The sequence below is a fragment of the Dactylosporangium sp. NPDC006015 genome (assembly GCF_040614215.1).
Taxonomy (GTDB): Bacteria; Actinomycetota; Actinomycetes; order Mycobacteriales; family Micromonosporaceae; genus Dactylosporangium; species Dactylosporangium maewongense.
Map to the genome: position 1 here is coordinate 144674 of NZ_JBEXUD010000002.1, position 57671 is coordinate 202344.

At 72.8% G+C, this 57671-nt stretch carries 46 protein-coding genes (2 of these 46 running past the window's edge); 18 read left to right on the plus strand and 28 right to left on the minus strand.

Features of this window, described 5'->3' with window-relative positions; translation table 11 throughout:
* Nucleotides 1–1581, minus strand: the beginning of a protein-coding gene (locus tag ABZ321_RS03780) for a ThuA domain-containing protein (protein WP_354889138.1). The gene continues 4089 nt to the left of window position 1, outside the view; 1581 of the gene's 5670 nt are visible here — the first part of the coding sequence; it begins with the start codon at nucleotides 1579–1581; its stop codon lies beyond the left edge, outside the window.
* Nucleotides 1582–1848: 267 nt separating this feature from the next.
* Nucleotides 1849–2727: a helix-turn-helix transcriptional regulator gene (locus ABZ321_RS03785; protein ID WP_354889140.1), complete on the minus strand. Its 879-nt coding sequence runs from the start codon at nucleotides 2725–2727 to the stop codon at nucleotides 1849–1851.
* A 101-nt stretch (nucleotides 2728–2828) separates the two neighbouring features.
* On the opposite strand from ABZ321_RS03785, the gene ABZ321_RS03790 reads away from it, so the two are divergent.
* Nucleotides 2829–4295: an MFS transporter gene (locus ABZ321_RS03790; RefSeq protein WP_354889142.1), complete on the plus strand. Its 1467-nt coding sequence runs from the start codon at nucleotides 2829–2831 to the stop codon at nucleotides 4293–4295.
* On the opposite strand, the gene ABZ321_RS03795 is transcribed toward ABZ321_RS03790, so the two are convergent.
* Nucleotides 4240–5730: an RICIN domain-containing protein gene (locus tag ABZ321_RS03795; protein ID WP_354889144.1), complete on the minus strand. Its 1491-nt coding sequence runs from the start codon at nucleotides 5728–5730 to the stop codon at nucleotides 4240–4242. The genes ABZ321_RS03790 and ABZ321_RS03795 overlap by 56 nt on opposite strands.
* A 128-nt stretch (nucleotides 5731–5858) precedes the next feature.
* Here ABZ321_RS03795 and ABZ321_RS03800 point away from each other — a divergent pair, with 128 nt between their 5' ends.
* Entirely contained in the window at nucleotides 5859–9785 is a 3927-nt protein-coding gene (locus tag ABZ321_RS03800) for a hypothetical protein (RefSeq protein WP_354889146.1), read from the plus strand.
* 25 nt (nucleotides 9786–9810) lie between these two features.
* Here ABZ321_RS03800 and ABZ321_RS03805 read toward each other — a convergent pair whose 3' ends face one another.
* On the minus strand, nucleotides 9811–10758 hold the full coding sequence (locus ABZ321_RS03805) for a TIGR03557 family F420-dependent LLM class oxidoreductase (protein WP_344514310.1): 948 nt from the start codon (nucleotides 10756–10758) through the stop codon (nucleotides 9811–9813).
* Nucleotides 10759–10843: 85 nt separating this feature from the next.
* On the opposite strand from ABZ321_RS03805, the gene ABZ321_RS03810 reads away from it, so the two are divergent.
* The gene (locus ABZ321_RS03810; RefSeq protein ID WP_354889148.1) at nucleotides 10844–12208 is read left to right on the plus strand and encodes an MFS transporter; all 1365 of its coding nucleotides are present in this window, start codon (nucleotides 10844–10846) and stop codon (nucleotides 12206–12208) included.
* Between the two features lie 212 nt (nucleotides 12209–12420).
* Here the strand turns inward: ABZ321_RS03810 and ABZ321_RS03815 are convergent, their stop codons facing one another.
* Entirely contained in the window at nucleotides 12421–14220 is a 1800-nt protein-coding gene (locus ABZ321_RS03815; RefSeq protein ID WP_344514314.1) for a sigma-70 family RNA polymerase sigma factor, read from the minus strand.
* A gap of 176 nt (nucleotides 14221–14396) precedes the next feature.
* On the opposite strand from ABZ321_RS03815, the gene ABZ321_RS03820 reads away from it, so the two are divergent.
* A complete protein-coding gene (locus ABZ321_RS03820) occupies nucleotides 14397–16913 on the plus strand; it encodes a Tex family protein (RefSeq protein WP_354889150.1) in 2517 nt (838 codons plus the stop codon).
* A 130-nt stretch (nucleotides 16914–17043) separates the two neighbouring features.
* Here ABZ321_RS03820 and ABZ321_RS03825 read toward each other — a convergent pair whose 3' ends face one another.
* Together ABZ321_RS03825 and ABZ321_RS03830 are read right to left on the minus strand one after the other, a co-directional pair.
* Complete coding sequence (locus ABZ321_RS03825) at nucleotides 17044–17616, minus strand: 50S ribosomal protein L11 methyltransferase (RefSeq protein WP_344515167.1); 573 nt, start codon at nucleotides 17614–17616, stop codon at nucleotides 17044–17046.
* Nucleotides 17613–17951, minus strand: coding sequence for a helix-turn-helix domain-containing protein (locus ABZ321_RS03830; RefSeq protein WP_344515169.1), 339 nt, complete (start codon nucleotides 17949–17951; stop codon nucleotides 17613–17615). The genes ABZ321_RS03825 and ABZ321_RS03830 overlap by 4 nt, the downstream gene beginning before the upstream one ends.
* 72 nt (nucleotides 17952–18023) lie before the next feature.
* Between ABZ321_RS03830 and ABZ321_RS03835 the strand changes: the two genes are divergently transcribed.
* Both ABZ321_RS03835 and ABZ321_RS03840 read left to right on the plus strand, forming a co-directional pair.
* On the plus strand, nucleotides 18024–18986 hold the full coding sequence (locus ABZ321_RS03835) for a zinc-binding alcohol dehydrogenase family protein (RefSeq protein ID WP_354889153.1): 963 nt from the start codon (nucleotides 18024–18026) through the stop codon (nucleotides 18984–18986).
* Nucleotides 18987–19020: 34 nt separating this feature from the next.
* On the plus strand, nucleotides 19021–19902 hold the full coding sequence (locus ABZ321_RS03840; RefSeq protein WP_344515173.1) for a hypothetical protein: 882 nt from the start codon (nucleotides 19021–19023) through the stop codon (nucleotides 19900–19902).
* Nucleotides 19903–21322: 1420 nt separating this feature from the next.
* On the opposite strand, the gene rho is transcribed toward ABZ321_RS03840, so the two are convergent.
* Nucleotides 21323–22543 (minus strand): transcription termination factor Rho, encoded by a 1221-nt coding sequence (rho, locus tag ABZ321_RS03845; protein ID WP_344515175.1) that lies wholly within the window; start codon nucleotides 22541–22543, stop codon nucleotides 21323–21325.
* A 299-nt stretch (nucleotides 22544–22842) separates the two neighbouring features.
* Here rho and ABZ321_RS03850 point away from each other — a divergent pair, with 299 nt between their 5' ends.
* The 4 genes from ABZ321_RS03850 (at nucleotide 22843) to ABZ321_RS03865 (ending at nucleotide 24174) form a co-directional block, all read left to right on the plus strand.
* Complete coding sequence (locus ABZ321_RS03850) at nucleotides 22843–23106, plus strand: hypothetical protein (protein WP_354889155.1); 264 nt, start codon at nucleotides 22843–22845, stop codon at nucleotides 23104–23106.
* A 45-nt stretch (nucleotides 23107–23151) separates the two neighbouring features.
* A complete protein-coding gene (locus ABZ321_RS03855; protein ID WP_354889157.1) occupies nucleotides 23152–23508 on the plus strand; it encodes an ATP-binding protein in 357 nt (118 codons plus the stop codon).
* A complete protein-coding gene (locus ABZ321_RS03860) occupies nucleotides 23505–23816 on the plus strand; it encodes an STAS domain-containing protein (RefSeq protein ID WP_354889159.1) in 312 nt (103 codons plus the stop codon). Before ABZ321_RS03855 ends, ABZ321_RS03860 begins: the two co-directional genes overlap by 4 nt.
* Before the next feature lie 82 nt (nucleotides 23817–23898).
* On the plus strand, nucleotides 23899–24174 hold the full coding sequence (locus ABZ321_RS03865; RefSeq protein ID WP_354889161.1) for a hypothetical protein: 276 nt from the start codon (nucleotides 23899–23901) through the stop codon (nucleotides 24172–24174).
* 265 nt (nucleotides 24175–24439) lie between these two features.
* Here ABZ321_RS03865 and ABZ321_RS03870 read toward each other — a convergent pair whose 3' ends face one another.
* Complete coding sequence (locus tag ABZ321_RS03870) at nucleotides 24440–24643, minus strand: cold-shock protein (RefSeq protein WP_033363591.1); 204 nt, start codon at nucleotides 24641–24643, stop codon at nucleotides 24440–24442.
* 520 nt (nucleotides 24644–25163) lie between these two features.
* On the opposite strand from ABZ321_RS03870, the gene ABZ321_RS03875 reads away from it, so the two are divergent.
* A complete protein-coding gene (locus ABZ321_RS03875; RefSeq protein WP_344515186.1) occupies nucleotides 25164–26045 on the plus strand; it encodes an RNA polymerase sigma factor SigF in 882 nt (293 codons plus the stop codon).
* Between the two features lie 427 nt (nucleotides 26046–26472).
* Here ABZ321_RS03875 and ABZ321_RS03880 read toward each other — a convergent pair whose 3' ends face one another.
* The 3 genes from ABZ321_RS03880 to ABZ321_RS03890 are packed head-to-tail and all read right to left on the minus strand — an operon-like array spanning nucleotide 26473 to nucleotide 31059.
* Entirely contained in the window at nucleotides 26473–28152 is a 1680-nt protein-coding gene (locus tag ABZ321_RS03880; RefSeq protein WP_354889163.1) for a hypothetical protein, read from the minus strand.
* The gene (locus ABZ321_RS03885; RefSeq protein ID WP_344515190.1) at nucleotides 28149–29102 is read right to left on the minus strand and encodes a glycosyltransferase family 2 protein; all 954 of its coding nucleotides are present in this window, start codon (nucleotides 29100–29102) and stop codon (nucleotides 28149–28151) included. Before ABZ321_RS03885 ends, ABZ321_RS03880 begins: the two co-directional genes overlap by 4 nt.
* Nucleotides 29103–29142: 40 nt before the next feature.
* Nucleotides 29143–31059 carry a hypothetical protein gene (locus ABZ321_RS03890; protein ID WP_354889165.1) on the minus strand — a complete coding sequence of 639 codons (1917 nt, stop codon included), beginning with the start codon at nucleotides 31057–31059 and terminating at the stop codon, nucleotides 29143–29145.
* Between the two features lie 150 nt (nucleotides 31060–31209).
* Between ABZ321_RS03890 and ABZ321_RS03895 the strand changes: the two genes are divergently transcribed.
* Nucleotides 31210–32370 (plus strand): LCP family protein, encoded by a 1161-nt coding sequence (locus ABZ321_RS03895; protein WP_344515194.1) that lies wholly within the window; start codon nucleotides 31210–31212, stop codon nucleotides 32368–32370.
* A gap of 182 nt (nucleotides 32371–32552) precedes the next feature.
* On the opposite strand, the gene ABZ321_RS03900 is transcribed toward ABZ321_RS03895, so the two are convergent.
* The 11 genes from ABZ321_RS03900 to ABZ321_RS03950 all read right to left on the minus strand — a co-directional run bounded on the left by ABZ321_RS03900 (nucleotide 32553) and on the right by ABZ321_RS03950 (nucleotide 45746).
* Complete coding sequence (locus ABZ321_RS03900) at nucleotides 32553–34550, minus strand: hypothetical protein (protein WP_354889167.1); 1998 nt, start codon at nucleotides 34548–34550, stop codon at nucleotides 32553–32555.
* A gap of 47 nt (nucleotides 34551–34597) precedes the next feature.
* Nucleotides 34598–35860 carry a nucleotide sugar dehydrogenase gene (locus ABZ321_RS03905; protein WP_354889169.1) on the minus strand — a complete coding sequence of 421 codons (1263 nt, stop codon included), beginning with the start codon at nucleotides 35858–35860 and terminating at the stop codon, nucleotides 34598–34600.
* A gap of 96 nt (nucleotides 35861–35956) precedes the next feature.
* Nucleotides 35957–36574, minus strand: a complete 618-nt coding sequence (locus tag ABZ321_RS03910; RefSeq protein ID WP_344515200.1) for a hypothetical protein — start codon at nucleotides 36572–36574, stop codon at nucleotides 35957–35959.
* A 211-nt stretch (nucleotides 36575–36785) separates the two neighbouring features.
* Nucleotides 36786–38594, minus strand: a complete 1809-nt coding sequence (locus ABZ321_RS03915; RefSeq protein ID WP_354889171.1) for a DUF4012 domain-containing protein — start codon at nucleotides 38592–38594, stop codon at nucleotides 36786–36788.
* A complete protein-coding gene (locus tag ABZ321_RS03920) occupies nucleotides 38575–39795 on the minus strand; it encodes a glycosyltransferase family 4 protein (RefSeq protein ID WP_344515204.1) in 1221 nt (406 codons plus the stop codon). Before ABZ321_RS03920 ends, ABZ321_RS03915 begins: the two co-directional genes overlap by 20 nt.
* Nucleotides 39780–40973: a hypothetical protein gene (locus ABZ321_RS03925; RefSeq protein WP_354889173.1), complete on the minus strand. Its 1194-nt coding sequence runs from the start codon at nucleotides 40971–40973 to the stop codon at nucleotides 39780–39782. Before ABZ321_RS03925 ends, ABZ321_RS03920 begins: the two co-directional genes overlap by 16 nt.
* Nucleotides 40963–42258 carry an oligosaccharide flippase family protein gene (locus ABZ321_RS03930; RefSeq protein WP_354889175.1) on the minus strand — a complete coding sequence of 432 codons (1296 nt, stop codon included), beginning with the start codon at nucleotides 42256–42258 and terminating at the stop codon, nucleotides 40963–40965. Before ABZ321_RS03930 ends, ABZ321_RS03925 begins: the two co-directional genes overlap by 11 nt.
* Complete coding sequence (locus ABZ321_RS03935; protein ID WP_344515210.1) at nucleotides 42255–43409, minus strand: glycosyltransferase; 1155 nt, start codon at nucleotides 43407–43409, stop codon at nucleotides 42255–42257. The genes ABZ321_RS03930 and ABZ321_RS03935 overlap by 4 nt, the downstream gene beginning before the upstream one ends.
* An 8-nt stretch (nucleotides 43410–43417) precedes the next feature.
* Nucleotides 43418–44041, minus strand: a complete 624-nt coding sequence (locus ABZ321_RS03940; RefSeq protein WP_354889177.1) for an acetyltransferase — start codon at nucleotides 44039–44041, stop codon at nucleotides 43418–43420.
* Nucleotides 44038–44640, minus strand: a complete 603-nt coding sequence (locus ABZ321_RS03945) for a sugar transferase (RefSeq protein ID WP_344515214.1) — start codon at nucleotides 44638–44640, stop codon at nucleotides 44038–44040. Before ABZ321_RS03945 ends, ABZ321_RS03940 begins: the two co-directional genes overlap by 4 nt.
* On the minus strand, nucleotides 44637–45746 hold the full coding sequence (locus ABZ321_RS03950) for an aminotransferase class I/II-fold pyridoxal phosphate-dependent enzyme (protein WP_354889179.1): 1110 nt from the start codon (nucleotides 45744–45746) through the stop codon (nucleotides 44637–44639). The genes ABZ321_RS03945 and ABZ321_RS03950 overlap by 4 nt, the downstream gene beginning before the upstream one ends.
* Nucleotides 45747–45758: 12 nt before the next feature.
* On the opposite strand from ABZ321_RS03950, the gene ABZ321_RS03955 reads away from it, so the two are divergent.
* Nucleotides 45759–46268 carry a low molecular weight phosphatase family protein gene (locus tag ABZ321_RS03955; protein ID WP_344515218.1) on the plus strand — a complete coding sequence of 170 codons (510 nt, stop codon included), beginning with the start codon at nucleotides 45759–45761 and terminating at the stop codon, nucleotides 46266–46268.
* Here the strand turns inward: ABZ321_RS03955 and ABZ321_RS03960 are convergent.
* On the minus strand, nucleotides 46225–47658 hold the full coding sequence (locus ABZ321_RS03960; RefSeq protein ID WP_354889181.1) for a polysaccharide biosynthesis tyrosine autokinase: 1434 nt from the start codon (nucleotides 47656–47658) through the stop codon (nucleotides 46225–46227). The genes ABZ321_RS03955 and ABZ321_RS03960 overlap by 44 nt on opposite strands.
* Before the next feature lie 150 nt (nucleotides 47659–47808).
* Between ABZ321_RS03960 and ABZ321_RS03965 the strand changes: the two genes are divergently transcribed.
* The gene (locus ABZ321_RS03965; protein WP_354889183.1) at nucleotides 47809–49662 is read left to right on the plus strand and encodes a polysaccharide biosynthesis protein; all 1854 of its coding nucleotides are present in this window, start codon (nucleotides 47809–47811) and stop codon (nucleotides 49660–49662) included.
* Here the strand turns inward: ABZ321_RS03965 and ABZ321_RS03970 are convergent.
* Entirely contained in the window at nucleotides 49622–50566 is a 945-nt protein-coding gene (locus ABZ321_RS03970; RefSeq protein WP_344515223.1) for an NAD-dependent epimerase/dehydratase family protein, read from the minus strand. The two genes, ABZ321_RS03965 and ABZ321_RS03970, sit on opposite strands and share 41 nt — an antisense overlap.
* Nucleotides 50567–50697: 131 nt before the next feature.
* Here ABZ321_RS03970 and ABZ321_RS03975 point away from each other — a divergent pair, with 131 nt between their 5' ends.
* Nucleotides 50698–51417, plus strand: a complete 720-nt coding sequence (locus ABZ321_RS03975) for an aminoglycoside phosphotransferase family protein (RefSeq protein ID WP_344515225.1) — start codon at nucleotides 50698–50700, stop codon at nucleotides 51415–51417.
* Here ABZ321_RS03975 and ABZ321_RS03980 read toward each other — a convergent pair.
* Genes ABZ321_RS03980 through ABZ321_RS03990 form a run of 3 tightly spaced genes read right to left on the minus strand, consistent with a single transcriptional unit; the run spans nucleotide 51410 to nucleotide 54560 of the window.
* The gene (locus ABZ321_RS03980; RefSeq protein WP_354889186.1) at nucleotides 51410–52276 is read right to left on the minus strand and encodes an LLM class F420-dependent oxidoreductase; all 867 of its coding nucleotides are present in this window, start codon (nucleotides 52274–52276) and stop codon (nucleotides 51410–51412) included. The two genes, ABZ321_RS03975 and ABZ321_RS03980, sit on opposite strands and share 8 nt — an antisense overlap.
* A 57-nt stretch (nucleotides 52277–52333) precedes the next feature.
* Nucleotides 52334–53359 carry a M36 family metallopeptidase gene (locus tag ABZ321_RS03985; protein WP_344515229.1) on the minus strand — a complete coding sequence of 342 codons (1026 nt, stop codon included), beginning with the start codon at nucleotides 53357–53359 and terminating at the stop codon, nucleotides 52334–52336.
* Between the two features lie 31 nt (nucleotides 53360–53390).
* Complete coding sequence (locus ABZ321_RS03990) at nucleotides 53391–54560, minus strand: GGDEF domain-containing protein (protein WP_344515231.1); 1170 nt, start codon at nucleotides 54558–54560, stop codon at nucleotides 53391–53393.
* Between the two features lie 88 nt (nucleotides 54561–54648).
* Between ABZ321_RS03990 and ABZ321_RS03995 the strand changes: the two genes are divergently transcribed.
* The 3 genes in view from ABZ321_RS03995 to ABZ321_RS04005 are tightly spaced (at most 31 nt apart) and all read left to right on the plus strand, a layout consistent with a single transcriptional unit that may run on beyond the window.
* The gene (locus ABZ321_RS03995) at nucleotides 54649–56034 is read left to right on the plus strand and encodes an extracellular solute-binding protein (RefSeq protein WP_354889189.1); all 1386 of its coding nucleotides are present in this window, start codon (nucleotides 54649–54651) and stop codon (nucleotides 56032–56034) included.
* A 31-nt stretch (nucleotides 56035–56065) separates the two neighbouring features.
* On the plus strand, nucleotides 56066–56437 hold the full coding sequence (locus ABZ321_RS04000) for a hypothetical protein (RefSeq protein ID WP_344515235.1): 372 nt from the start codon (nucleotides 56066–56068) through the stop codon (nucleotides 56435–56437).
* Nucleotides 56438–56463: 26 nt separating this feature from the next.
* A protein-coding gene (locus ABZ321_RS04005; protein ID WP_354889191.1) for a bifunctional polysaccharide deacetylase/glycosyltransferase family 2 protein crosses the window boundary here: on the plus strand, nucleotides 56464–57671 show its 5' portion. Its footprint extends 949 nt past the window's final position; 1208 of the gene's 2157 nt are visible here — the first part of the coding sequence; it begins with the start codon at nucleotides 56464–56466; its stop codon lies beyond the right edge, outside the window.

Here is a 57671-nt window from a genome sequence, read left to right on the forward strand (position 1 = left end):
GGCGCAGTCGAACGCGGGGCCGGCCGGGCCGGACGGGAACGTCCAGTCGCGGTAGGGCGCGTTCGCGCCGGTGCAGTACGGCCAGCCGTAGTTGCCGGGCTGCCCGACGATGTTCCACTCGACGGTGTTGCCGGGGCCGCGGTTCGGGTTGGGCTGGCCGGCGTCGGGGCCGTAGTCGCCGACGTAGAGCGTGTTGGTCTTCGGGTCGACGCCGATACGGAACGGGTTACGGAAGCCCATCGCGTAGATCTCGGGCCGGGTCTTGGCCGTGCCGGCCGGGAACAGGTTGCCCTGCGGGACCGTGTAGGTGCCGTCGGCCTGCGGCTTGATCCGGATGACCTTGCCGCGCAGGTCGTTGGTGTTGCCGGAGGTGCGCTGCGCGTCGTAGTCCTGCCGGCCGGCCCGCTCGTCGATCGGGGCGTAGCCGTCGGACTCGAACGGGTTCGTGTTGTCGCCGGTCGCGAGGTACAGGTTGCCGGCGCTGTCGAACGTCATGGTCCCGCCGGCGTGGCAGCACGTGTTGCGCTGCGTGTCGACCTGCAGCAGCTGCTTCTCGCTGCTCAGGTCGAGCGTGTCACCGACGGCCGTGAAGCGGCTCAGCACGTTGCGCGGGCCGCCGCCGTTGGGCGCGTAGTACAGGTAGACCCAGTGGTTCTGGGCGAAGCCCGGGTCCAGGGTGATGCCGAGCAGGCCGTCCTCGTTGCCGGTGAACACCGGGATCGTGGCGGCCGTGACGGTGGTGTGGGTGTCGGGCTTGACGATCTGCACCCGGCCGTCCCGCTCGATGTAGAACACGCGACCGTCGGGGGCGATCGCGAGCTCCATCGGGTTGTTGGTGTTGCTGTCCAGCGTGACCTTCTCGAAGCTGCTGGTCAGCGTGGCGCTGCAGTCCGACTTCAGCACGCCCGCGGCGGTCTCGATGCCGCCGAGCAGGTGCGAGAGGAACAGCGGGTCGCTGTAGGACTCCTGGGTGTGGCCGGCGCCGGTGTACCAGGAGCGCCCGCCGTCGTAGTCGCGGCACCACGAGAACGGGTGGTCCGCGCCCATGGCCCCGGTCCCCGGCGTGTAGCTGGTCTCGTCGAGGCTGGCCAGGACGTGCACCTTGCCGCGGGGGTTGGCGCGGAAGTTGTACCACTCGTCGTAGCGGCTCCAGCGGTCCGGCAGGTCCTTTGTGGACGGGTGCGCCGGGTCCTCGACCTTGATGGTCGCCTGCTGCTGCGCCGGGTGGCTGGTGAAGTACGAGCCGACGAGCTCGCCGTACCAGGGCCAGTCGTACTCGGTGTCGCTCGCGGCGTGGACGCCGGCGTAGCCGCCGCCGGCCTTGATGTAGCGCTCGAACGCGGCCTGCTGGGTGGCGTCGAGCACGTCGCCGGTGGTGGACAGCCAGACGACGACCTCGTACTTGGCGAGGTTGGCGTCGGTGAACGCGCCGGCGTCCTCGGTGGTGTCGACGGTGAAGCCGTTGGCGGCACCGAGCTGCTGGATGGCGGTGATGCCGGCGGGGATGGCATCGTGCCGGAACCCGGCGGTCTTGGAGAAGACGAGCACGTCGAACGGTTCGACGGCCTGCGCCTGCGGCACCTGGGGCGCCTGGACGGGGACGGTTTCAGCGGAGGCTGCGGCAGCCGGAATTGTGACGGCCGCGGTCGTGGTCAGGGATAAACAGGCAAGGCTGAATAGCGCGCGTGCCGCGCGCCGGCGTTGGGTGAACACGGAGCTCCTTGTGCGGGGTGGACACAGGTCGCTGCGCGCAACGGTTCGCCGAAACCGCTGCGCGTAATGGGACCGGGGTCATCCCGCCGAGGAGTCGACCGGCCCGTGCGGTGGTTCGTTGTGTTACCTAACAAACTAGCCGCGCAGGGCGTCCCGGGGAAGAGCCACACCATGCCCGGTGCACGTGCCGGTCAACGGACGCAGTCCCGGAAGCCTCGCCAGCCCGGCCGCGGTCGCCTCGTCGGCCGGGGTGTAGACGATGAGCCGCGCCTCGGGCGTCCCCGCGAGCAGCATGCTCTGGGTGGAAAGCCGCAGGTCACCGACGTCCCCGTGGCGGAAGATCTTCAACCGGCTGCCGGGCACCGCCACGTCGTGCGACTGCCACGCCGCAGCGAACGCCGGGCTGGCCGCGGACAGGTCGCGCACGAAATTCTCCCAGGCCGGCTCGCCGATGTGCCGGGCGAAGTTGGCCCGCATCGTCGCCGTCATCAACGGCAACTCATCGGCCAGATTCACGAACGGCATGCAGCATTTCGGCGTCATGTACAAATGCCATAAGGCATTTCGCCCGGTTCCTTTCCGGCGCACGAGATCCGGAAATAGATCGGCGTAGACGGGATTCCAGGCGAGCAGGTCGTACCGTCCGTTGTAGACACAGGCGGGCAGCGTCAGGCTGTCCAGGATCAGCTGCACCTGCGGCTCGAGGGGGCAGCCGGCGGGCTGCGTGGTGAACGCGGGGACGTCGGCCAGCCGGTACAGGTGCTCCCGCTCGGCCTCGTCGAGCCGCAGCGTGCGCGCGATCGCGTCCAGGACCTGCACGCTCGCGTTGATCGGGCGGCCCTGCTCCAGCCACGTGTACCAGGTGACGCCCACCCCGGCGAGCTGCGCCAGCTCCTCCCGGCGCAGCCCCGGTGTCCTGCGCCGCAAGCCCGGCGGCAGGCCCACGTCGGCGGGGCTGATCCTGGCCCGTCGCGAGCGCAGGAACGCGGCCAGCTCGGCGCGGGACGTCGTCATGCCTCCATCTTCGGGCGGTGCCCATCCCGGTGCCAGGTGCTGCCGGTACCAGGATGAGCGGGCTCTCCCCGCCGGCACCGGCGCCGCCGGAGGGTGGCTCCATGACCGTTCTGACCGACAGCCCGCCGGCCACCGCACGGACCGGTGGCGTGCTCCTGGCGACCATCCTCGGCGGGCAGTTCATGGCCGTCCTCGACGTCTCGATCGTCAACGTGGCGGTGCCGTCGATCCGCACCGACCTCGGCGCCTCCGGCGCCGGCCTGCAGCTGGTCGTCGCCGGCTACGCCATCGCCTACGCCGTCCTGCTCGTCACCGGCGCCCGCCTCGGTGGCCGCCACGGCCACGGCCGCACCTTCCGGGCCGGCCTGGCCGGCTTCACCGCCGCGTCGCTGCTGTGCGGCCTCGCCCCGTCGACCGGCACGCTGATCGCCTGCCGTCTGCTGCAGGGGCTCGCGGCCGCCCTGATGGTGCCGCAGGTGTTCAGCATCATCCAGCGCACCTTCGCCGGCCCCGCCCGCACCCGCGCCCTCGGCCTCTACGGCGCCGTCCTCGCCGGCGCGGCCGTCGTCGGCCAGTCCGCCGGCGGCTTCCTCACCGGCGCCGACCTCTTCGGCACCGCCTGGCGCCCCGTCTTCCTGGTCAACGTCCCGATCGGCGTGACCCTGCTCCTGCTCGGCAGCCGCCACCTGCCCACCGACCCCGGCACCGACACCCGCCGCCTGGACCCGCTCGGCGTGCTGGCCCTCGCCGCGGCGGTGTTCACCCTGGTCCTGCCGCTCGTCCTGGGCCACGGGTCCGGCTGGCCGCCGTGGACCTGGGCCAGTCTCGCCCTGAGCGCCGCCCTCTTCGCCGCGTTCGCGCTCGTCCAGCGCCGCAGCCCGGCGCCGCTCATCTCGGGCGTGGTCCTGCGCTCACCGGGCCTGGTGCCGGCGGCCCTGGCCATCCTGGCCGTGATGGCCTCCTACGCCGGCTTCCTCTTCACGCTCGGCCTGCACACCCAGTCGGACCTGGGCTACGGTCCCGCGAAGGCCGGCCTGGTCCTGGTCCCCGCCGCTCTGGCCTTCGGTCTCAGCAGCCTGAGCTGGCGCCGCCTCCCGGCGTCCTGGCACCGCCCCGCGATCACCGTGGCCCTGGTCGTCGTCACCGTCACGTACGCCTGGATGGCATGGACCATCCGCGACGGCCGCCCGCTGGGCGTCGCCTACCTCTCGGTGAGCGCCCTCTACGGCCTGTGCCTGGGCGCCGCCTTCAGCCCGTTGATCGGGGTCGCCCTGACCCACGTCCCGCCGGCGCTCGCCGGCGACGCCAGCGGTGTCGTCGCCACCGTCACCCAGCTCGCCGCCGTCCTGGGCGTCGCCACCTTCGGCAGCGTCTACCTGTCCCTGGTCCCGTCCCCGTCGGCGGCCGCGACCACCGACCTGACCCTCGCCGTCGCCACCCTCGTGGCCACGGCGGCGAGCCTCCTGATCCCCAGACCGTCATCCCCAGACCGTCCCTGTGACGGAAGGCGCGTCAGAAGGGCTGGCGGGTCCACCGCTGGTTGGCGGCGCCGGTGCAGTCCCAGATGATGACCTGGGTGCCGGCGCCGGTGCCGCCGTTGGCGACGTCGAGGCAGCGGCCCGAGTTGGGGTTGACCAGCGTGCCGTCGCCGCGGAAGGTCCACTGCTGGGCGACGGTGCCGTTGCAGGAGTAGAGCTGGACGGCGTTGCCGTTGCCCTTGCCGGCGTTGGCGACGTCGAGGCAGCCGCCGTCGGCGCGGATGCTGCCGTCCGGCCGGATCGTCCAGCGCTGGTTGGTGTTGCGCGAGCCGGCGCGGTCGCAGGCGTCGATGACGGCCTGGTTGTTCTGGCCGGAGCGGTACTCGAGGCACATGCGCGAGCCGGCGCCGACGAGCTGGCCCGTCGTCACCTGCGGCGGTGGCGGCGGGGCGGAGCTGGCCGGCTTCGACGGGGACACCGAGGCGCTCGGCGGCTGGACGGCGGGTGCCGAGGACTTCGACCTGCTCGGCGTCGGGCTCGCCGACCGGGTGCCCGACGGTGTCGCGGACGGTGACGCGCCGGCGTCGCGGGTCAGCTCCGGCAGGCCGCCGATGCCCGGGTAGCGCTGCGGGCTGGCGTCGGCGGAGACCGGGGTGCCGTGGTCGCCGCTGCTGACCAGCTGCAGGACGACGGCGGCGGTGACCAGCAGGATCAGGACGGCGACGGCGACGGCACCGACCGGGTACCGGCGCCAGGCGGCGTTCCGGCGGCGGGCGCCGCGGTAGTCGGGGCCGTCGTCGGTGTCGGCGGGGTCGTCGGTGACGATCGCGATGGCCGGCGGCACATAGTCGGCCACGGTCGGCGAGTCGTCGGGGGCCAGCAGGACCGGCGCCACCCCGACCGGTGGCGCCGCCGGTACAGCGGCATCCTCCGGCTCATCGGCGGCCGGGTCGAGCTCGGCCGGATCGAAGGCGGCCGGGTCCACGAGCGCCGGGGCCTCGGCGGCGGGCTTGACCAGCGCAGCGGGCACAGCGGGCACAGCGGGCACGAGGGGCTCGGCGGGCTCGTCGTCGACCGGCGGCAGCGACTCCGCGGCGCTCGCCCTGAGCTCACCGGCGAGCGTCCCGACGGTCGCCGGGTCGTCCCCCTGTTCAGGATCATCGGTCTCCGGACCGGCCGCGTCAGGAGCGACGGTGTCAGGGGACGGCGCCTCGGAAGACGGGGCCGGAGCGGGTTCGGGCTCCGGCTCGGGCTCGTCGCCCAGGGCGTCCGCGAAGAGGGCGTCGAAGTCCGGCCGGTCGTCCTCGACGGGAGTGACCGGGATCGAGGCGGTCGCGATCGCCGTGGGGCCGCCGCGCCGCTGGCGGGGGATCGCCGCGCCGGCCGGAAACGTCGGCTTCGCCGGGTTGAACGGCTCCGGCAGGAGGGGGACCTTCGCGGTCGCGGAGGCCGTCGGCGGGATGCGATGCCGCGCCGCCCGGTCCACACGCTGTTCCTGCTCGTTGCCGTCTTCAGCGATGGACATACCCGACGTGCTCCTTCCAACGACCATCACTGCCCGCTGCACCGTAGCCTGCGAAAGCAACAACGCGCGACCGGCCGTTCGGCCCCAACAGGAGCGGTCCGTTGCGATTGGCCGGTAAGTTTTCCCGCATGGCTCCTGACGGCTGGGAAACGTTCGCTGCACAGCACGAGGTGTGGGGGCGGGTGACCGACGGCGCGGCCCACCGTGACCGCTCGGTGACGCTCGTGCGCCAGCTCGCCGCGGCGCGCAGACGGTCCGCGGCCGCACTGCCCGACGACCCGTGGCAGGACGGCGACTTCGCGCTGCGCATGTCGGAGCAGGTGAAGAGCCTCGTCGGCTTCCTGCCGGAGGGCGAGCGGCTCAGCGGCGCCGAGGCGGCACTGCTGGTGACGACCCCGTTCCTGCACGACGCGCTGTGGGCCGGCATCGCCGCCGCCGAGCGCGGGGTGCACCCGGGCGACCTCGAGCCGTCCCAGGACGCGTCCAGCGACCGGGCCGCGTTCGAGCGGTTCTCCCAGACCTACGCGCAGCCGCACCGCCGCGCCCTCGCCGCGATCCGCGCGGGCCGGCGGGAGGCGGCCGCGGAGCTCGGCTGGTGGCTGCTGCACCGGTGGATCGGCCGGCGGCCCGCCGCGTACCAGCCGGCGACGATCGAGGCGCTCATCAGGGGGCCGGAGGGCCAGACGCAGGACCTGGCGGGCGCGCTGGACGACGAGCCGCAGAAGCGCCTGGCGGAGCTGCTGCGGGCGATCCGCGCCGACCCGGCGTTCCTCAACCGGCACGACCGGCCCGAGGCGCTGGTCTCGCAGGACCGGCACGGCACGCGGGAGCGGCTGGTCGCGTTCCTGCTGACGATCGCCCGCTGGCTGGCGATCGAGGCGACGGTCCTGCCGGAGGTCATCGGCGAGCACCTCGGCATCGGCGACCCGGTCACGCCGGGCCAGGTGATCGAGACGGTGCACGCGGCCCGCTGGGACCTGCGCGGCGCGACGCTGGTGCTCGCCGCCGACTGCGCCCACCCCTCGATCGAGGTGGCGCTGCGCGTCCACATCGAGACGCTCAACCAGCTGCTCGCCGAGGCCCAGCGGGCGGCGGCCCGGGACGACTCCCTGGCCGCGCTGCGGCACCTGCCCAACCGGGCCGCGACCGACGAGGTGCGCCCGGCGGTCGTCGGCGGTGTCCCGGCCTACCAGTCCGCGGGCGTGCGGTTCCGGCTCGCCGAGGACCGGGTGCGGGAGCTGCTGATGGGCGAGCAGCTCTACGGCGACCCTGCCCTGGCGATCCGGGAGCTGTACCAGAACGCCCTCGACGCGTGCCGCTACCGGGAGGCGCGCACCGAGTTCCTGGCCCGCACCACCGCCGCGGCCCCCGACGCGTGGAGCGGCCGGATCCGCTTCGAGCAGGGCGTCGACGAGTCCGGCCGGCCGTTCCTGGACTGCGTGGACAACGGCATCGGCATGGGCGTCCGCGAGCTGAGCGAGGTGTTCTCGCAGGCCGGCGTGCGGCTGGCGGACCTGCCGGAGTTCCTCGAGGAGCAGGCCGAGTGGGCCCGGCTCGACCCGCCGGTGCAGCTGTTCCCCAACAGCCGGTTCGGCATCGGCGTGCTCAGCTACTTCATGCTCGCCGACGAGCTGACCGTCGAGACCTGCCGGATGGGCCGCGACGGGCAGGCCGGCGAGCGGCTGCGGGTGTCGATCGCGGGGCCGGGCAGCCTGTTCCGCATCCAGGACCTGGGGCCGGGCACCGACTCGGGCACGACGGTGCGGCTGCACCTGCGCGACGGCGTGACCGTCGCGTCGGTGGAGGAGCTGCGCAAGCTGCTGTGGGTGGCCGAGTTCGGCACCGACGCGACCGACGGCGTCGAGACCCAGCAGTGGGCGCCCGGGGAGCTGTCGGAGGCGGCGACCGCCCTCGACGACGAGGACGAGGACGAGGAGGGCGTCGGCGTCGGCGTGGTCGCGGCCGAGGGGTCGCGGGTGTGGTGGTGCAAGGGCACCGGCGCGCTGCTCGCCGACGGCCTCTACGCCGGCAAGGAGATCTTCGGCGCGGTGGTCAACCTGAACCGGGACCTCGCGCCGCGGCTGTCGGTCGACCGGACGAAGATCCTGGCGTACCGCGAGGACGACGTCGACCGGCTGCTGTGGGAGGCGGTGCCGGCCCTGACCGCGCCGGGCACGACGCTGCTCGGCTACGAGTGGCTGTGCCGCCTGGCGCCGATCCGGCCGCTGGTCGCGGACCTCATCTTCGAGCAGGCGATCGAGCGCGGCCACGGCAGGTGGGACATGGACGGCGAGACCGTCGACGCGTCCGTCACCGGCTGCTTCGTGGCCAACGACGGGCCGGTCGGCGGCCCCGACGAGCTGGTCGAGTGGCGGCTGACCGCCCTCGCCGCCGGCGGGCGCTACCGCAAGGTGCTCAAGCCGGGCGCGGACTGGAAGCGGGCGCTGCGCTCCCGGCCGTCGGACGCGCTGCTGCTCAGCGTCGACGTCGACGGCACCGGCCCCTGGCTGGACCCGGTCGACATCGTGCCGCTGGTGCACCTGGTGCGGGCGGCGCGCAAGACCGGGCGGAGCGCGCCGGAGATCGCGGCCCGGCTCGACCAGCTGGGCTACGAGCCGTCGGTGGGCGCCGCGCAGGTGGGTGTCGACCCCGACGACCTGGTGTTCACCAGCCGCGACGTCGACGGGACCCGTCCCTGGATGCACCCGGACCAGCCGGTGCATCTCGTACACCTGCTGCGGGCGGCACACAAGACGGGCCGTCCCATCCAGGAGATCGTCGCGAGGCTGCGGCAGCTGGGCTTCGACGTGGACGTCGACGTGGACATGCTGCCGATCGAGCAGTTCGGCCCGAAGGACCTGACGATCGCCAGCCGGGACCTCGACGGCTCGCACCCGTGGCTCGACCCGCGGGAGCCGGTGACGCGGCTGCACATACTGCGCGCCGCGCACAAGGTCGACCTGCCGGCCGACGAGACCGCGGCGCGGCTGGCGCTGCTCGGCTACCCGCTGGAGCCCGGCTGGGAGGCGCTGACCGTCGAGCCCGACGACCTGGTGCTCATCTCCCGCGACCTGGACAGCACGTCACCGTGGCTGGACCTGCACGAGGAGGTGGCGCCGGTGCACGTGCTGCGCGCCGCCGAGCGGACCGGCCGGCCGGTGGCGGAGGTGGTGGCGCGGCTGCGCGCCTTCGGGTTCACGCTCGGGGGCAACCTCGACGCCCTGGAGACCGTGAAGCTGGAGCCGGAGGACCTGCAGCTGGCCAGCCGCGACCTGGACAGCTCGCAGCCGTGGCTGGACCCGGCGCGGCCGGTGCCGCTGATCCACCTGCTGCGCGCGACGGAGGCGACCGGCCGCGACGTCGCCGACGTGGCCACCAGGCTCGCCGCCGTCGGGTACCGCGTCGACGTCGACCCGGACGCGATCCTGATCGACCACCTGGAGCCCGACGACCTGACGATCACCAGCGAGGACCTCGACGGCTCGGACCCGTGGCTGGACCCGATGAAGCCGGTCCCGACGATCCGCATCCTGCGGGCGGCGCAGCGGACCCGGCGCAGCGTGCACGACATCGCGGCCCGGCTGACGTTCCTCGGCTACGCGGTGAGCCTGCACGGCGCGGGCCCGTCGCTGGACCAGGTGGAGCCCGACGACCTGCTGATCACCAGCCGGGACCTGGACGGCTCGCAGCCGTGGCTTGACCTCGACGAGCAGGTGCCGCTGCCGCACCTGCTGCAGGCGGCCCGCCGGGTGCGCCGGCCGGTGCACGAGATCGCGGCGCGGCTGGAGACGCTGGGCTACAACGTCGACGTCGACCTCAGCAGCATCCAGGTCGACTCGGTGAAGCCCAACGACCTCCTCCTCGCCAGCACCGACCTGGACGGCTCCCGCCCGTGGCTGGACGCGAGCCAGCCGGTGCCGCTCAACCATCTCCTCGCCGCGGCGCAGAAGATCCGCAAGCCGATCGAGGACGTGTCGAGCCGCCTGCGCGCGCTGGGTTACTCGGTGCCGGACGTCGACTCCAGGCTTCCGCGGCTGCGCCCCGGCGGCGTGTAGGGGCGGCCACGGCCCGGGGCGGGTTCTACGTGCCGGCTTCCGCGTGCAGCGCCGGGAGGAGTTCGGACCGCGACCAGGTCAGGAACTCCTCCTGGTTGCCGCCGCCGATCTGGACCAGCGCGACGTGGGTGAAGCCGGCGTCGACGTACTTGCGGACCGCCGCGACATGCCGGTCCACGTCGGGGCCGCACGGCACGGCCGCGGCGACGTCGTCCTCCGTCACGAACGCGGCGGCGTCGTCGAACGCGCGCTGGTCCGGCAGCTCGGCGAGGACCGGCCACTGCAGGCCGAACCAGCGCCACTGGTCCAGGGCCCGCTTGCGGCACTCCGACTCGTCGGGCCCGTAGCAGAGCGCGACCTGCCCGTAGGCGGGCCGGCCCGGCAGCCGCAGCGACGCGTCGGGCGTGACGGCGACGGTGCCGTCGAGCGGCTCCGCCAGGTGCATCGACCCGTCGCCGGAGACGGCCAGGACGACCGGCACGCCCTCGTCGGGGCGGTCCCACAGCCGCGCCTCGGGCACGTCGAAGTACGTGCCGCCGTGGTGCACGGTCTCGCCGGCCAGCAGCGGCCTGATGATCTCGATGGCCTCGGCGAGCATCTCGTGCCGCTGGGTGCGGTGCGGCCACGCGCCGGCGATGTGCTCGTTGAGGTTCTCCCCCGAGCCGAGGCCGAGCGTGAAGCGGCCCTGTGACATCGCGCCGACCGTCGCCGCCTGCTGGGCCACGACCGCGGGGTGGTAGCGGCGGGTCGGGCAGGTCACCATGGTCATCAGTTCGAGGTTCTGGGTGGCGTACGCCGCGGCGCCGAGCACCGACCAGGCGAACGGCGAGTGCCCCTGCTCGACGAGCCACGGGTTGAAGTGGTCCGAGACGGCCGCGAAGTCGTACCCTGCCTCCTCCGCGCGCACCGCGTCGTCGACGAGTTCGCTGGGCCCGGTCTGCTCACACATCAGTGTGTAACCGAAGTTGACCATGGCCTCCGGATACCCCGTGTGGCGAGCGTTACGCGCCCAACCATCATTCTTGGAGAATGCCCAGCACATGGGCGAGAATCAATCGATGTCTCCCTATCTACAGGTGATCCGGCACCCTGTGCTCAACCGGGTCCTGCCGGGGCTGCTGCTCTCGGCCCTGGGTGACGGCATGAGTGCGGTCGCCGTCGGGTGGCTGGCGCTGCAGCTGGCGCCCGCGGACGCGCGGGGACTGTGGGTCGGGCTCGCCGTCGCCGCGTTCACGCTGCCCGGCGCCGTCGGCACGGTCGTGTTCGCGCCGCTGCTGCGCAACCGCGGCGCTGCGCTGCTCGTCGCGTGGGACGGCGCCCTGCGGGCGGCGCTGCTGGGCACCGTCGCGCTGCTGTCCACCTGCGGCGGGCTGTCGATCGGCCGGTACGTGACGCTGCTCGCCCTGTCCGCGCTGCTGTCGGCGTGGGGCTCGGCCGGGCGGTACACCGTGATCGCGCAGGTCCTGCCGGCCCCGCTGCACCTGCCGGCGAACGCGCTGCTCACCGCCATCGTGGAGGCCTCGACGGTGGCCGGGCCGGCGATCGCCGGGCTGCTGATCGCCTTCCTCGGCGCGCCGACGGTCCTCGCGGTCGACGCCGCCACGTTCGCCGTCCTGGCCGTGTCGTTCCTGCAGATCAAGGCCGACACGCCGGGCGCCGAGGCGGCCGGTCGGACGGCGGACGGACGCAGCGAGGGCTTCGCGGCGATCCGGCGGGATCCCCGCCTGCGCGGGCCGATGGTGCTGACGTTCTGGTTCTTCCTGCTGTTCGGCCCGCTGCCGGTCGCGATGCCGCTGTTCGTGTCCTCCGTGGACGAGATCGGGCTGGTGTACATGGCGTTCGGCGTCGGCGCGGTCATCGGCGCCGTCGTCACCGGCCACCTGCGGCGGCTGGCGCTGTGGCCGGTCATGATCGGCGTGGTGATCGCCTTCGGCCTGCTGCTCATGCCGCTCGGCCTCCCGCTCCCGTTGTGGGGACACATGATCGCGCTCGGGCTGGCCGGGCTCGTGTGGGCGCCGTACCCGACGACCAGCATGTCCCTGGTCCAGCGCACGGTGCCGGCCGGGCGGCTGCCGCCGGTGCTGGCGGCCCGCGGGGCGGTGCTCGTCGTGGCCACGCCCCTCGGCACGCTGCTGGGCGCCCCGCTGGTGCAGGCCGTCGGGGCACCGGCCACGTTCGCCGCCTGCGGCGCGGCGACCACGGCGGTGGGCCTGCTCGCGCTCGCCACGCTGCTGCGGGGGCGGCGGTTACGCGACGTCGTCCAGCACGTTGCGGTAGGAGCACAGCCGCCGGGTGTACTCGCGGAGCACGTCGATCGCCTCGTCGAGGTCCTCGGTCAGCACGTCGGGCAGGTCGATGAGCAGCCGCCGGCCGTCGACCGTGCCGTAGCCGCTGACCTCGAACGCGCCCTCCCGCACCCATAGGTCGACGCCGAGGTCGACGGTGGTCCGGTCATACCGCAGCACCACGCCGACCAGGGCGAACGGCGCCTCACCGGGTCCGATGCGACCGATCAGCTCCCAGTGCATGGGGCCGTGCGTGGCGGCGACCTGCTGCCCGTACCGCTGGAAATCCTCACAGGCGTCGTTGAGCGCACCGAGCAGTGTGGCGGCCCCACCCGACCTCGCGTCCATGATCATCCTCCTGCTGCGCGATAGGCGGCGCCCACCCCGGTCGGGGTGGTGCCGTTGCTGTAGAGACCGGTGTCGCCCGCTTTCGAGCTGTACAGGATGAACCAGGCATACCGTTCGACGAACGACAGTCCTTCGAGCATCGCCGTGGAGCTCTTCACGAAGCTGACCTGCTGGTCCACGGTCGGGTAGACGGTGCCGTTCTCGAACCGCATCAGCGCGTACTCGGTCAGCCAGATGGGCAGCTTGTACCGGTTGTACACGTTCTGCAGGTAGCGCTTGAGCTGGTTCGGCGCGTCCGGTCCGAAGTCGCCGCCGTACCAGTGCAGCGTGATGAAGTCGACCCGGTAGCCGCGCTGCTTCGCCCCGCTCATGAAGCGGTCGAGCCAGCCGCCGGGGGTGTCGCCGCCGTACGCGACGGACGGGCTGCCGAGCCGCAGGCCGGACGCCTGCAGCTTCGGCCACAGGTCGAGGACCTGCTCGGGGCTCATGTTCGACTGCTCTTTGAGGTCGGGCTCGTTGAACCCGAGCAGCACCTTGCCGTTCTGCTTGGCCTTGGCGACGTCGGCGTCGACGTTCGCGGTGCCCCACACCATCGGCACGAACTCGACGCCGCTGGTCGCGCCGAAGCTCGGCGCCGGCGACCAGTTGTAGTACCAGCCGGCCTTCATGTCCTTGACGGCCGCCTGGTTGAAGTTGACCTTGCCGTTGGTGCTGATGCCCTTCTTCGGGCTCTTCACCGCCGGCGGCAGCGCTTGTTTCGAGGGGGTCGCGCTCGACGGTGGAGCGCTGCTCGGACTTTGTACGGCGGGGCTCGCGCTCTGGCTCTGCTGTGCGGACGGCGACTCCCCCGGCTGGGACACGACCGCGGGCTTCTGCTCGCCGCTGGTGGCCACGTAGACGGCGCCGGCCGCCCCCGCGATCGCGACGGTCGCGGCGACGCCCGCCAGGGCCGGCTTCGCGGCGCCGAACCAGCCCAGGATCAGCCCCTTGATCCCTTTGACGCCGATCGCCCCGGTCGCCAGGGCGCCGGTCTTCGCCGCCGCCGCGCTGAACACGAACGGGACCGGCACCAGCGAGATCCCGGCGAGGAGGCGCTCCGCGGCGACCATGTCGGTCCACGCCCGGTCGCACCGCTGGCACTCGCGGGTGTGGCGGGCCAGCCGCTTGCGCCACAGCGCGCTCGGCCGCCCGTCCCAGCTGGTCACGATCGCCTGCAGCTCCGGGCAGCGGGGCCGCACGGCGAGTGCGCGCACGACCGCGCGGGCCGCGTCGAGCTGTGCCTTCATCCGCTGGATCCGCACCGCCGCGTGCTGCCTGGTGATGTGCAGCGCCTCGACGACCTCGTCGCGCTCCAGCTGCCCGGCGGCCTCCAGCCACCACAGCGACAGCAGCTCCCGGTCGTCGTGGTCGAGCCACCGGGTCGCCTCGGCGACCTCCTGGCGCTGCCCCGACAGGCGCAGCCTGGTGATCGCGAGGTCGGCGAAGTCGGCGCCCGGGTCCGCGGTGTCGGTCGGGTCGGCCCAGTCACCGACCAGCGGCGCCTGCGTCTGCTTCCGGTGCCGGTCCCTGACCTGGTGCATCGCGATGGCGACGGCCCACGACCGGAAGCTCTCCGGCTCGCGCAGTCGCGGCAGCCCGTCGACGATCCGGAGCATGGTCTCCTGCACCACGTCGTCGACGTCGGCGTGCCCCTGCAACGCCCGCCCGACGATGTTGTAGATCAGCGGCAGGTACTCGGCGACCAGGGCGTCAAGCGCCCGCTGGTCACCGTCCCGCGCCGCGATCACCGTGGCCGTGCCCATCCGCATCCTCCTGTCGAACTATTCAGGAGACGAAGCGGCTCAGGGTCAATAACGCTTTCTCTCCGACTTTTTCCAGGTCACGTTGGGCTTCTTTCCCGCTACGTTCGGTCCCCGTTCGGCTTCACCGGCGCGCTGCCTTCGCGACCGGCGTGGCGGGTGGGGCAGAATGCAGGATCGTGACGACCTCCATTCAGGCGCGGATCGCCGAAGAGCTCGGTGTCAGGGAGCGGCAGGTGGCCGCCGCGGTCGAGCTGCTCGACGGCGGCGCGACCGTGCCCTTCATCGCCCGGTATCGCAAAGAAGCGACCGAGATGCTCGACGACACCCAGCTGCGCACCCTGGAGGAGCGGCTGCGCTACCTCCGGGAGATGGAGGAGCGCCGGACGGCGATCATCGAGTCGATCCGCACCCAGGGCAAGCTCGACGACGCCCTGCTGGCGCAGATCATGGCCGCGGACTCCAAGGCCCGGCTCGAGGACATCTACCTGCCGTACAAGCCGAAGCGGCGGACCAAGGCGATGATCGCCCGCGAGGCCGGCCTGGAGCCGCTCGCCGACGGGCTGCTCGCCGACCCCACCGTCGAGCCGCTCGCCGCCGCCGCGGTCTTCGTCGACGCCGACAAGGGCGTCGCCGACGCCGCCGCGGCCCTCGACGGGGCGCGGGCGATCCTGGTCGAGCGCTTCTCCGAGGACGCCGACCTCATCGGCTCGCTGCGCGAGACGATGTGGGGGCAGGGCCGCCTCGTGTCGAAGATGCGCGACGGCAAGGAGGCCGACGGGGCGAAGTTCTCCGACTACTTCGACTTCAGCGAGCCCTTCACCAAGCTGCCCTCGCACCGCATCCTCGCCATGTTCCGCGGCGAGAAGGAGGAGATGCTGGACCTGGTGCTGGAGCCCACCCAGGATCCCGATCTCCCGTCGCTGTACGAGCCGACGATCGCCTCGAAGTTCGGCATCCGCGACGAGGGCCGGGCCGGCGACAAGTGGCTCAACGACACGGTCCGCTGGGCCTGGCGCACCCGCATCCTCGTCCACCTCGGGATCGACCTGCGGATGCGGCTGTGGCAGGCGGCCGAGGAGGAGGCGGTCCGGGTCTTCGCCGCCAACCTCCGCGACCTGCTGCTCGCCGCGCCGGCCGGCACCCGCGCCACGATGGGCCTCGACCCGGGCTTCCGCACCGGCGTGAAGGTCGCCGTCGTCGACGCCACCGGCAAGGTCGTCGACACGCACACGATCTACCCGCACGTGCCGCAGAACAAGTGGAACGAGTCGCTCGCGATCCTCGCCGCCCTCTGCCAGAAGCACGACGTCCAGCTGATCTCGATCGGCAACGGCACCGCCTCCCGCGAGACCGACAAGCTCGCCGCCGACCTGGTCAAGCAGTTCCCGCAGCTCAACGTCACCAAGGTGATGGTCTCCGAGGCCGGCGCGTCGGTGTATTCGGCGTCGGCCTTCGCCGCGCAGGAGCTGCCCGGCATGGACGTGTCGCTGCGCGGCGCTGTCTCCATCGCCCGCCGCCTGCAGGACCCCCTCGCCGAGCTGGTGAAGATCGACCCCAAGTCCATCGGCGTCGGGCAGTACCAGCACGACCTGTCCGAGTCGAAGCTGTCCCGCTCCCTCGACGCGGTGGTCGAGGACTGCGTCAACGGCGTCGGCGTCGACGTCAACACGGCCTCCGCGCCCCTGCTGACCCGCGTCTCGGGCATCGGCGGCAGCCTGGCCGACGCGATCGTCGCGCACCGCGACGCGAACGGGCCCTTCCGCTCCCGCAAGTCCCTCAAGGACGTGGCCCGGCTCGGCCCGAAGGCGTTCGAGCAGTGCGCGGGCTTCCTGCGCATCCCCGACGGCGACGACCCCCTGGACTCCTCCAGCGTCCACCCCGAGGCGTATCCGGTGGTCCGCCGCATCCTGGCCGCGACCGGCACCGACATGAAGGCCCTCATCGGCAACGGCACGGCCCTGGCCCGGTTGAAGCCGGCCGACTTCGTCGACGACACCTTCGGCCTGCCGACCGTCACCGACATCCTCAAGGAGCTGGAGAAGCCGGGCCGCGACCCCCGCCCCGCCTTCAAGACCGCCACCTTCGCCGACGGCGTCGAGAAGATCTCCGACCTCACCCCCGGCATGCTGCTGGAAGGCGTGGTCACCAACGTGGCGGCGTTCGGCGCCTTCGTCGACGTCGGCGTCCACCAGGACGGCCTGGTCCACGTGTCGGCCCTGTCCTACACGTTCGTGAAGGACCCCCGCGAGGTCGTCAAGCCCGGCGACATCGTGCGCGTCAAGGTCCTCGACGTCGACATCCCCCGCAAGCGCATCTCCCTCACCCTGCGCCTCGACGACGAGGCCCAGCAGTCCGGCGCCCCCGGCGGCGGCCCTTCCGGCGGCCAGCGCGGCGCGGGAGCACCCGGCGGCCGCGGCGGCCAGGGCGGCGGCGGTCCCCGCAGCTCGGGCGGCGGCCGCGGCTCGGGCGGCGCGGGCACCGGCGGCGGCCAGCGCGGCGGCGGCTCGGGCGGCGCCGGTGGGTCCGGTGGGTCCGGCGGCCAGCGTGGCGGCTCGGGCGGCCGCGGCGGCGACTCCCGCGGTGGCGGTGGCGGTCGCCAGCGCGACGGTGGCGGCCTGCAGAACAGCGCCCTCGCCGACGCACTCCGCCGGGCGGGCCTCGACAAGGGCCTCGACGGCCTCAACAAGAAGTAGCGATCCCCGCGACGGCCCGGGAGCATGATTTCCCTGCTCCCGGGCCGTTCCGCACCCACTCACCGGACGCGGGTCGCGAACCGCCGCGTCCGTCGGTGGCCTGGATCGCGCGACGTCTATGTAGCGACGGTCAGCGGAGGCGCCAGATGGTGGTGCGCATCGCGCACTGGTCTTCGAGCTTGACGCGGACCGGGACCTCGTACGTGGCGAGCGCCTCGAACAGGCGGGTGGGCAGGTAGCCGCGGCCGGGGTCGCCGACCAGGACCTCCGCGCCGCTGCGGCGCAGGAAGCCGAGGACCCGCTCGGCCACGGGGCCGCTGTAGAAGACGTCGCCGGCGACGATGACCTCGGCGTCGACCGGGACGGACGAGGTGACGATGTCGACGCCGTTGGCCCGGGCGTTGCGGGCACAGGCCGCCAGGGCCGCCGGGTCGGTGTCGACTGCGGTGACCGTGCAGGCGCCGGCGCGGGCCGCGGCGATGCCGACCAGCCCCGAGCCGGCGCCCAGGTCCATGACGCTGCGGCCGGCCACGTACAGCGGCTGATCCAGCAGGAAGCGACCCAGCGCCATCCCGCCGGGCCACGCGAACGACCAGAACGGCGGGGGCTCCTCGCTGCGGTACGAACCCCCGGTGGCGTCGAACAGGCCCGCGTCCTCGTCGGCAAGGTCGAGGGTGAGCTCGGGCAGCAGCGGAAGGATCATGCCGCCGCTGCCGGGAAGCGATGGATGTTGGACTCGACCCAGGTCCGCAGGTGCGCGAGCGGCGCGCACGCGTCCCGGCCGAGCGGGGTCAGCTCGTACTCGACCCGCAGCGGCACCTCGGCGAACACCTTCCGGGTGATCAACCCGTGCTCCTCCAACTTGCGCAGGGTGACGGTGAGGACCTTCGGGCTGATGCCCTGCAGTCGGGTCCGTAGGCTACCGAAACGCCGCGGCCCGTCTTCCAGCGCGCCGAGGGCGAGCGCGCTCCACTTGTTGGCGAGCAGGTCGAGCATGTCGCGGCACGGGCAGCAGGCCGCATAGACGTCGTCGGGCACGCGGCCAACAGTACCCAATGGAAACTCATCACCCTTGCGGGTAACTAGGGCGCTCTGGATAGCGTCGGCGGCATGAGTACGAACATGCCGGCCGTGATCAGCACGGCGGACGGCCTCAGGGACGTCGAACTGCCAGTGCCCGCACCCGGCCCGCGGGACCTGCTCGTGCGGGTGAAAGCGGTCTCGGTCAACCCGGTCGACCACAAGGTCCGTAAGGGCGGCGGGGACAGGGTGCTCGGCTGGGACGCGGCCGGGGTGGTCGTGGCCGTGGGCGGCGAGGTGACGCTCTTCGCGCCGGGCGACGAGGTGTACTACGCGGGCAGCATCGACCGTCCCGGCACCAACTCCGCGCTGCACCTGGTCGACGAGCGGATCGTGGGGCGCAAGCCGCGCTCGCTGGACTTCGCGTCGGCGGCCGCGCTGCCGCTGACGACGATCACGGCGTGGGAGACGCTGTTCGACCGGTTCCGCCTCTCGGAACAGTCGACGGGCACGCTGCTGGTGCTCGGCGCGGCGGGCGGGGTCGGCTCGATGATGATCCAGCTGGCGCGGGCCTTGACCGGCCTGACCGTGATCGGCACCGCGTCCCGCGCCGAGTCGCGTGACTGGGCGCTTTCGCTCGGCGCGCACGACGTCGTGCACCACGACGACCTCCCGGCGGAGGTGGACTACATCTTCTCGCCGAGCACGGGCCGGCCCGGCCTGATCGAGCGCTTCGCCGAGATCCTGCGGCCCGGCGGGGCGATCACCGCGATCGACGAGCCTGCGGGACTGGACCTGCTGCCGCTCAAGGCGAAGAGCATCAGCTTCCACTGGGAGCTGATGTTCACCCGGCCGCTGTTCCAGACCCCGGACATGATCGCCCAGCACAAGCTGCTGGACCGGGTCGCCGCGCTCGTCGACGCCGGCACCATCCGCTCCACGCTGACGACCCGGCTGGACGGCCTGAACGCGGCGTCGCTCACACGTGCCCACGAAATGGTTGAAGACGGACATATGGTCGGCAAGGTGGTGGTGGCTGAGCCGCTAGAGTGATGGCATCTCCCCATCCCCCGTGGGAAGGATCATCGTGGACTGGCCACCGTTCCTTGAGTTCAGCGTGCCCGCCGCGCTGGCCGTCTGGGCCGCCGCGGTGGCGGTGACCCTTTGGCGCTCCCGCCCCCGGCTGCCCGAGCCCGGGCCGGCGCGCACCGACCTGCCGGGACAGGAGCCGCCGGCGGTGGTCAGCCTGATGGTCAACCGGTGGCGCTCCGACGAGGACGCGATCGACAGCACGCTGCTCGACCTGGCCGCGCGGGGCTTTCTGGAGCTGCGCGAGACCGGCTCCCCGGCCGCCGGCGAGCCGGCGCAGACGACGGCCCGCCTGCGCAAGGGCGACGGCCGGAGCCTGACGCCGTACGAGCAGCAGATCCTCGACCGGGTCCACCACCTGTCGGTCAACGGGGAGACGACCCTGACCAGCCTGGCGTTCGACAGCTGGACAGAGGCCCGTAGGTGGCGCCGCACCTTCTACCGCGCCGTGGTCGCCGAGGCCCGCACGCGCGGCCTCTGCACCCCCCGCCTGGCCCCGAAGACCCGCCGCGCCCTGCTCCTCGGCGCGATCCTGCCCGCGCTCCTGATGTTCATCACCTGGTGGTGGGTGGACAGCGAGCTCAGCGCCAAGGTCCCCGACCAGGTCACCGGCGCGATCATCGGCGCCGCCGCGGTCTACCTGGCGCAGTACTTCGTGGTCGACTTCAACTGGGCCGACCAGACCACCCCCGAGGGCGTGGCCGCGACGGAGAGCTGGCTCGGCCTGCGCGAACACCTGACAACCGTCGAGGGCGTGGCCGACCTGGCCCCGGCCGACGTCGCTTCCTGGGGCCGCGAGATGGCGTACGCCTCAGCCCTGGGCGTCCTGTCCGCAGACGACGCCCTGGTCCGCCTCACCCCCGGCGCCCGCTCACGCTGACCCCTCCAGAACCGCGACCGATCTTCCCGCAGCCCGACTGATCTCCTGAAGCCCCGGAGCCCCGCTCGCGCCGACCCCCTCCCGGAGCCTGGCTGTTCCCGGAGCCCGCTCGCGCTGACCGGGCACAGTCGGGTTGCCCTCTTCCACGGACGCCCTAGCGCCAGCGCCGTGACCAGCGGATTCGAGGACGCGGCGTCCCGCCGTCGTCACAGACGCCCCCACCCCGGCACCACAAACAACGGCCGCGACGTCTTGCCCCTTTCATGGACGCCCCACTCGGCACCGCAAGCGCGGCCGCGACGTCTTGCTCCATCACGGACGCCCCACCCCGGCACCGCAACCGCGGCCACGACGTCTTGCTCTATCACGGCCGCCCTAGCCCCGGGCGCCGCGACCAGCGGCGCGTGCACACAGCGTCTCCGCCCTCGCAACGGACATCGCCACGCCGGCACCGCGAATTACCACGCCGGCACCGCGAATTTGGCCGCGAGTCCACAGCGTTTGGCCCCCTTCGCGGGAGCCGCGTTGGCAACCACGGATGGCCGCAGTGGCACCGCAACCAGCGGCCCAGGAACGTGGCGCCCGCTCTGTTCACCCCGGAGGTCCCGCACCGCGCTGCCCTGGATCTCGGCAGGCCCAAGGCTCTCGATGCCGCCCCGCTCGCGCTGGCACCCGGAGCCACACTCGCGCGGAGCCCACTCGCGCTGACACCCGAAGCCGTCGGCACTGACCGGGAGCGAATCCAAGCCATCCGCGCCGACCAGGCGCGATGCCTTCCCCCTTCACGGACGTCCTCGCGCCGGCGACGCGAAACAGCGGACCGGCCCGTGCCCGCCCCGCGCCGGGCTCCCAGCCCTGGCCGGCGAACCGTGGACGCGGCGTCCGGCATTCTCACAGACGGCTGCCTCACAGACGGCTGCGCTGGCGACGTGACCAGCGGCCCGTCGACAACGCGTCCCGCTCCCTCCACGCCGGGGCCGCGCTCTCATCCCAGGAGACCCGCTCTCATCCCCAGGAGACCACCATCCCAGGAGACCACCATCGCCCTCCAGGGCCCGCTCTCACCCAGGGCCCGCTCGCCTCATCCAGAGCCCGCTCACGGAGCCCGTTCTCACCCGGAACCCCCCGCTCGCGTCGCGCTGGACGGGCGTGAAGTCCCGCGCGCCCTCCCGAACCGGCACTCGCGCTGGCGGCGCGAACCGTCCTACCCCTCACCAACCCCCTCGCGGGCGGCGCGGAATGGCGGGTTGTGCTGACGGCGTGGCGGACGGTGCCACGACAAGGGGTCTCGAGCGCGCCCCACCGCTGGCAGATCGTGAAGGCACCGGCGGCGGCGTCCTGCATACCTACGCTACACCGCACGAAAAAATTGATCATTCAATCGTGGGCGGGGCGTCACCTTCTGTAGTGGGAGGTGGGGTCAGGTGGCGTTGCCGCGCAGGAGCATGGTGAGGAACTCGGCGTTGGACTGGGTCTTGGCGAGGCGGTCCAGCAGTTGTTCGGTCGCGCCGCCGTTGGCTGCGGCCAGGGCCTTGCGCAGGCGGGAGACGGCCAGCAGCTCGTCGGGGTGCAGGATGACGTCGTCGCGGCGGGTGCTGGAGGCGTCGATGTCGATCGCGGGGAAGACGCGGCGGTCGGCGAGCTTGCGGTCGAGCTTGAGCTCGGCGTTGCCGGTGCCCTTGAACTCCTCGAAGATGACCGTGTCGCCGGTGGAGCCGGTCTCGACCAGCGCGGACGCGATGATCGTGAGGGACCCGCCGTTCTCGATGTTGCGGGCGGCGCCCAGCAGGCGCTTCGGCGGGTAGAGCGCGTTGGCGTCGATGCCGCCGGTGAGGATGCGGCCGGAGGCGGGGGCGGAGTTGTTGTAGGCGCGCCCGAGCCGGGTGATCGAGTCGAGCAGGAGGACCACGTCGTGGCCCAGCTCGACGAGGCGCTTGGCGCGCTCGGCGGCGAGCTCGGCGATGCCGGTGTGTTCCGACGGCGGCCGGTCGAACGTCGAGGCGATGACCTCGCCCTGCACGGACCGCTGCATCTCGGTGACCTCTTCGGGCCGCTCGTCGATGAGCAGGACCATGAGGTGGACCTCGGGGTTGTTGTGCGCGATCGCGTTGGCGATCGACTGCAGGACCATCGTCTTGCCGGCCTTGGGCGGCGACACGATGAGCGCGCGCTGGCCCTTGCCGATCGGCATGACCAGGTCGATGAGCCGGTTGGTGAGCTGCCGCGGTCCGGTCTCCAGCCGCAGCCGCTCCTGCGGGAAGAGCGCGGTCAGCTTGCTGAACTCGGGCCGGCTGCGGGCCCATTCGGGGTCGTTGCCGTGCACGGTGTCGAGCCTGGTGAGCGTCGAGCCGTTGGCGCTGCCGGTGATCGCGTCGCCGTGGCGCAGCCCGTACCGGCGGACCATCGCCGCCGGGATGGCGACGTCGTCGGGGCCGGGGCTGTAGCTGTCGACCCTCAGGATCATCTTGTCGCGGACGATGTCGGCGATGCCGGCGACGTCCCGGGCCTCACCCGACTCGGGCGGCTGGGGCTGACCTCCGGGCCGGCTGTGGTCCCGGTTGCGCTGTGCCGCTCTGGTACGGCGAGGCTTCGTTGCGTGACTTTGCTTGGCGGATCGATCCAACACTTCGGTTGGGGCCATGGGCGTCCTCCTCGGGACTGGCGTGTGAGGTGGCTTGTGTCCCTGAGAACACTGGCCGAAACGCGTGTGACCTTGGCTTCCTGCGAGAGGGCGTGACACGCGTCTGAGAAAGGTGGTCCCCGGGCGACAGACTGCCGACTTCCGCGGGACTCGCTTGACCGTAGCTCGTCAAGCCCTCCAGAGCAAGTATCTGTCCGTAGTCGACACGCTACCTTCCGGCAACCGTACGGCGGACCAAGCCGCACCATCCCGGCGAAACGCTGTTTGCAGTCGGGAAGCACAGCAGCCGGGGGGATGACATGAACAGCACGTTTGACACGGTCCGCGCCGAGGCCCTCTTCGCCTCCGCCCTGCAGGCCTCGCAGGAGCCGTCGCCGGTCCAGATCCGCTCCGCGGTCACCTCCACGCTGCGCCGGTTCGGCATCAAGGGCTGCGCCGCCCGCGTCGCCGGCGAGTTCGGCGAGTACCCGGAGACCGCGGCCGCCCGCATGAACTGGGCGCTGAACATGATCGACGCCGCCTACCAGGAGCTGGCCGGCCGCGAGTTCGCATACGCCGGCTGACCTGCGGCGCGTTTCCGATCTCCGCTGTGCGGTAACACTGCGATTGTGGACCTGCGCCTGACCGTCGACCTGCCACGCGATCTTGATCGCATGAACACTCTCAGGCACGTGCTGGACGGCGCGCTCGCCGGTCTCGGCGTCGGCGAGCAGACACGCGCCGACATCGGCCTGATCGTCTCCGAGACCTGGGCCAACGTGATCAGTCACGTACGGGTGGGCGTCGCCTTCCAGGTCCGCGCTACTGTCAATGAGAAGGCGTGCGTGATCGAAGTCACGTCTCCGCCGGATGCCCCTGACGCGTTTTTGCCATCGCAACCGTCTCTCCAGGTCGTCTCGAGCCTGGCCGACACGGTCGACGTCGGCGGCGACGGCCTGCTGCTCAGGGTGGTGAAGCAACTGTGACCGCATTCGCCGCACTGGTCTCTCCCGCCGGCGAGGGCGCGGTCCTCGTGACCGCCACCGGCGAGCTCGACATGACGAGCGCCCCCACCCTCATCGAGTCGCTGCGCGACGCCATCCGTGCGTACGCGCCTTCCCGGGTCGATCTCGACCTCACCGGCGTGCCGTTCATGGACTCGACCGGCATTCAGGTCCTCGTCGCCGCCCAGGCGGACATCGACGGGGAACTGCGCATCATCGGCACCAGCCCCGCCGTCCACCGGTTGCTAGAGCTCACCGGGCTGCTGGAGACGTTCGGCCTAACCGTTTAGCAACCGAACTCGGAACATCCCGGCACCCGGTCAGGAGTTAGCTGGACCACAGCAGGGGAGCAAAGAGCAGGAGGTCACCACCATGGAGTCGACGTTCGAAGCGGTCCGCGCTGAAGCACTCTTCGCCTCCACGCTGCAGATGTCCCAGATTCCGGCGGAGGCTGACGTGCGCGCAGCGGTGACGACCACGCTCCGGCAGATCGGCGTGCAGGGCTGCGTCGCGACGGTCGCCGCGGAGTTCGGTGACCACCCGGAGACCGCCTCGCCCAGGATGAACTGGGCGCTGCGGATGATCCGGCAGGCGTACGCCCACTCGTGCACTCCCGAGGTCTTCGCCCGCCCGACCGCGCTGGCCTGAAAATTTCTTCCCGTCGCGGCGCCCCGGAAGCGCCGCGGCGGCCTCCAGGAACCGCCCCGGCGGCGGCTACGGACCACCCAGCGGCGTCCAGGAACCGCCGCGGCCGCGCACGAACCGCCGGCCGCAGGCGTCCAGGAACCGCCGCAGCCGTCCACGGACCGCCGCGGGTGTCCAGGAACCGCAAAGCCCCCGCCGGACGCACCGGACGGGGGCTTGCATACTCCTTCGGCCGTGAAGCGGGTCTCGGCCTACGACTAAGGGTGTGTCAGACCGGACGGATGTTGTCGGCCTGCGGACCCTTCTGGCCCTGAGTGATCTCGAACTCGACCTTCTGACCCTCGGTCAGCTCGCGGTAGCCGGTGGCCTGGATCGCCGAGTAGTGCGCGAACACATCGGGTCCACCGTTGTCCTGCGAGATGAAGCCGTAGCCCTTCTCCGAGTTGAACCACTTCACCGTGCCTGATGCCACGTGTAACTCCTTAGCGACGACACCCCGACCCGCACCTCACGGATCAATGTTGAATCAGGTGCACGCCACGGGTGAGACGGTAGCTTGCGCGCTACGAAAACGCAGCCCCGGTATCGGCATACGGACCGGATCCACTACCGAATCGAAATGCACAACCATTCCTTCCATACACACAGAGTATTGATGGACTCAACAGCCAGTGACAACACGGCCTCTCCACACCTCGTGGGAGCGCTCATCTCGCATTTGGCGCATCGCTCTAGTACAGTCGGGCTCGGTCACCTCGTCCGAACGGACGATTTAGGGCTCCCGTCCAGCAGCGGCGGACCGGCCCTCAGGCTGACCTCGCAGGTCTTGCACCGGCACTCAAACAACGGGTGTCGAGAGCGATTCCCGACCGGCGCCGGCTCCAGTGCGCTCAGCGCCTGCCCCGGCACGGTGACGCAACCCCTTCCCGCACGGCTATGACGACCGTGCCGTCACCGCTGTTCCGGTCAAACGCCCCCGAAAGGTCATCCCGATGACGATCTCTGTCTCCAGCACCGCTGCCGTGTCCGCGCCGTCCGTCCCCGCCTCCCGGGACGTCAGCCGCGCCATCGCCAAGAGCCACGAGACCCCGACCGAGAGCAGCAGCACGCGGGCCAACGACGCCCAGGCCAAGGCCCTGCTGTCGCTGCTCGGCGACCTGCCCGCCGGCGCCGACCGCGACCGCGTCCGGGCTCGCCTCATCGAGCTGTACATCCCTCTCGCCGAGTACCTGGCCCGGCGCTTCCGCAACCGCGGCGAGCAGTTCGACGACCTCGTCCAGGTCGCCAACCTGGGCCTGATCAAGTCGGTCGACGGCTACGACCCGGGCCGCGGTGCCGCCTTCACCAGCTACGCCATCCCGATGATCGTCGGCGAGCTCAAGCGCCACTTCCGTGACAAGGGCTGGGACGTCCGGGTGCCCCGCCGCCTGCAGGAGCTGCGCCTGGAGATCTCGAAGGTCTCCGGCGACCTCGCCCAGGACCTGGGCCGCTCCCCCACGGTCGCGGACCTCGCCGCCCGCCTCAACGTCAGCGAGGAGGAGATCATCGAGGGCCTGGACTGCGGGCAGGCGTACCGCGCGCTGTCGCTGGACGCCCCCGCCGGCGACAGCACGGACGCCGGCGCCAACGGCCTCGGCGACCTGCTCGGCGGCGAGGACCCCGACATGGTCAACGTCGAGAACCGCGAGGCCCTGCGCCCCATCCTGGCCAAACTGCCCGAGCGCGAGCAGAAGATCATCGCGATGCGGTTCCACGGCAATCTGACCCAGTCGCAGATCGCCGCCCAGCTCGGAATCTCCCAGATGCACGTGTCCCGCCTTCTTGCGGGCGCGCTGCGCACCCTCCGGTCCGAGCTGACCGCGCTCGCCGAGTAACCGTCACCGTCCGCAAGCGTCTGCGGCCCGGAGGAATGCAATGTCGCATCCTCCGGGCCGTTCGCGCTGCACAGACGCCGGTCAATGCCCCACAATGCCGGAATTGGACCGAAAAACGGGATCGGACGCTGAATGCGCCGCGACCGCTCGCAACGAACCCCGTCGCCCCGGCCGCTCTCCGGACCCGACTTCTCCGAGGGCTTCGACGGTCCCGGGGCCGGGACGACCGCGACGGACAGCCCAGCGCGCCGATGCGGTCCACCCCGAACGGATCAGGCCCGGGACGACCGCGACGGACACCCGGCCCGCCGATGCGGTCCACCCCGAACGGATCAGGCCCGGGGCGACCGCGACGGACAGGTCCGGCGCGCCGATGCGGTCCGCTGGGAGCGGATCAGGCCCGGGACGTGTCGTGACCGCTCTCGGCCTACGGCGCAGGATCAGCCGACGCCGCGGGGGCGGCCGACTGTGCGGGCTCGGTCGGGGCGGATGACGGGGCCTGGACCGGGACGATCGCGGGGGCCTCGGCGGTGCGCCTGGAGCGGACCTCGCCGGCGAGCAGGACGAGCCAGATCGCGCCGTTGGTGCCGCCGATGACCCAGTCCTCGGTCATGATCGTCGGTACGGCGGCGGCCGCGGCCACGGTGAACCAGGTCGCGGGGTGGCGGACGCCGGGGCGGCGCAGGACGACCGCCTGCCAGAGCCCGCGCAGGGCGTGCCAGAGCAGCAGCGCCACGCCGATGAGGAAGCCGATCGCGCCGAGGACGCCGCCGCGGCGGAAGGCGCCGACCGCGGCGTTGTCGGTGTTCAGGTCGCGGCGCGGGCCTTCCTTGGGGGCGCCGTCGTCGACCCGGTGCACGACGGCCCGCGAGGTGCGGGCATCGCCGAAGGTCTTCTCGGCCCAGCCGGCGTGCTCCCAGTCGACCCAGACCTGGCGCCACGTGTCGGTGCGCCCGCTGGTGACGTCGTTGCCGCCGTCGGTGAACCGGTCGCGGAACAGGAAGTCGCTGCCGCCGCCGATGGTGAAGACGGCCACCAGCACCAGGAACGGCATCGCGACCGCCACCAGCGCGGGCCGCCCCCAGCGGTCGAGGTCGCCGTCCTGCCCGCCGGCCGTGGTCTCGCTCCGGCGCTGCTCAGAAGGCTGGGAACCGGCGGCGTGGCCGGTCCGGCCACCAAGGCTCTTCCGGCCCGTCCAGTGGCGGAGCAGTACAACTGCCGCGAACGCACACGCGGCGGCTGTGGCGAACACGAATCCGGTGCGGGAGTCACTGATCGAGAGGACCAGGGCGGCGACGGCCGCGACGCCGACGCGCTGCCAGGCGGCGAACGCCCGGTCGAACCCGACCCGCACGGCGGCGATCACCACGAGGCCGGCGAGGGAGTTCGGGTGGTAGAAGAGGCCGGAGCCGCCCCAGAAGCGGTTGCGCATCATGCGGGCCGAGGCGCTGTCGGGGATGGCGTGCAGCTCGTCGAAGAGGCTGCCGGCGCCGAAGTAGAGCAGCGCGCCGATGCCGACGAGGATCGCCGCGGCCATGCCGATGCTGAGGTCGCGGTGCCGGTCGCCGGCGGAGTCGCCGGCCGAGTCGCCGGCCGAGTCGCCGGCGCGGTCCCGCCGGGTCGTGGCGACGACGGCCAGGACCGCGAGGGTGAAGACGCCGAGGTACGCCAGCCGCTGCGCCGCCACGGTCAGGTGGCCGGCGCGCAGGACGAACAGGGCGCCCAGCACGCCGAAGACCCAGTAGGACAGGCCGAGCCAGGCGCCGCCGAGGCCCGGCAGCTCCCGCAGGGTGCGCAGCCACGGCCGGCCCCAGACGGCGAAGACGACGACCTCGACGAACAGCACGGCCCAGATGACGATCGGGTGGTGGGTGGACGTCCAGGTGAGGACGCCGGCGAGCGTGAAGAGCCCGCCGGTGACCGCGCCGCGCAGCGTGATGCCGCGCAGGCTGGCCGCGAGGCCGATGACGCCGAGCGCGATGACCGCGGCGGCGAAGGCCTCCGCCGATTCGCTGACGCTGCCGGTGCGGCCGTGCTCCAGGATCGCCGCGAGGACCGCCAGGACGACGGCGACGGCGCCCGCGGGGATCGCGGTGCGCCTGCTCATCGGGCGCTGGCCTGCAGCTGCTTCTTGCCCTTGCGCCGGCTGCGGCTCAGGAAGAAGTCGCGCACGACCCGCCGCGGCCCGGCGGGGACCAGCCAGACCTGCAGGAAGGTCACGTAGTCGGTCATGCTGGGCTTGCCGTGCCGGCGGGCCTCGCCGAGCAGGTCGAAGAAGACCCGCGGGCTGCGGCTGGCGGCGGCCATCGAGCCGACGACGCTCATCGCGAGCGCCGCGTAGGCGCGGGGCGTGACCCGCGGGCGGGTCTCGCGCAGCCAGACCAGCGACTGCTTCCACGGTGCGTCGAAGCTGATCCTGGGGCGGTTCTCGTCGGCGTACCAGATGACGAGGGGCTCCTCGGCGTAGATCAGGTCGACGCCTTCCTCCTGCAGGCTGCGCAGCGTCCAGTCGAGCTCCTGCAGGCGGCGCAGCCCGTCGGCGAACGGCACCTTCCGCAGCAGCGCCGTCGGCGCCATGATCGTGGAGGTCTGGATGAACCCGTCGCCGTGGAAGAGCCCGTGCCGCACGGCCAGGTATTCGCTGATCGGCTCGCCGGGCGCCGGGACGCGGCGCGGCATGATCAGCTCGGCGCGCGGCGTGCGCATGTAGAGGCGGCTGCCCACGATCGGCAGCGGCACCCCGGACGCCTTCGCCCGGGACAGCTGGGTTTCCAGCTTCTCCGGGAGCCACTCGTCGTCGTCGTCGAGGAACGCGACCCACTCGGCGGCGGCGACGTCGACGCCGTGGTTGCGCGCTGCGGGCGCCCCACCGGACGTCTCCCGCTCGACCCAGCGGACCCGCTCGTCGCCGATCTCGCGAAGGGCTGCGACTGTCGCGGCGTCGGGTCCGTCGATGATGACGACGACCTCGATCTCCCGCAGCGTCTGGTCCAGTGCGCTGCGCACGGCCCGGACCACCAGCTCGGGCCTGTTGCGCGTCGGAATGACGACGCTCACCACGGGTGTTTGCACGATGACCAATCCGTCTCGGCGATCCTTAAGGGTTCGCTGGCGTAGCGTACACGAGCTGCACTTTTGTCGGATACTTCGCGGCGAGCGCGCGCGCTGCCTCGATGTTCGACGGTGCCGCCGGATCACCGAAGGCTACCGGCAGCGGCTGTCCGGCCCGCACCGCGGGGCGGCTCGGGTGATCCGTATCCACAACGAGCAGGCTGGCCGCCGGGTCGTGCAGGAAGAACCGGACCGGCACCGGGCTGTCGGCGACGAGACGGTCGAGGTCGGCCATCGTGCCGCCCTTGCCGCCGGGGTACAGCAGTCCGGACCATCCCGGGAAGTTCCGGTACTGGCCCTGCAGGGCGGCGGCACCGAGCGTGCCGGACCAGTTACGCCAGGGCGTGCTCATGAGGTTGACGTTCATCGCGCCGCCGCCGTCGGGGAACATCCTGGCGATCAGCAGCGCGTCGCGGGCCGCCTCCGGGGAGCCACGGTCCTTGCCGAGCGCCAGCTTCACGCCCGGCGCGACCGGCGTCGTGTGCCACTTGCCGCCGGCGACCACCATGAGCAGCACGACGGGCACGGCGACGGCGGCGGTGGCCTTGAAGCGGAGCCTGGCGAGCCCGCCGAGGGTGCACAGCGCGACGACGATCAGCAGGTGCAGGAGCTTGTCGAAGTAGTAGACCGTCCTGCCGAGGGTGGCCAGCTGGTACGCGCCGAGCCCGGCCGCCATCAGCCCGGCGGTGGCGAGCGCGAACCCGGCGGCGCGCAACCGCGGGCTGCGCAGCGCCAGGACGCCGATCGCGGCGAGCACCACGAGCAGCGCCGTGGCGGGCCGGTCGACGACCCGGGCGGTGCCGTTGAGCAGCAGCTGGCCGCCGCTGGAGGCGCGTGCCGCGGTCAGCGGGCCGATCGCGGCGAGCCCGGCGACCGCGACCGCGACCAGCCACGCCCACCAGAACCGCCACAGCCGGGCGCGGACGGCCCACAGGGCGGCGACGATCCCCGCGTAGGGCAGGAACAGCGAGTAGGTGAACGAGACGCCGACCAGCAGCAGCGCGACCGTCGCGGTCTGCTCGCCGCGGCGGGTCAGGGGGCGGGCGACGACCGCGGTGAGGACGGCGGCGCAGGTGAGGCCGGCGAGCTCGTTGGGGTAGCCGCGGGACAGGACGGTCACCGGGTCGCCGAGGACCAGCCAGGCGGCGGCGAGCGCGAGGACCGGCAGCAGGCGGGCGGGGCTCGTGCCCGGGCCGGCGATGCGGCGGGCGGCCCACAGCACGGCGAGGGCGAGCAGCAGGTACGTGCCGACGAGCAGCCACACCATGACGTCGACGGCGGTCGCGGGCGCGGCGTTGTGCCCCGACGAGCGCACGAAGCGGTCCAGGACGGCGTAGCTGAAGTGCAGGCCCTGGGGGTAGTTGGCGATGCCGGTCAGCTCGGCGTCGGGCACGAACGGGCGCAGTGCCTCCGGCCGCATGAACAGGTAGCCGCCGGTGCGGCCGATGACGTCGAACAGCAGGTAGTGGCGGGCGATGTCCTCGCCGGCGAGCGGGAGGCCGAGGCGGCCGCCGAGGTCGCGGACGACGTAGGGGACGAGGGCCACCAGCGACACCGCGGCGACGGCCACGGCGAGGAGTGCGTCTTTGCGCATCGGGGGCATTTCGGGCACCCGGCCCGTGGCCGCCGCGATCAGTACCAACACCGACAGCGCAATGCCGGCGATCAATGTCGGATGCAGGTGGCCGGGCCACAGCGTGATCGCGATCCCGAAGACGCAGGCCGCGCCGAACAGCTGGCTCCCGGCCGTCACGACCCGGTCCAGCAGGCTCGTCGTGCCCCGCTGGATCGCCACGGCGCCCGCCAGGACCAGCACCGGAAGCACGAAGTCCAGATGCAGCTGGTGGGTCGCGAGCGGGACGAGCCAGGCGAGCGCCAGCGCCACCACCGTTTTGCGGATCACCAACACGCTCCGTATCGATCGGGGGCACCGGCGATGCAACGTCGCCGACGGGAGGTGACGATATCGCGTCGTCCAGGTACGGTGCAGAAGGCTTCCGGGGCCGGCCTTCATAACGGAAGGTGATTGCCGAATACGGGGAGTGGCGGGGAGTTGACGAAGGGCGTGGCGCGGCGGAAGGGTCGCGGCCGGCGGGATCCACTGTGGGCGCGGATCCTCGTGATCGCCGGTGCGCTCCTGATGATCGTCTCGGGCGCGACGTTCGTGCTCAAGGACGCCGTCTTCGGCTATGCGACCCGCAGCGTCAACAAGGAAGACCTGCTGCCGTCGGACCAGGGCAAGCACGCTTCGGTCAACGGCGCGAAGAACCTCCTGCTGATCGGCATCGACCCGCGGCCCAACCAGGACCCGACGGAGCCGATCCGCTCCGACTCGATCCTGATCCTGCACATCCCGGCCAGCCACGACATGGCGTTCCTGATCTCCATCCCGCGTGACACGTGGGTCGCGATCCCGAAGTACAGCAACGGCAAGCGCACCTACAACGGCGGCAAGTCGAAGATCAACGGCGCGTTCGCCGAGGGCGGCTACGGCCTCACCGGCAAGGACGCGCGCAAGCACGGCACGACGCTGCTCGCCGCCACGATCAAGCAGAACTGGGGCGTCACGTTCGACGCGGCGGCGATCGTCGACTTCGTCGGCTTCCAGGACGTCGTACGTGTCCTGGGCGGCGTCGACATGTACGTCGACCAGCGCACCGTCTCCGTCCACATCGGCCACGACGCCAAGGGCAACACGAAGGTCCCGTTCGAGCAGAAGGACGGCCCCAACGGCGGCACCGTCCTGATCCCGATCAAGGGCGTCACGCCGAAGGTGTACGAGGTGGGCTACCAGCACCTGGCCGCGTGGGAGGCGCTCGACTTCGTCCGCCAGCGCGAGACCCTCCCGAAGAGTGACTACGACCGCCAGCGCCACCAGCAGCAGTTCATCAAGGCGCTGCTGAAGAAGATCGCCAGCAAAGAGGTCATCGGCAACCCGAGCACCCTCAACAAGGTCCTCGAGGTCATCGGCCGCGCCATGACCATCGACACCGGCAGCATCGGCCTCGACGACTGGATCTTCGCGATGCGCAGCATCGACGGCGACCGCATGCTGACCCTGAAGACCAACGACGGCGGCTTCCACGCCTCCCCGGAGAACCCTGGCGCCGAGGCCCTCGACCAGACCACCCTGGACCTGCTGAGCGCCGTGCGCACCAAGACCGTGCCGGCCTTCGTCGCCGCCAACCCGAGCATCGTCAGCTCCAGCAGCTGACCACCGCACCGCGGGCCGACCACGGTCGATCCGGCCGGCGCTCACAACGCCGCCGCGTCCACCGGCCTGGTGCCCATCGGCCTGACGGCCATCGACGTGGTGATCCAAGCACCGGACTGGCCGTCATGACGACCGGGGGTCCGCGTCGCGTGAGGTGATGTCCGTGGCCGAAGCCGGCGGGTTCACCGGCTGCGGATGATGACGTAGGCGACGTCGCCCTGGCGGTGGACCTGCCAGGTGGGTGAGCTGTAGAACTCGCAGGGGCGGATCGGTTTGACGCAGACCATGGCGTCGACGGTGGTGTTCGACGCGGCGGGCAGGTTCGGCTGGAGGGACTGCAGGGACACGATCTCGGTGCCGGGCAGCAGGATCCACCAGGGGTACTCCCAGGTGTTGTAACCCTGCACGAGGCCGACCCGGCGGGCTCCCGAGGCGCGGACCGCGGCGGCGGCCCACTCGTAGTCGCGCTGCCACTGCGGCTCGCGGATGAAGCGCTGCTCCATCTGGGAGGTGGTGAAGATCGAGCCGTGGCCGACGAGGCGGCGGGGCCAGCCGTAGGCGACCGCGAAACCGCCCGCCGCGACCCCGACCGCGAGCGCGCCGGTCGTCATCCAGGTCGCGACCCGGCGGCCGGTGACCCCCGCGAAGCGACCGCCGCCGGTGGGAGCTCCGGCACGACCGCCGGCGAGGCCGGTGAGGCTCGCGATCCAGAGGCCGGCGAGCGGCGCGCCGAGGACGATCAGGAAGACGATGAGCCGGTTGCCCCAGGGCTGCCACTTCACGGTGATGACGTAGGCGAGCAGCGCCAGCCAGAACACGCCGGCATACAGCCTGGTTCCCTTGCGGAAGGCCAGCAGCAGCGCGCCGAGCAGGATCAGCACGCCCTGCGCGGGCAGCGACACGCGGTCCTCGTCCGGCGGCCATGACATGTACGGGTATTTCTCGTTCCAGTACGTGATGTCCCGGGCCTGCGGGTCGACGCCGAGGACGCCGGCGATCCCGATGATGCCGGCGGCCAACGCGTCGTTGAGCGGGCCGATCGGGGTCTGGAGCGCGGTCTCCGCGATGCGCAGGCCGTTCACGAGGACCGAGGCCGGGTCGTGCCGCTGCATGGAGATCGACTCGCGCAGGTGCGCCGGGCCGAGCGGGTTGTCGTAGGTCTGCTGGACCCGTAGCAGGGACGGACCCGCGAGCAGCAGCATCAGCGCGCCCGTCGCCAGGGCCGCGACCAGGCCGCGCCACCACCGCAGGCGCAGCTGCGCGCCGACCCAGACGAGGAGCAGCAGCCCGGCGGCGAGCAGCCCGGTCGCCTTCGTCAGCAGGGTCAGCCCGGCGGCGGCGCCGATGAGCAGGGTGTCGAGCGCGCCGGAGCGGGCGCGCAGGCCGTCGAGGGTGAAGGTGGCGACGCAGGCGACCCACAGCGCGACCACCAGGTCGGTCTGGGTGCTGGTCGCCTCCAGCACGACCATCGGGGTGGTGCCGACGATGAGCGCGGTGATCAGCTGGGCGCGGGTGCCGCCGCCGAGCTGGCCGGCGATGCGGGACGCGGCGAGGACGACGCCGACGCCGGCGGCGAGTTGGACCAGGTTGTAGTAGCCGTCGCCGCCGGTGAGCAGGCGCAGGTGCAGCAGCAGGTACTCCGCGCCCGGCGCCATCGCGAGCTGCCGGTCGATGATCGTCGGGTAGAAGTCGACGTCGCCCCGCTGGACCCAGTGCTCGATCTTCGGCAGGTGGTAGGTCTGCGAGTCGTAGTTGTTGGGCGGTGCGACGAGCGCGACGACCAGGTCGAGCAGGAAGAGCCCGCAGAGCACGCCGACGATGAGCCGCTCGACCCGCGCGAGGCCGGCCCACCGGGCGCGGGCGGAGCGCCACGAAGTGGCGAATGCTGATATCTCCGGTTCAGCGGGCGCGGAGCGCCTGATGAACCGGAAGAAGCCGGCAGGCGTGGAGCGGCGGACGAACCAGAAGCAGCAGGCGGACAGCACCGCGAGGGCGAGCAGCCAGGCCACGATGACGGCGGGCCGGTGCAGGGCGTGGATCGATGACAGCGCCTCGACGGCGAGGCAAGCGGCGCCGCCGGTGATGACGGCGGCCCGCAGCAGCGCGAGCCGCACGCCGCCGCCGAGGCGCAGGCACAGGCACGCGACGGCCACGAATGTGAGCAGCGGCACCACGATCACCGGGCCAAGCTACCCGACGACCGCGGCGCCGCCGCAGGGTGAGAAACCTAGAGGCGTTCGACCGTCGCGCCGTGGCAGCGGGCCCGGGTGTCGAAGATGTAGCTCGCGTGCCGCTCGACCATGTCGTAGTCGAAGTCGTCGTGGTCGGTGAGCAGCACGACGGCGTCGGCGGCGGCCAGCTCGGCCGGGGTCAGGTCGACCAGCGTCACGCCGCTGACGTTGCCGGTGTCGCGCTGCGCCGCGTGCGGCTCGACGGCGTGCACCTCGGCGCCCTGCGCGACGAGCAGCTCGGCGACGGCGCGGGCCGGCGACTCGCGCAGGTCGCCGACGTTGCTCTTGTACGCGAGGCCCAGCAACAGGATCCGGCTGCCCCTGATCGGCTTGTACCGGTCGTTGAGGCCGGCGGCCAGGCGCTGCACGACGTAGCGGGGCATGCCCTCGTTGACGTCGTTGGCCAGCTCGATGAACCGGAAGCGCTGCCCGACCTCGCGCTTGACCTGCCACGACAGGTACGACGGGTCGATCGGCAGGCAGTGCCCGCCGACGCCGGGGCCGGGGTCGAACGCCATGAACCCGAACGGTTTGGTCGCGGCCGCGCCGATCGCCTCGCGGACGTCGACGCCGAGCTGGTTGGCGACGATGGCGAGCTCGTTGACCAGCGCGATGTTGATGTGGCGGAAGGTGTTCTCGAAGAGCTTCGTCAGCTCGGCCGTCCGCGGCGCGGAGACGGGCACCAGCCGCTGCACGAACCGCTGGTAGAAGCGCGTCGTGGCGGCCAGGGACGCCTCGTCGATGCCGGAGACGAGCTTCGGGGTGTTGTCCAGGTGCCAGGTGGGGTTGCCCGGGTCGATGCGTTCGGGGCTGTAGCCGAGGAAGAAGTCGTCGGGCGCGCTGAGGCCGGAGGCGTGCTCCAGCAGCGGCCGCAGGACGGTCTCGGTGGTGCCGGGGTAGGTGGTGGACTCGAGGATGACCGTGCAGCCGGGCCGCAGGTGCGGGGCGAGCTGCAGCGCGGCCTGCTCGATGTGGCTGATGTCGGGCACGCCGTCGGTGAGGGGGGTCGGCACGGTGATCGCGCACGTGTCGAAGCCGGCGGCGTCCGCGTAGTCCTCGGTCGGGTGGTACCGGCCGGTCTCCAGTGCCCACGTGAGCAGGTCGTCCGGGACGTCCTCGACGAAGGAGATGCCGGCACCGAGGGACTTGACCCGGTCGGTGTCGACGTCGAGCCCGACGACGTCGTCGCCCGCCTCGACCGCTCGGATGGCGAGCGGAAGGCCGACGTAGCCCTGCCCGATGATGACTGTTTTGCCCATGATCATCCTAAGGGTGGGAACACTCGACCCGCCGGCCGAAACGAGGCCGACGGGTCGAACGCAGATGCGAGTTGGTGGTGTTGGTTGGTGTCGGTGTCAGGAGGCGCGCCGGCGGCGCATGACGAAGCCGCTGCCGGCCAGTGCGGTGAGGCCGAGCAGGCCCGCCAGCAGGTCGGCGCCCGGGGCGCCGCGGTGCTGCGTGTCGCCGGCGGCGAGGTCGGTGGACTCGGTGGCCGCGCCGGTTGACGAGGCCGTCGAGGACGAGTCGGTCAGGCTGGTCTCGTTGGCCGACAGCCGGAACGGGCTCCAGCCGCCGAAGAACGGGCCGAAGAAGCCGGCCGGCCGGTCGCCGCCGTCCCACTTGTCGCCCCCGCCGTCGTGGCGCACGCCGTTGCCGAGCGGCGTGCCGGCGAAGAAGTCGTCGCCACCGAAGCTGTAGTTGCCGCGCCAGGCGAGCACCCGCACGGTGACGGTCGCCGTCTGCTTGGACTTCTTGCCGGTGACCTTGATGGTGGCGTAGCCCGGCGAGGTGAGCCGGACGTTCGCCTCGAACCTGCCGTCGTCGTCCGTGCGGCGGTCGCCGCTCACCCTGGCGGGGAACGGGCCGTCGAAGCCGCCGGAGTGCCGGGTGACGCGGTACTGGACGCGGATCGAGATCGGCTCTCCGGGAAGGAACCGCTTCCCCGCGATGCAGACCACGCCACCGGTGCTCACAGAGGCCGAGCTCACCCTGAGGACCGGCTCGGGAGCCGGATAGGCAGCAGCGGCCGCTGCTCCACCGCCGGGTTCGGCGTGGGCGGCGGTCGGTGCTCCCAGCACTGCCGCCGCGACGATTGCCCCCGCGAGGGCGGTCAGTGCGGATCTTGTTCGGGGTCGCATGAATTTCACCGTAGACTTCACATCACCCCGATATGGGCATTTTTCATCATTTGCCGCATCTCGGCGCGGATTGCAACCGAAGCGTCCACGGGGCGATGCCCGGGGTCGTGACGAGCCGCGGCGTGAACGCGGCCGACGGCGAGGGGAGCGGGCCCGTGATGAGGTTCAGCGCGAGCGTGCTGCTCTGCCCGGGCTTCAGGTCGACGGTGAAGACCGCCACGGTCCGGCCCAGCTCGAAGCCGCTGCCGTAGTCGACGGGCGCGCCGTCCTGCGTGGCGTCCACGGGCGCGCCGCCGGTCGGCATGTACACCATGACGTTGGTCCGGACCGTGTAGTCGCCGGCCAGCCCCAGCCCGAGCACGCTGCGCGGCAGCCCGCTCGCCGGCGCCGTCGAGCCGAGCTTCACGGTGAGCCGCAGGTGCCGCGAGCCGTCCTCCAGGCACTCCCCGGCGCTCAGCTCCGCCTCGCGGGTCAGGTAGTAGCCGAGCTTCGCGCCGGTGCCGTCGTTGAGGAACACGCCGACCGTCGGCCGGGCGCCGTCGTCGGCGGGCAGCGTGCCGGCGAAGACGGTCGCGGCGATCTCGGCCTGCTCCTCGGGGTGCGCGCTCCACGCGAGGAGCCGCCGCTCGTCCGCGGCCTTCCGCAGGGCCGGCACCAGCTTCGAGGTGTCCGTCAGCGCGCCCGTCAGCTTGTCGAAGACCGCCTTGGCGGCGTCGGCGAAGAAGGCGTCCTGCGACTTCTGGTCGGCGATCGTCAGGTACACCTCCGACAGCAGCCGCCGGACCGCCGTCGGCGCGGTGAGCGGGGGGCCGCCGGCCACGTCGACCGGTCCCGTCGCCTGCAGCAGGTAGGCGAGCGCGACCGGGTCCGTCGCGAGGACACCGTCGACCGTCTGGCCGGAGCGCAGCCGGTACATCTCGCGGTAGAGGGCCGCCGCGGTCGGGAAGTCCGGGGTGAGGTTCACGTCGGCGGGGAACCGGCCGAGCCGGTCGGTGTGCAGGTCCTCCTGGTCGGCGTCCAGCGGCAGGACGGGCGCGGCGAACTCGCGGATGTCGGTGGCGGCGGCGCCCTGCCGCTCGATGGTGATCGCGCCCTTGTCGACCCGCAGCACCACGAACGCGCCCGGCATCCCGCCGGTGGCCCGCACCTCGGCGAGGTTCTGGAAGAGCACCAGGTAGGTCCGGGGCGCGGTGGCGCCGAGCATCGCGGGCAGCAGCTTCGCGGCGCGGGCGGCCGGCGCGAGCAGCGGCGCGACCCGGCGCAGCGCGTCGTCGAGGCGCTGCACGGCGGCGCGGACCCGCCCGTCCAGCCCGCCACGGTCGAGCGCGGCCAGCCGGGCCTGCGCGGCCCGTACCAGCGAATCCGCCGCCGCGAGCCGGGGCGCCGCACCGGTCACCGCCGCGAGGCCGTCCCGGCCGGCGAGCGTCGACTGCAGCCCGCCCGCGACGTCCAGCATCGGCGGGAGCACGCGGGTGGCGAGGTCGTCGACGATCCGGGCGACGGCCGCGACCGCCGTCAGGTCGTCGCCGGCCATCGGCGCCGACCGGCCCATGCCCCACGTCAGACCGGAGGTGTCGGACCGGGCCTCCGCCGTCTGCCGGCGCAGGTCGGCGGTGGTGCGCCGGGCGGCGGCGAGGTCACCGGCGCGCAGCGCGGTCTCCAGCGAGCCGACCAGGGTGGCGGCGCGCCGCAGGTGCCCGGCGGCGGACTCGGCGACGACCATCAGCCGCACCCCGGCGCCGGCGAGGAGCAGCAGCACGACGGCGACGGCGAGCACCACCTTGCGCCGCCGGGTCCGCAGCAGCGAACGCAGGTGGGCAGAAGCACCGGTGATCTCAGTCGAGCTGCCGTGCACCGCCGACGACCTCCTTGACCTTCTCTGGCTGGGTGATGACGCGCAGCGCGCGGTAGAAGTCGGCGCGGCGCCGGCCGAGGGTGTCGGCGGCGTAGTTGCGCGCCCGGGCGAGGTTGCGCACCGACGCGGCGGCGAGCGCCTCCGGGTCGGCGACCAGCGCGGTGATCGCGTAGGCGAGGGCGACGGGGTCGTCGGGCGGCACCAGGTGCGTGCGGTCGAGCAGCTCGGGGGTGCCGCCGACGGTGGTGCCGACGGCGGGCAGCGCCCTGGCCATCGCCTCGATCAGCGCCCGGGGCAGGCCCTCGGTGCGCGACGGCAGCACGAAGAGGTCGGCGTCGTCGAGGAACAGCCGCACCGCCGCGCCGGGCGGGACCGCGCCGGCGAACGCGACCCGCCCGCCGAGGCGCCGCTCCCGCACGAGCCGCTCCAGGTCGCGGCGGCAGCGGCCGTCGCCGAGGTGCACCAGGTGCGCCTCCAGGCCGGCCTTCACCAGCAGCGGCAGCGCCTCGATGAGGGTGTCGATCCCCTTGTACGGCTGCTCGAGCGAGCCGACGGAGACCAGCCGGACCGCGACCTTGGGCGAGCCCTCCACCCGGGGCCTGTCGACGAACGCGGCCTCGTCGAGCTGGATGCTGGAGTACGCGGCGGTCACCGCACCGGGCGCGGCCGGGTAGCGCGACTGCAGCGCCCGCTCGGTGACGTAGGCGACGGCGACGGCGCTGCGGCACTGCGCCCGCAGCCGGGCGGTGAACCAGGCGCGCAGCAGCGGGCGCAGCGGGTGGCGGATCGTCCCGGGCGCGAACACGTCGTAGGGGTCGCCGACGACCTCCAGACCAAAAGGCCGGGCCCCTCGGCGCAGCGCCCGGTGCAACAGGGTCCCGATCGCGGACGGCACCCGCAGCAGGACGGCGTCGCCGGGCTCGACGGCGGCGCGGACGGCGGCCCGCACCGCGCGCAGCCGCCGCAGGTACTGCAGCGGGCCGACGTAGTAGGGCACCGCGTGCACGGTGACGTGGTCGCCGTCGACGCGCTCGGCGTCCGGCTGCCGGCCGCCGCGCTCGGCGACCCGGGCCACGATCCGGACCTCGTCGAAGACGGCGAGGTAGCGCTGCCAGAAGTCGTACGCGGCACCGGTCGTGCTCCACACCCGCCCGTCGGGGGTGCGGGCGTACCGCTGCTCACAGCTCACGACGAGACGCATGCGGGCACCGCCTCCGGTTCCTCACTGGTCGGTTCTTCCACCCGGACCGAGACCAGGCGGAGCGCGCCGTAGAACAGCAGCCCGTACACGCAGGTCTTGAGCAGGCTGCCGCTCTCGCCGCGGAAGCCGTACATCCATGCGACGGTGAAGAGCACGCTGGCGTACGCGTAGACCGGCGCCCGGTCGAGCCGGTTGATCAGCAGCCGGTGCACGGCGGTGAGCCCGGCGAACAGCGCCGGGATCCCCCACAGCCCGAAGTTGAGGTACGCCTCGCCGGTGAGGGAGAAGCCGTACCCGGAGGCGCTGCCGGGCGCGTACCGGTCGACGAGCCACTGCGACAGCGCCGGCTGCGCGTGCCCGGGCAGCAGGTTGACGAGCGCGTGCAGGTAGGTGGCGCCGCGCGCGAACGGCTCGACCGACGGCACGTGCGTCATCACCCACGTGTCGACGAAGAGCACCGAGCCCTGGTTGAGCACCTGGCTGGTGTCGGCGGGGCCGTCGCCGCGGAGGCTGAAGATCATGGTCGCGCCGACCAGCAGCAGCGCGCCGTAGCCGATCGGCCGGGCGAACGAGCCGCCGCGGGTCAGCTCGCGGTGCAGGATCAGGCTGAAGATCACGAAGACGAAGTCGCGCTCGCCGGTGCTGAGGCAGTAGACGACGTAGACGGCGAAGTTCAGCCGGTACGTGAAGCGCCCGGCGCCGCTGCCGCCGGCCATGTAGTACAGCGCGCAGGCGAACATCTCGAACAGCAGGTAGTCGTAGTGGCCGGGCCCGGCGACGTCGATGCGGTCGAGCTTGGTGCCGGCGAGGAAGCTGGTGCCGCCGAGCACGAGGACGGTCGTCGCGTAGAGCGTGAGCAGGGCGAGGACGACGGGCAGCAGCGGGAAACGGTGGGTGGTCGCGGGCGCGGCGATGTCGTGGCGCTGGCGCACCAGCAGGCCTGCGGCCAGGACCCCGGCGAACGCGAGCAGCAGGCCCAGCGCCGCCCGGCCGATCAGGGCGGTGTTGGTGCCGAAGTAGATCGCCCCGCCGAGCAGGTAGCTGACGACGGGCCCGAAGCCGAAGAGGAAGAAGTACGCGGCGACGTAGGCGAGGACGTCGCGGACCCCGCCGACGAGCAGCAGCACCGGGATCACCAGCCCGGCGAGCAGCACCGCGTACCAGGGATCAAAGGTCACGCCGCAGCAGCTCCCACTTGAGGCCGGCGTGGACGGCGGCGGCCGCGACGGTCGCCCAGGCCGCGCCGGCGATTCCGTAGCGGGGCACGAGCACGAGCGCGGCGAGGACCGTGGCGGCGAGGACGGCGGCGTTCACGGCGAGCTGGCCGGTGAAGCGGCGCACCGCGGACAGGGCCGCGTCGAGCACGAAGCAGCTCGCGGCGACGGCGGTGGCGATGGTGAGGACGGTGAGGGTGCCGGCCTCGTCGGCGTACTCCTCGCCGTAGACGGCGCGCAGCACCTTCGCGCCGAAGAGCTCCGCGGCCCAGACGGCGACGACCCCGGCGACGGTGATGCCGATGAGCGACTGCCGCACGAGCGCGGCGAACCGCTCCCGGGCGCCGGCGGCGCGCAGCTCGACGAGGCGCGGCAGGAGCGTCTGCGCGACGGCGGAGACGAGCAGGTTGCCGGTGAGGACGAGGTAGCCGGCGGCGGCGAACGCGCCGAGGGCGGCCGCGCCGAGGCGGTCCTGCAGCGCGTACCGGGGGACGTTGGCGGTCAGGGAGGTGATCCCGGAGGCGAGGCCGAGCGGCAGCGCCGTCCACACGAGCGCCCCCGGCCCGGGCGGGCTGAACCGGTGCGTGTGCCGCTTCGGCGGGTCGGCCTTCAGGCTCGCCTTGGCGGTGGCGTCCAGCAGCCGGGAGGCGAGCGGCGCGCAGAAGCCGAGCCAGGCGATCAGCGAGCCCATCGCGGAGCCGGCGGCGGCCCAGGCGACGCTGCCGGTCGCGGCGAGCAGGACGCCGGTGAGGGCGATGGTGAGCGCGCCGTTGGCGAGCTGCGCGACGGCGATGCCCCGCTGGTCGTGGTGGCGCTGCAGCAGGCCGAGGTAGATGTCGCCGACGCCGTCGAACGCCTTGGCCAGGCCGACGAGGACGACGACCGCCGGCGGCAGGTCGAAGGCCCACACGGCGACGCCGATCGCGGCCGTCGCGGCGGCCATCCCGGCGAGCCGGACCCGCAGGTACCGGCGGAACGGGTGCTCGTGGAAGGTGTCGGTGACCAGGACGGTGCGCAGCGACAGGTTCGCCAGCAGCACCACCGGGGCGCCGACGGCGAGGCCGAGGGCGTAATCGCCGACCATGGACTCGGTGCCGAGCCGGGCGACGACGACCAGGACCAGCCACTGGCACAGGGCGTAGCCGGCGTTGCCGACCACCCCCCAGCCGACGTTGCCGGCGAAGGACGGCCGGCGCTTCGACGGGGCGGCATGGCGGACGGGCGTCTTCGGTGACCGCAGCTGTGTCATCTTCGGACGACCCGTTCCAGCACGTCGGCGACGGCCGCGGCGGCCGGCCCCTCGGCGAACCGGTCGACCACCAGCTCCCGGCTCAGCGCCCCGCGGTGGCGCAGGGTGCCGGCGAGGAACTCCGCGTGCGCCTCGTGCAGCGCGGCGACGAGCGCGTCGACGTCGTCGCGGGGCACCAGCCAGCCGGACGAGGGGTCGACGGTCTCCGGCAGGGCGCCGGCGTCGGACACGATGCTCGGCACGCCCATCGCGCCGGCCTCGCGGGCGGCGCCGTGGTTCTCCGACAGCGACGGGCTGACGCTGACGTCGGCGGCGGCGTAGCAGTCGCGGACGTCGAGCGTGGACTCGTGCCAGTCGACGCCGCCGCGGCCCCGCTCCCCGGTGACGCCGAACCGGCGCATGAGCTGCTGCCGGTAGGCCTCGCCGGCGGCGTCGAACCCGCCGCCGAGCAGGATCAGCCTGGCGTCGGGGACGTCGCGGCGGAAGCGCCGCCACGCGGTGAGCAGGATGTCGTGGCCCTTGATGCCGCGGCCGCGGTGGGTGAGCCACTTCGGCGGGTACACGTAGGCGACCATGCATGCGGTGAACGTCGTGTCGGCGAGGCCGAACGCGTCCCGGCACGCGGCCCGGTAGGCGGCCGACGGCGGCGAGAAGTGCTCGACGTCGGTGCCGTAGTGGACCGGCACGACCCGCGAGTCCGGCATGCCGATGGCGCGGTAGAGGGTCGCGGTGTGCCGGCTGCCGCTGATGACGACCTCGTCGCGGCGGCACAGGACCCGCTCGACGGTGCGGATCAGCGGCGACTCGAGGAACAGCGGGCCGGGCACCATGTGCACGCGCCGTGCGGGCAGGCCGACGCTGGCGATCCGGGCGGCGAGCGCGGACGCGTACAGGTGGTAGTGCAGCACGTCCGGGGCGAGCGCGCGGAGCTGGCCGCGCAGCCGCAGCAGACCGGCGGCGGTGGCCGGGGTGGGGCGGAACCGGAAGTCGAACCCGGACTGCACGACGTCGATCCCCCGGTCGTGCAGCGCCTTGCGCAGCTGCCCCTCGCTGCCGGGCGGCAGCACGGCGACGACCTCGTGGCCGCGCCGGCGCAGCTCGTCGAGCTGCGGCACGGTCCACCGGCCGCCGTCGTCCGTCTTGATGATCATCGCGACCTTCACCGCGCCGGAACCCCCTTCACGGTCGCCTTCGGCTCGACGTCGCGGGTGACGCACGCGCCCGCGCCGACGGTGGCGCCCTCGCCGACCCGCAGGCCCTGCAGCACGCAGGCGGTCGTGCCGATCAGCACCTCGGACCCGATCCGGCAGTCGCCGGAGATCGCGGCCAGGGGGTTGACCTGGACGAAGTCGGCGAGCTCGGTGTCGTGGCCGACGGTGCAGTTCTGGTTGAGGTGCACGTGCCGGCCGATGCGCACGTCGGTGGTGACGCGGGCGCCGGCGAACGCGACGAACCCCTCGCCGAGGCACGCGTCCGGCCCGATCGTCGCGGCCGGGTGGATCAGGGTGGCCGCGGCGAGGCCGTGCGGCCGCAGCTGCTCGTCGAGGCGGGCCCGGATCCGCGGGTCGCCGATGCCGATCACGTAGCCGATCGAGGGGCGCTCCTCGCCGAGGCGGGTGCTGGGGCCGAGGAACGGCACGCCGAGCGCGGTCACCCGGTCGAGGTTGCGCTGGGTGGGGCTGTCGTCGACGAACCCGCGCACGGGCATGCCGGCGGCCCGGGCGATGGTCAGGATCTCCCGGCCGTGGCCGCCGATGCCGACGATGACGAGACCGTTCCTCACGCCTGCCGCCCTTCCGGCACGGCGCGCAGCTCGTGGTTGGTCGCGGAGCCGGCCGCGGTGACGCCGTCGCGGCGCACGACGGTGCGGACCGTCGCGGCCAGGATCCGCAGGTCCATCCGCAGCGACCGGGCCCGCACGTAGTGCAGGTCGTGGGCGAACTTCTGCTCCCACGTGAGGTTGTTGCGGCCGAGGACCTGGGCCAGGCCGGTGATGCCGGGCCGCACGTCGTGCCGGTGCGCCTCCTGTTCGGTGTACCGGCCGAGGTACGCCACCGGCAGCGGGCGCGGGCCGACGAGGCTCATGTCGCCGCGCAGGACGTTCCACAGCGCGGGCAGCTCGTCGAGGCTGGTGGCGCGCAGGAAGCGGCCGGCGGCGGTGAGCCGCTCCGCGTCGCTGCCCGGGTCGAAGCCGCGCGGGGACGGGCGCATCGTGCGGAACTTGACGAACGTGAACGGCCGCCCGTGCAGGCCGGTCCGCTCCTGCCGGAACAGCACCGGCGACCCCATCGTGCAGCGGACGAAGACGGCGGTGGCGGCGATGACGGGGGCGAGGACGACCGTGGCGGCGGCGGCGCCGGCGAGGTCCAGGGCGCGGTTCACAGGAACTCGTCGATCGCGTCGAAGACGCGCCGCTGGGCGGCGTCGCCGAGCTGCGAGCCGCTGGGCAGCGCCAGGCCGGTCGCGAAGAGGTGGTCGGCGGCGCCGGTCAGCCAGCTGCGGGCCTGGCGGTACACCGGCTGCCGGTGCATCGGCTTCCACACCGGCCGCGTCTCGATGTCGTGCCGGGCGAGATGCTCACCGAGCGCCTCGGCGGACCAGCCGGACTCGCGCTCCTCGACCGCGACGACGGTCAGCCAGCAGTTGGATCCGTGTTCGCCGTCGCCGACGATCCGCACGCCGGGCACGCCGGCGAAGGTCTTGGCGTAGCGCTCCCGCAGCTGCCGCCGCCGCGCGAGCATCCCGTCGAGGCGGGACAGCTGCGCGCGGCCGACCGCGGCGAGCAGGTTGCTGAGCCGGTAGTTGTACCCGACGTCGGCGTGCTCGTAGTGCGGCACCGGCTGCCGGGCCTGGGTGGCCAGGTAGCGGCAGCGCTCGGCGAGCGCCGCGTCGTCGGTGACGAGCATCCCGCCGCCGGACGTCGTGATGATCTTGTTGCCGTTGAACGACAGCGCCGCGGCCCGCCCGAAGGACCCCGCTGGCCGGCCGTCCCGGGTCGCGCCGAGCGCTTCGGCCGCGTCCTCCAGCAGCGGTACGTCCACTTTCAGGAGTGACTCGTGGTCGGCGCAGGTGCCGAAGAGGTCCACCGGGACGACCGCGGCGACGCGCCTGCCCTCGCGGCGCAGGTCGGCGACGGCCCGCTCGGCGAGGGCGGCGTCGATGTTGCCGGTGTCGGGCTCACTGTCGACGAAGACGGGCTCGGCGCCGGTGTAGACGACGGCGTTGGCGGTGGCCGCGAAGGTCAGCGTCGGCACGATCACCGTGTCGCCCGGGCCGACGCCCATCGCGAGCAGCGCCAGGTGCAGCGCGGCGGTGCCGGAGCTGACGCCGACGGCGTGCGCGGTGCCGCACCGCTGGGCGACCTCGGCCTCGAACGCGTCGAGATCCGGCCCGACGGGCGCGACCCAACCGGAGCGTAAGGCGTTGACGAGGTAGCGCTCCTCGGTGCCCGAGATGTCGGGCGCGGACAGGAAGATGCGTGAGTTCATCGGGGGCTTTCCATGCTGTTCGTCTGCCGGGCCAACCTGTGCCGCTCGGCCATGGCCGAGCGGCTGGCCCGGGCCGGTGGCCTGGACGCCGCGAGCGCCGGCACGCACGCGATGCCTGGTCTGGACATGCCGCCTGAGGCGAAGGCGGTGCTGCTGGAGCGGGGCGCGGACCCCGCGGGCTTCGCCAGCCGGCGCGTCGACGCCGCGCTGCTGGCCGGCGCCGACCTGGTGCTGACCGCGACGCGGGCGGAGCGGGCGCACTGCGTGACGCTCGCCCCGGCGACGGCGGCGCGGACGTTCACGCTGCGCCAGTTCGGCCGGTACCTGGCGGCGCTGCCGCCGGAGCCGACGACGCTGCGCGACATCGCACGGGTGCGGGGGCGGCTGCGGGCGGGCTCACCGCTCGACGACGACCTGACCGACCCGTTCGGCGGCCCGGTCGAGGGGTTCCGCGTCTGCGCCGGGACGATCGCGGACATCATCGCCCTCCTGGCCGGCCGGCCGCGTCGAGATCCCGGGTGACCGGCGCCGGCTTGCCGGCGGCGGCCTTCAGCAGCGGCACGCCGGCCCGGGTGCCGTAGTAGGCGTAGGAGTAGGCGTCGTCGCCGCCGGACTTCGCGCCGTTGAGCACGCAGCCGAAGAGCCGGGCGGAGACCGCGTCGATGGCGAGGACCGCGGAGCGCACCTGGGTGACGGTGGTCTTGCCGGCCCGGGTGACCAGCACGGCGCCGTCGGCGCGGCTGGCCACGACCGCGGCGTCGGTGACGACGAGCAGCGGCGAGGTGTCGACGACGACGTAGTCGAAGTCCTCGCCGGCGGTGGCGAGCAGCCGGGCCATCTGCTGCGAGCCGAGCAGCTCGCTCGGGTTGGGCGGGATCGAGCCGCTGGCGAGCACCCACAGGTCGCGGTCGCCCCACGGCTGCGCGGCGGTGTCCAGGTCGACCTGGCCGACGAGCACGTTGGTGAGGCCGACGGCGCCCTCCAGGTCGAGGTACTCGGCCAGCTTCGGCCGCCGCACGTCGGCGTCGATCAGCAGGACGCGGTGCCCGTTCTCGGCGAGGACGATCGCGAGGTTGCAGGCGATCGTCGACTTGCCCTCGTCGGGCAGCGCGCTGGTCACGACGATGCAGCGGGCCCGCCGGTCGGGGTCGACGAACTGCAGGTTGGTGCGCAGGTGACGCATCGCCTCGCCGCGCGGCGACCAGGTGGCGTCCTCCAGCAGGAGCGGCTCCTGGCGGGCCCGCGGGTCCAGCGGCACGGTGGCGAGCACGGCCTTGCCGCCGGCCTGCCGCAGCGCGGTCGCGGAGCGGACGCTGCTGTCCAGGATCTCCCGCAGGACGGCGCCGGCGGCGCCGACGAGCAACCCCATCAGCAGCGCGACGGCGAAGTTGCGGGCGGGCTGCGGCGAGACGGGGTCGGTGCCGACGCGGGGGCCGGTCACCACGTCGACGCGGACGGTCGGACTGTCGCCGCCCGGCGGGGTCTCCAGGACCGCGACGAGGGCGGCGAACTGCGTCGCGACGGACTCGGCGATGCGCAGGGCGCGGTCGCTGCGGGTGTCCAGCACGGTGATGTCCAGCAGCACGGTGTCGGGCACGGTGCGCGCGCTGATGCGTGCCTTGACCCCGTCGGCGTCCAGGCCGACGCCCGGGTCCGTGGCGACGGCGCGGGCGAGGCGGTCGCTGGTGACGAGGTTGACGTAGGACCGGGCGCGCTGCTGCGAGAACAGGCCGCCCTGGTAGGCGTCGGTCACGCCGCTGCTCGGGGTGCTGACGAAGAACGTCACCGAGGCGGCATACGTCGGCGCGGTGCGCGCGGTGATCACGACCGCGGCGACCAGGGCCAGGCAGGCGGTCGTGGCCACCAGCCACCAGCGTTTCCGGACCGCGCTGACATAGTCGCGCAGCTCCATACGCCATGACCTCCCGTGTTCGCTTCTTCACGAAGAGTGACATGTTGTCATGACGCAAGAGGTGAAACGGTGTAATTTCCCCTATCCGGTTTTACCGGGATCTCATCTGCCAAATCGTGAAGAATGGTCGCCGTGTCGAAGGGGGAACCGATGGACGACCACAGGCCCTCCGGGCCCGCGGACTGGCCCGCCGACCTCTGCGCCTGGGCCGGCGGCCTCGCGCTGGCGATCACGATCGGGCCGGACCGGCCGTCGCTGCTCACCGCGGGCGCCGCGATCGTCCTGGCCGCCGCGGCGCACACGGCGATCGCGTGGCCGGTCCACCTGTACCGGCGCCGCTACGGCCACGGGACGCTGCCCGAGCTGCGGGCGCTCGCGCTCACCGTCGCCGCGACCGGCGGGCTGCTGTGGGTCGCCGGGGTCGCCCCGGCGGCGGTCGCCGGGGTCGGTGCGATGGCCACCCTGCTGGCGATGGTCACCGGCCGCGCGGCCGGCCGGCTGCGGCGCGAGCGGCGGCTGCGGGTCGCCCCCTCCGCGCAGGCCGTGCCGGTGCTCGTCTACGGCGCCGGCGCCGCCGGCCACCGGCTGCTGCGCTCGATGGCGCACGACCCGCACTGCCGCTACCGGCCGGTCGGCATCGTCGACGACGACCCGGCCAAGCAGAACCTGCGCGTCGAGGGCGTCGCCGTGCTCGGCGGGCGGGCCTCGCTCGCCGCCGCGCTCGCCCGGACCGGCGCCGAGGTCGTCATCTTCGCCATCCGGGCCGACGACGGCGCGCTGCTGCGCGACGTCCGGGCCGTGACGACCGCCGCGCGGCGCGACCTCAAGATCCTGCCGTCCATCGACGAGAGCCTCGACGGGCCCGTGGGGGTCGCGGAGATCCGCGACGTGCAGCTGTCGGACCTGCTCGGCCGCCGCCAGATCGACACCGACCTGGCCGCGATCGGCGACTACCTGGCCGGCCGGCGGGTCCTCGTGACCGGCGCCGGCGGCTCGATCGGCTCCGAGCTGTGCCGGCAGCTGCACCGCTTCGGCCCGGCCGAGCTGATGATGCTTGACCGCGACGAGTCGGCGCTGCACGCGGTGCAGCTGTCGATCCACGGCCGGGCCCTGCTGGACAGCCCCGAGCTGATCCTCGCCGACCTGCGCGACGCCGGCTCCATCGCCGCGGTCTTCGCCGAGCGCCGGCCGGAGGTGGTGTTCCACGCCGCCGCGCTCAAGCACCTCACGCTGTTGGAGCGGCACCCGGCCGAGGCTTTGCAGACCAACGTCCTCGGCACGCTCAACGTCCTGTCGGCGGCCGCCGCGGTGGGGGTCGAGCGCTTCGTGAACATCTCCACCGACAAGGCCGCCAACCCGATCAGCGTCCTGGGCTACACGAAGCGGATCACCGAGCGCCTGACCGCGCACCGCTCGGCCGTCGCGGCCGGCACGTTCCTCAACGTCCGGTTCGGCAACGTGCTCGGCAGCCGCGGCTCGGTCGTCACCGCCTTCCAGGCGCAGATCGCCGCCGGGGGGCCCGTCACCGTCACCGACCCGGACGTGACCCGCTTCATGATGACGGTTCAGGAGGCCGTGCAGCTGGTGATCCAGGCCGCCGCGCTGGGCGCCGGCGGCGAGGCGCTCGTGCTGGACATGGGCACCCCGGTGCGGATCGACGACCTGGCGCACCAGCTCGCCGCGCAGGCCGAGCGGCCGGTCGACTTCGTCTACACCGGCCTGCGGCACGGCGAGAAGCTGCACGAGGAGCTCTTCGGCGCCGGCGAGATCGACCTGCGGCCGCTGCACCCGCTCATCTCGCACGTCTCGGTCCCGCCGCTCGACCCGTCGCTGGCCCTCGCGCTGGACGTGCGGTCCTCGCCGGCGGCCCTGGTCGGCCAGCTCGCCGACCTGTGCCTGGTGCCGTTCGTCGAGCCCGCCGCCCCGGCGAGCGCCGCCACCGCCGCGCTGCCCGGGGTGGCGCCTATCGCGGTGCCGACGCTATCTGCCGCTCGTACCAGCTGACGGTCTCGGCGAGGCCCTGGTCGAGCGGGACCGGCCCGTGGCCGGGGAAGAGCTCCCGCAGCCGGGACGACTCCGCCTGCGAGTCGCGCACGTCGCCGGGCCGGGCGGGGTCGAAGACCACCTCGACCGGCCGGTCGACCAGCCCGCGGATCTTGTCGATCAGGTCGACCAGCGACGTGCGGGTGCCGAACGCCAGGTTCACCGGGGTCGGGCTGGTCACCCGGCGCACCGCGGCGTCGGTGAGCAGCCGCGCCACCGACCCGACGAACGTGAAGTCCCGCGTCTGCCGCCCGTCGCCGTGGACGTGCAGCGGCTGCCCGCGCAGCGCCGCGTCGGCGAACGTCGGGATGACCGCGGCGTAGGCGTGACCGACGGACTGCAGCGGCCCGTACACGTTGAAGAACCGCAGCGCGAGCACCGGCAGGCCATAGGTGGCGCCGTAGGCCAGCACCGACGACTCGGCCGCGAGCTTGCTCGCCGCGTACGGGCTCTGCGGGCGGGTCGGCAGCTCCTCGTGCTTCGGCAGGACCTTCGTCGGCCCGTACACCGAGGACGAGGACGCCGTGATGATCGGCGTGCCGCCGCGCCGGCAGGCCTCCAGCACGTGCATGGTGCCGGTGGCGTTGACCAGGTGGCTGCGCAGCGGGTCCGCGACGGACCGCGGCACCGACGGCCGGGCGGCCAGGTGGATGACGACGTCGGCCCGCTCGACCGCGTCGTCGATCGCGGGCCGGTCCAGGATGCTGCCGGTGATCAGCGTCGCGCCGACGCCGTCGAGGTTGCCCTCACTACCGGTGCTCAGGTCGTCGAACGCCACGACCTCGTGCACGGCAGGGTGGGTGACCAGCTCCCGGCACAGGTTTCCCCCGATGAACCCCGCGCCGCCGGTGACCAGAACTCTCATCAACCGGTGCAACGGCGACCGGGCGGAGCAGGTGACGCCACGGACGAGGTCACCGTTTTTCCTGATGAACCCGTCCTTTCGGACAGCATCGAGGTCTGCGAATCCCGAAGATCCGTGAGACGTTGGTGGGCATGACCGAACAGCAGCTCGCCGGCGGCGGCGTCAACCAGGTCGTCCGGGTCGGCGCGACGGTCCGGCGCCCGGCCGGCGCGTGGAGCCCGCGGATCCATCAGCTCTTCGAGCACCTGCAGACCCGCGGCTTCACCGGCGCGCCCCGCTCCTTCGGCACCGACCCGCTGGGCCGCGACGTCTTCAGCTACCTACCCGGCGACGTCGGCCACGACCCGTGGACGCCCGCCGTCGCCGGCGACCCCGCCCTGACCAGCGCCGCCCGGCTGCTGCGGGCTTACCACGACGCGACCGCCGACGTCGCCGCGAGCTGGCGCGACGGCTGGCAGCAGCCGGCCCGCGAGCCCGTCGAGGTCGTCTGCCACAACGACGCCGCCCCGTACAACTGCGTCTACGACGGCGACCGCGCCATCGGCCTGATCGACTTCGACGGGGCGGCCCCCGGCCCGCGCTCGTGGGACCTGGCGTACGCGGTCTACCGCTTCGTCCCGCTCGGCTCCGCCGCCGGCGAACGCACCGCCGAGCGCCTCGACCTGTTCTTCGACGCGTACGGCGCCGACCCCGCGCTGCGCGAGGCCGCGCTCGCGTCCGTCGCGCCCCGCCTGCGCGCGCTCACCGACTACATGCGCGCCGAGGCCGCCGCCGGCAACGAGGCGTTCGCCGCCCACATCGCCCGCGGCGACCTCGAGCACTACCTGCGCGACATCACCCTGCTCAGCTGAGGTCCATCCGCGGGAGGACATCCTTGGCGAGGATGGTGGCGAACTCGACCGGGTGACGGTCGGGCATGGTCATGACCTCGGTGACGCCGAGGCGGGCGTAGGCCTCGACGTCGCGGAGCCAGGCGTCCGGGTCCTCCAGCGGCGGGCGCGTGACCAGCACGGTCTTGACGATCCCGGCGTAGTCGCGGCCCTCGGTGTCGCAGTGGCCGCGCAGGACGTCGAGCTTCGCGGCGACGTCCTCCGGCGTGGAGCCGAAGAGGTTGCAGGCGTCGGCGTACTTCGCGACCAGGCGCAGCGTCTTCTTCTCGCCACCGCCGCCGATCATGATCATCGGGCGGGCGCGGCCGAGCGGCGGCGGGGAGTTGAGCGTCTCCGTCAGCCGGTAGTGGGTGCCCTCGAAGGGGCCGTTGTCGTCGCTCCACATCTGCAGACAGATCCGCAGCGTCTCCTCGAGGCGCTCGAAGCGCTCGGCCACCGGCACGACGGGCACGCCCAGGCCGCGCTGCTCGCGCTCATACCAGGAGGCGCCGATCCCGAGCCGCGCCCGGCCCGCCGACAGCACGTCCAGCGTGGTGACGATCTTCGCCAGGAGGCCCGGGTGGCGGTACATCACGCCCGTCACCAGCAGGCCCAGCGTCATGCGCTCGGTGAGGGCCGCGAGGTAGCCCAGCGTGGTGTAGCCCTCCAGCATCGGCTCCTCGGCGGGCGCCATGCCGTCCATCTGGAAGTAGTGGTCCATGACCGTGAAGGACGCGACCCCCGCCTGCTCGGCGATGAGGGCCGTCTCCTTCAGCGTCGGCGCGATGGCCGCCGGGTCGGCGGGTGTCGAGAAGTTCCAGTAGTGCAGCCCCAGCTTCATGGGGTCAATCATTGTCCCGGATCGCCGGGGTTGCGGCGATCCGGGACATGAAACCCCCTACAACAGTCCGCGCGCGACGAACGCGGCCCGGGTCGCCTTGGCGGCCTGGGTGCCGTAGAGGCGTTGCGCCGCGTCCACGGTGGCCTGGGCCGCCGCCGCGAACGTGGTGTCGACCGCGAAGGCGAACTGCGCCTCCACGATCAAGGTGCTGGCCCGGGTGTCACCGAGCGCCACCCGGATGTCCCACAGTGCGCGGGACCAGATCTCGCCGTCGGCGTGGACCTCGCCGACGACGCTCTCCGGGTAGTGCTTGGTGCCGTCGAGCCGGCGCAGGCAGTGCGGCACGGTGCTGGTGTAGGAGACGGAGTCCCAGTCCGCCACGCACGCCTCCGGGGTGCGGGCCGGCGCCCCGGTCGCCCAGCTGGTGACCGCCACGGCCAGGTAGTCGCCGAACGCCTCACCGATCGCGCCCGACTCCAGGGTCGTGCCGAATCCGGGCACCTGGCCGTCCTGCACCGAGTGGCCGTACTCGTGCACGATGACCTCGGCGTCCTCCGCGTCGTCGACCCCGCCCTTGCCGAGGGTGATGTTGGCCTTGTCGTCGCGGAAGAACGAGTTGTCGCCGCCGTACTGGTCGATGCGGACCTCGATCCGGCGCTGGTTGACCGGCCTGAGCGCCGAGCCGAAGCCCAGATGCTGCAGGTACCGCTGCGCGGTGGTCACCCAGTGGTAGGCCATCACCTGCTCGAACTGGTCGGCGTCGCGATGCCAGGCGGGGAACGCGCCGTCGACGGCGAGGGCCGCCTTGCCGGTGGAGCTCTTCACGACCACGTACCGGCCGGACAGCTTGCCGGTGCCGTCGAGGTCGGTGAGCGTGACCTGACGGTAGGCCGGTGCGAACGCCGGGCTGTCGGCGTCCTTCGCATCGACCAGGCTCTGCAGTCCGAGGGCCTGCACCGGGTTGGGGAAGAACACGGTCGCGGTCGCCGATTCGCCGGTCGGCGTGGCGTGCGCCGGTCCGGCCGCCCCGACGGACACGACCGTGGCAACCGCCGCGGTCAGTGCGAGGATCCTTTCCTTCATGCGCGAAGGAGCGGAGGTGGCGCCGCGCGCGTTACCGGACGGCCTGGTGGACCAGCCGGACGGCCGGCTCCTTGTAGACGGCGAAGCCGCCCTTGGTGCCCTGCTTCACCTGATACATCGCCATGTCGGCGTCGCGGAGCAGCTCGCCGCCGTCGCGGCCGCCGCCGCTGATCGCGACGCCCACGCTGGCGCCGACGCGGACCTCGGTGCCGGCGATCTCGAACGGCTCGCCGACGGTGGCGACGATGCGCTCGGCGACGCGGACCGCGACGCTCGCGTCGCCGCCGGCGATGACGATCGCGAACTCGTCGCCGCCGAGGCGGACCACGGTGTCGTCGCCGCGGACCGCGGCGAGCAGCCGGCCGGCGACGCCGATGAGGAGGTCGTCGCCCGCGGCGTGGCCGAGCTGGTCGTTGACGGGCTTGAAGTTGTCCAGGTCGACCAGGAGCAGCGCCTGGTCGGCGCAGTCGCCGCCCTCCAGCAGCTCGGTGAGCATGCGGCGGTTCGGCAGGCCGGTCAGCGGGTCGTGGGACGCCTGGTGGCGGATCAGCGCCTCGTGCTCGGCGAGCGTGTCGAGGGCGATCTGCTGCTGCTCCAGCATCTCCTCGTTGGCCTTGGTGGTGAGGCGGTGCTCGCGCTCGAAGCGGTAGAGCAGCCAGCCGATCGCGGTGACGGCGAGGGTCATGGCGACGGCGAGCGACAGGTCGGCGACGGTGTTGGCCAGCGCGGCGGCGTCGGCCGCCTGCTGCTCGAGGCTGCGCAGCTGGGCGTTCAGCCGGCCGAACTGCGGCTCGGTCTGCCGCTTCTCCAGCGCCCGCGCCTCGGCGATCTTGCCGACGCCGAGCATGCCGAGCTCGGTGTCCAGCACGGCGTGGTACGCGCTGACGCTGTCCTCCAGCCGCTGCACCGTGGCGGCGTCGAGGTCGCCGAGCGCTTCGACGATGTCGCGCTCGCGGCTGCGGATCTCGCCGAGCTCGCGGGCGACCGTCACGGGCGTGTTGCGGTCGGCGACGGTCTTCCACTGCAGCGAGCTCTCCTCGTGCAGCAGCATGTTGAGCTCGCTGAGGCGCGACCGGGTGGCCTCCTGGGACTGGCTCCTGCCGTGCAGGTACACGTTGGCGAACGTGACCCCGCCGAGCAGCACGATCGCGAGCGCCAGCACCCGCGGCCAGCGCCACCCGAGCTTCCCGACCTTCCGCATGGCATGGCTATCGGCACGCACGCGCCGACCTTCGAGTTTTGTGCCGGAGATTCTTCAGTACCCGGGGCTTCGGGACGATTGGCCCTTCATGAGGGGCTCCCCAGTGCAACGCAGCCTGAGCCGGCGCCGGCTGATCATGTCCGCGGCGGCCGCCGCCGCGACGCTCCTGCCCGCCGCGGCGTGCGCGAAGAAGGACGGTGAGGGCGCCGGTGGCATCGGGTACGCCGCCGACCGGCCACCCGTCACGATCGAGTTCTGGTACATGCCGTACGGCGGGCCGGTGCAGGACCAGGCGGTCATCACCGAGACCGAGGAGTTCCACAAGGCGCACCCCAACATCACGGTCAAGGCGGTCCGGGTGCCGTGGGACGAGGCGCTGACCCGGCTCAGCACGGCGTCGACCAGCGGCGAGGGCCCCGACGTGACGGTGCTGGGCACCACCTGGGTGGCCGGCTTCAGCTCGATCGGCGCGCTGCGCCCGTACAGCATCGAGGAGATCGCGGCGGTCGGCGGCGAGGACGTCTTCGCCAAGGCGAGCTGGAGCTCCAGCCACCTGATCACGTCGCAGGAGATCACGGCGCTGCCGTGGCTGATCGACATCCGGGCCCTGTTCTACCGCACGGACGTGCTGCGCAAGCTCGGCATGGACCCGAAGGAGGCGTTCGCGACCTGGGACTCCTTCGAGGAGACCCTGCAGAAGATCAAGGCGTCCGACGCCGGGGTCGCGCCGCTCGCCATCGGCCTGCAGAACAACTTCGGCATCATCCACAACGTGGCCCCGTTCATCTGGGGCGCCGGCGGTGACCTGATCAAGGACGACGGCACGAAGTCGATGCTCGCCGAGCCCGCCGCGGTCGACGGCGTCACGTACTACCAGCGGCTCATCGGGCTCTACGACGACCCGAAGGCGATGGCGCTGTCCTCCAGCGACGTGCCGCGCGCGTTCGCCGAAGGTACCGGCGCCATCACCATCGACAACTCCCAGTCGGTCGCCGAGTTCGCCTCCGACCCCTCCCGCGCCGGCCTGAAGGCGGGCTGGTCGACGGCGCCGATGCCGGCCGGAAAGGCGGGCCGCTTCGGCTTCCTGGGCGGCTCCAACCTGGGCATCCTCAAGGAGGCGAAGCATCCCGAGGCGGCGTTCGAGTTCGTCCGGTACCTGACGGGCAAGGCGAGCCAGCAGCGTTACAGCGTCAACTCGGGGCTGTGGCCCGCCCGCACCGAGGCGATCGAGGGCACCAGGCTGGCGACCGAGCCGGAGTACGCCGCGTTCCGGGAGATGATCCCGCACGGCAAGATGTACCCGTCGGTCTCGGCCTGGATCATCGTCGAGTCGGTGATCGCGAAGGACCTGCGGGAGCTGTGGAGCGCGCCCGGGGCCCTGGGCCGCGGTCAGGTCCAGGCGATCATGACCAGGACGACCGCGGACATCGACGAAGCCCTGCGCGACCCGACGAACACGGGGATCACGCCGTAACGCTTTCGGGGGTCCCGCCGCTCCTTCTCCCGTGGATGTGGTCGACCCGGTCTTCGTGGACCGCACCGGCCGGCGCCGGAGGCTCTTCACGATCCTCGGGGCCGGCCTCGGTGTGCTGCTCGCGGCCGGTTGCGCGCTGCTGATCGCCGGGCTGCTGGGCGCCTCGCCGGTGCCGCTGCCCGGTTTGCCGGAGAACGGCCAGATCGGTCGCCACCAGGACGGTCTCGGGACGGCGCCGACCTCCGGCGCGCCCGCCCGGCCCGCCGCGAAGCCCACCTCGGCGCGCCCCGCCGCCGCGCCCGTGACCGGTGGCGGCGCGTCACCCAGCCCGTCGGCGAACGAGCCGCACGACAACCGGAAGACGGCGCACCCCGGCAATCCGCGACCGAGCCGGACGAAATAGCGGTGGCCCGGCACACATCCCACCGGGTGCGCAGGGCGCCCCGGGCGCACTGGCTGCTGCTCCTGCTCGTCATGGCGGTCCTGCTCGCCGAGCTGTGCCTCGATGGCTGGGTGCGGGGCGTGCCCGGCGCCTCGCCCTCGGCGGCCCCCGGCGAGCTTGGACCGGTGCTGCAGGTCCAGGCGGACGGCACCGTGCGCTCCGCCGGGATGCCGGCCGGCGCGGTCGCGCTCACGTTCGACGACGGGCCCGACCCGCGGTGGACGCCGCTGATCCTCGACGCGCTGCGCCGCCACCACGCGCGGGCCACGTTCTTCGTGGTCGGCTCGCGGGTCAACCAGCACCCGGACCTGGTGCGGCGCATCGTCGCCGAAGGGCACGAGCTCGGCGTGCACACCTTCACCCACGCCGACCTCGCCGCGCTGCCCGCCTGGCGGCAGCGGCTCGAGCTCGACCTCACCCGCACCGCGATCGCCGCCGCGACCGGGCGGACCGTGCGGCTGCTGCGGCCGCCGTACCTCTCGACGCCGGAGCGGCTGCCCGCCGGGTTCCTCACCGTCATGACCGACCGCGACACGCAGGACTGGCAGCGGCCTGGGGTGGACGCCATCGTCGCCGCGGCCGCGCCGGGTGGTGTCGTGCTGCTGCACGACGCCGGCGGCGACCGCACGCAGACGGTGGCGGCGGTCGAGCGGATCGTCGCCACCCCGGGGCGCCGGTTCGTCACGGTCTCCGAGGGGCTCGGCCTGCCGCCGGACGCGGCCGCCGGCACCGGCGACGTCGCCCGCGGCCACGCGCTGCGCTGGGCGCAGACCGCCGGCGGCTGGATCAGCGCCGCGATGTGGTGGCTGATCGTCGCCGCCACCGTCCTCGCCCTGATCAGGCTCGCCGTCCAGGTGGCCATCGCCCGCCGGCACGCGCGGCGCGCCGTCGCGGGGCGGATGCGGTCCTTCGGCCTGGTGTCGGTCGTCGTGCCGGCCTACAACGAGGCGGCGAACATCGCCGCGACGGTCCGCTCGCTGATCGGCAACGACTACCCCGCGCTCGAGGTCGTCGTCGTCGACGACGGCTCCACCGACGACACCGCCGACGTGGTGCGCCGTCTCGCGCTTCCGGGGGTCCGCCTGATCCGCCAGGCCAACGCCGGGAAGCCCGCCGCCCTCAACACCGGCGTCGCGGCCGCTCGCGGGGAGCTGCTGGTGCTGGTCGACGGCGACACCGTGTTCGAGCCCGACGC

Bases quoted from the DNA above. Each gene is read 5' to 3' on its own strand.
- ABZ321_RS03785 (WP_354889140.1), bottom strand. From the start codon at position 2,727: ATGACGACGTCCCGCGCCGAGCTGGCCGCGTTCCTGCGCTCGCGACGG.
- ABZ321_RS03790 (WP_354889142.1), top strand. From the start codon at position 2,829: ATGACCGTTCTGACCGACAGCCCGCCGGCCACCGCACGGACCGGTGGC.
- ABZ321_RS03795 (WP_354889144.1), bottom strand. From the start codon at position 5,730: ATGTCCATCGCTGAAGACGGCAACGAGCAGGAACAGCGTGTGGACCGG.
- ABZ321_RS03800 (WP_354889146.1), top strand. From the start codon at position 5,859: ATGGCTCCTGACGGCTGGGAAACGTTCGCTGCACAGCACGAGGTGTGG.
- ABZ321_RS03805 (WP_344514310.1), bottom strand. From the start codon at position 10,758: ATGGTCAACTTCGGTTACACACTGATGTGTGAGCAGACCGGGCCCAGC.
- ABZ321_RS03810 (WP_354889148.1), top strand. From the start codon at position 10,844: ATGTCTCCCTATCTACAGGTGATCCGGCACCCTGTGCTCAACCGGGTC.
- ABZ321_RS03815 (WP_344514314.1), bottom strand. From the start codon at position 14,220: ATGGGCACGGCCACGGTGATCGCGGCGCGGGACGGTGACCAGCGGGCG.
- ABZ321_RS03825 (WP_344515167.1), bottom strand. From the start codon at position 17,616: ATGATCCTTCCGCTGCTGCCCGAGCTCACCCTCGACCTTGCCGACGAG.
- ABZ321_RS03835 (WP_354889153.1), top strand. From the start codon at position 18,024: ATGAGTACGAACATGCCGGCCGTGATCAGCACGGCGGACGGCCTCAGG.
- rho (WP_344515175.1), bottom strand. From the start codon at position 22,543: ATGGCCCCAACCGAAGTGTTGGATCGATCCGCCAAGCAAAGTCACGCA.
- ABZ321_RS03850 (WP_354889155.1), top strand. From the start codon at position 22,843: ATGAACAGCACGTTTGACACGGTCCGCGCCGAGGCCCTCTTCGCCTCC.
- ABZ321_RS03865 (WP_354889161.1), top strand. From the start codon at position 23,899: ATGGAGTCGACGTTCGAAGCGGTCCGCGCTGAAGCACTCTTCGCCTCC.
- ABZ321_RS03875 (WP_344515186.1), top strand. From the start codon at position 25,164: ATGACGATCTCTGTCTCCAGCACCGCTGCCGTGTCCGCGCCGTCCGTC.
- ABZ321_RS03880 (WP_354889163.1), bottom strand. From the start codon at position 28,152: ATGAGCAGGCGCACCGCGATCCCCGCGGGCGCCGTCGCCGTCGTCCTG.
- ABZ321_RS03905 (WP_354889169.1), bottom strand. From the start codon at position 35,860: ATGGGCAAAACAGTCATCATCGGGCAGGGCTACGTCGGCCTTCCGCTC.
- ABZ321_RS03920 (WP_344515204.1), bottom strand. From the start codon at position 39,795: ATGCGTCTCGTCGTGAGCTGTGAGCAGCGGTACGCCCGCACCCCCGAC.
- ABZ321_RS03930 (WP_354889175.1), bottom strand. From the start codon at position 42,258: ATGACACAGCTGCGGTCACCGAAGACGCCCGTCCGCCATGCCGCCCCG.
- ABZ321_RS03935 (WP_344515210.1), bottom strand. From the start codon at position 43,409: ATGATCATCAAGACGGACGACGGCGGCCGGTGGACCGTGCCGCAGCTC.
- ABZ321_RS03950 (WP_354889179.1), bottom strand. From the start codon at position 45,746: ATGAACTCACGCATCTTCCTGTCCGCGCCCGACATCTCGGGCACCGAG.
- ABZ321_RS03955 (WP_344515218.1), top strand. From the start codon at position 45,759: ATGCTGTTCGTCTGCCGGGCCAACCTGTGCCGCTCGGCCATGGCCGAG.
- ABZ321_RS03960 (WP_354889181.1), bottom strand. From the start codon at position 47,658: ATGGAGCTGCGCGACTATGTCAGCGCGGTCCGGAAACGCTGGTGGCTG.
- ABZ321_RS03965 (WP_354889183.1), top strand. From the start codon at position 47,809: ATGGACGACCACAGGCCCTCCGGGCCCGCGGACTGGCCCGCCGACCTC.
- ABZ321_RS03970 (WP_344515223.1), bottom strand. From the start codon at position 50,566: ATGAGAGTTCTGGTCACCGGCGGCGCGGGGTTCATCGGGGGAAACCTG.
- ABZ321_RS03975 (WP_344515225.1), top strand. From the start codon at position 50,698: ATGACCGAACAGCAGCTCGCCGGCGGCGGCGTCAACCAGGTCGTCCGG.
- ABZ321_RS03980 (WP_354889186.1), bottom strand. From the start codon at position 52,276: ATGAAGCTGGGGCTGCACTACTGGAACTTCTCGACACCCGCCGACCCG.
- ABZ321_RS03985 (WP_344515229.1), bottom strand. From the start codon at position 53,359: ATGAAGGAAAGGATCCTCGCACTGACCGCGGCGGTTGCCACGGTCGTG.
- ABZ321_RS03990 (WP_344515231.1), bottom strand. From the start codon at position 54,560: ATGCGGAAGGTCGGGAAGCTCGGGTGGCGCTGGCCGCGGGTGCTGGCG.
- ABZ321_RS03995 (WP_354889189.1), top strand. From the start codon at position 54,649: ATGAGGGGCTCCCCAGTGCAACGCAGCCTGAGCCGGCGCCGGCTGATC.